General features: G+C 70.5%; 59 protein-coding genes and 3 tRNA genes (1 of these 62 running past the window's edge). 25 read left to right on the top strand and 37 right to left on the bottom strand.

Annotated elements, in window-relative coordinates:
- Window positions 1–166 precede the first annotated feature (166 nt).
- The 12 genes from hemL to BIV04_RS15400 all read right to left on the bottom strand — a co-directional run bounded on the left by hemL (window position 167) and on the right by BIV04_RS15400 (window position 11031).
- The gene (gene hemL / locus BIV04_RS15345; protein ID WP_055975643.1) at window positions 167–1510 is read right to left on the bottom strand and encodes a glutamate-1-semialdehyde 2,1-aminomutase; all 1344 of its coding nucleotides are present in this window, start codon (window positions 1508–1510) and stop codon (window positions 167–169) included.
- Window positions 1510–2499: a porphobilinogen synthase gene (gene hemB / locus BIV04_RS15350; RefSeq protein ID WP_055975645.1), complete on the bottom strand. Its 990-nt coding sequence runs from the start codon at window positions 2497–2499 to the stop codon at window positions 1510–1512. The genes hemL and hemB overlap by 1 nt, the downstream gene beginning before the upstream one ends.
- Window positions 2499–3290, bottom strand: a complete 792-nt coding sequence (locus BIV04_RS15355) for a uroporphyrinogen-III synthase (protein ID WP_071257391.1) — start codon at window positions 3288–3290, stop codon at window positions 2499–2501. The genes hemB and BIV04_RS15355 overlap by 1 nt, the downstream gene beginning before the upstream one ends.
- The gene (gene hemC / locus BIV04_RS15360) at window positions 3287–4273 is read right to left on the bottom strand and encodes a hydroxymethylbilane synthase (protein ID WP_071257393.1); all 987 of its coding nucleotides are present in this window, start codon (window positions 4271–4273) and stop codon (window positions 3287–3289) included. The genes BIV04_RS15355 and hemC overlap by 4 nt, the downstream gene beginning before the upstream one ends.
- 4 nt (window positions 4274–4277) lie before the next feature.
- Window positions 4278–5501 carry a ferrochelatase gene (locus tag BIV04_RS15365; protein ID WP_143048738.1) on the bottom strand — a complete coding sequence of 408 codons (1224 nt, stop codon included), beginning with the start codon at window positions 5499–5501 and terminating at the stop codon, window positions 4278–4280.
- Complete coding sequence (hemQ, locus tag BIV04_RS16905) at window positions 5498–6271, bottom strand: hydrogen peroxide-dependent heme synthase (RefSeq protein WP_143048739.1); 774 nt, start codon at window positions 6269–6271, stop codon at window positions 5498–5500. Before hemQ ends, BIV04_RS15365 begins: the two co-directional genes overlap by 4 nt.
- 111 nt (window positions 6272–6382) lie before the next feature.
- Window positions 6383–6610, bottom strand: a complete 228-nt coding sequence (locus BIV04_RS15375) for a DUF3618 domain-containing protein (RefSeq protein ID WP_071257396.1) — start codon at window positions 6608–6610, stop codon at window positions 6383–6385.
- A gap of 45 nt (window positions 6611–6655) precedes the next feature.
- Entirely contained in the window at window positions 6656–7105 is a 450-nt protein-coding gene (locus BIV04_RS15380) for a phage holin family protein (RefSeq protein ID WP_071257399.1), read from the bottom strand.
- Window positions 7102–7350 (bottom strand): hypothetical protein, encoded by a 249-nt coding sequence (locus BIV04_RS15385; RefSeq protein ID WP_071257584.1) that lies wholly within the window; start codon window positions 7348–7350, stop codon window positions 7102–7104. Before BIV04_RS15385 ends, BIV04_RS15380 begins: the two co-directional genes overlap by 4 nt.
- A 117-nt stretch (window positions 7351–7467) precedes the next feature.
- Window positions 7468–8832 carry an NAD(P)/FAD-dependent oxidoreductase gene (locus BIV04_RS15390; RefSeq protein WP_255364325.1) on the bottom strand — a complete coding sequence of 455 codons (1365 nt, stop codon included), beginning with the start codon at window positions 8830–8832 and terminating at the stop codon, window positions 7468–7470.
- Window positions 8829–9896 carry a uroporphyrinogen decarboxylase gene (gene hemE, locus BIV04_RS15395; RefSeq protein ID WP_071257401.1) on the bottom strand — a complete coding sequence of 356 codons (1068 nt, stop codon included), beginning with the start codon at window positions 9894–9896 and terminating at the stop codon, window positions 8829–8831. Before hemE ends, BIV04_RS15390 begins: the two co-directional genes overlap by 4 nt.
- A gap of 121 nt (window positions 9897–10017) precedes the next feature.
- A complete protein-coding gene (locus tag BIV04_RS15400; protein WP_071257403.1) occupies window positions 10018–11031 on the bottom strand; it encodes an NADP-dependent oxidoreductase in 1014 nt (337 codons plus the stop codon).
- Between the two features lie 153 nt (window positions 11032–11184).
- On the opposite strand from BIV04_RS15400, the gene BIV04_RS15405 reads away from it, so the two are divergent.
- Together BIV04_RS15405 and BIV04_RS15410 are read left to right on the top strand one after the other, a co-directional pair.
- Window positions 11185–12471: a glutamyl-tRNA reductase gene (locus BIV04_RS15405; RefSeq protein ID WP_071257405.1), complete on the top strand. Its 1287-nt coding sequence runs from the start codon at window positions 11185–11187 to the stop codon at window positions 12469–12471.
- 48 nt (window positions 12472–12519) lie between these two features.
- On the top strand, window positions 12520–12927 hold the full coding sequence (locus tag BIV04_RS15410) for an NUDIX domain-containing protein (protein ID WP_054147455.1): 408 nt from the start codon (window positions 12520–12522) through the stop codon (window positions 12925–12927).
- Window positions 12928–13005: 78 nt separating this feature from the next.
- Here the strand turns inward: BIV04_RS15410 and BIV04_RS15415 are convergent, their stop codons facing one another.
- Both BIV04_RS15415 and BIV04_RS15420 read right to left on the bottom strand, forming a co-directional pair.
- Complete coding sequence (locus tag BIV04_RS15415) at window positions 13006–13923, bottom strand: serine hydrolase (RefSeq protein WP_083396525.1); 918 nt, start codon at window positions 13921–13923, stop codon at window positions 13006–13008.
- On the bottom strand, window positions 13917–15881 hold the full coding sequence (locus BIV04_RS15420; protein ID WP_071257407.1) for a M13 family metallopeptidase: 1965 nt from the start codon (window positions 15879–15881) through the stop codon (window positions 13917–13919). The genes BIV04_RS15415 and BIV04_RS15420 overlap by 7 nt, the downstream gene beginning before the upstream one ends.
- A 118-nt stretch (window positions 15882–15999) precedes the next feature.
- Here BIV04_RS15420 and BIV04_RS15425 point away from each other — a divergent pair, with 118 nt between their 5' ends.
- Window positions 16000–17265, top strand: a complete 1266-nt coding sequence (locus BIV04_RS15425) for a uracil-xanthine permease family protein (protein WP_071257409.1) — start codon at window positions 16000–16002, stop codon at window positions 17263–17265.
- Window positions 17262–18593: an MATE family efflux transporter gene (locus BIV04_RS15430; protein ID WP_071257590.1), complete on the top strand. Its 1332-nt coding sequence runs from the start codon at window positions 17262–17264 to the stop codon at window positions 18591–18593. The genes BIV04_RS15425 and BIV04_RS15430 overlap by 4 nt, the downstream gene beginning before the upstream one ends.
- Before the next feature lie 36 nt (window positions 18594–18629).
- Here the strand turns inward: BIV04_RS15430 and BIV04_RS15435 are convergent, their stop codons facing one another.
- Complete coding sequence (locus tag BIV04_RS15435) at window positions 18630–19709, bottom strand: LacI family DNA-binding transcriptional regulator (protein ID WP_071257410.1); 1080 nt, start codon at window positions 19707–19709, stop codon at window positions 18630–18632.
- Between the two features lie 64 nt (window positions 19710–19773).
- Window positions 19774–20448: a hypothetical protein gene (locus BIV04_RS15440; RefSeq protein WP_071257412.1), complete on the bottom strand. Its 675-nt coding sequence runs from the start codon at window positions 20446–20448 to the stop codon at window positions 19774–19776.
- Between the two features lie 123 nt (window positions 20449–20571).
- On the opposite strand from BIV04_RS15440, the gene nucS reads away from it, so the two are divergent.
- From nucS to BIV04_RS15455, 4 genes are all read left to right on the top strand, one after another.
- Complete coding sequence (nucS, locus tag BIV04_RS15445) at window positions 20572–21267, top strand: endonuclease NucS (protein WP_043595239.1); 696 nt, start codon at window positions 20572–20574, stop codon at window positions 21265–21267.
- A gap of 81 nt (window positions 21268–21348) precedes the next feature.
- Entirely contained in the window at window positions 21349–21525 is a 177-nt protein-coding gene (locus tag BIV04_RS17220; protein WP_177174837.1) for a hypothetical protein, read from the top strand.
- 23 nt (window positions 21526–21548) lie between these two features.
- Window positions 21549–22226 carry an HAD hydrolase-like protein gene (locus BIV04_RS15450; protein WP_071257414.1) on the top strand — a complete coding sequence of 226 codons (678 nt, stop codon included), beginning with the start codon at window positions 21549–21551 and terminating at the stop codon, window positions 22224–22226.
- Window positions 22223–23524, top strand: coding sequence for a CynX/NimT family MFS transporter (locus tag BIV04_RS15455; protein WP_071257416.1), 1302 nt, complete (start codon window positions 22223–22225; stop codon window positions 23522–23524). The genes BIV04_RS15450 and BIV04_RS15455 overlap by 4 nt, the downstream gene beginning before the upstream one ends.
- A 52-nt stretch (window positions 23525–23576) precedes the next feature.
- Here BIV04_RS15455 and BIV04_RS15460 read toward each other — a convergent pair whose 3' ends face one another.
- Window positions 23577–24485, bottom strand: a complete 909-nt coding sequence (locus BIV04_RS15460) for an SDR family oxidoreductase (RefSeq protein WP_071257418.1) — start codon at window positions 24483–24485, stop codon at window positions 23577–23579.
- Window positions 24486–24734: 249 nt separating this feature from the next.
- Between BIV04_RS15460 and BIV04_RS15465 the strand changes: the two genes are divergently transcribed.
- Window positions 24735–25649, top strand: coding sequence for a cation diffusion facilitator family transporter (locus tag BIV04_RS15465; protein WP_071257420.1), 915 nt, complete (start codon window positions 24735–24737; stop codon window positions 25647–25649).
- A 7-nt stretch (window positions 25650–25656) separates the two neighbouring features.
- Here the strand turns inward: BIV04_RS15465 and crcB are convergent, their stop codons facing one another.
- Genes crcB through BIV04_RS15480 form a run of 3 tightly spaced genes read right to left on the bottom strand, consistent with a single transcriptional unit; the run spans window position 25657 to window position 27000 of the window.
- Complete coding sequence (gene crcB / locus BIV04_RS15470) at window positions 25657–26034, bottom strand: fluoride efflux transporter CrcB (RefSeq protein WP_071257423.1); 378 nt, start codon at window positions 26032–26034, stop codon at window positions 25657–25659.
- Window positions 26031–26468 carry a CrcB family protein gene (locus BIV04_RS15475; RefSeq protein WP_071257426.1) on the bottom strand — a complete coding sequence of 146 codons (438 nt, stop codon included), beginning with the start codon at window positions 26466–26468 and terminating at the stop codon, window positions 26031–26033. Before BIV04_RS15475 ends, crcB begins: the two co-directional genes overlap by 4 nt.
- A 13-nt stretch (window positions 26469–26481) precedes the next feature.
- Window positions 26482–27000, bottom strand: coding sequence for a universal stress protein (locus BIV04_RS15480; protein WP_071257591.1), 519 nt, complete (start codon window positions 26998–27000; stop codon window positions 26482–26484).
- Between the two features lie 94 nt (window positions 27001–27094).
- Between BIV04_RS15480 and BIV04_RS15485 the strand changes: the two genes are divergently transcribed.
- Window positions 27095–27778 carry an SOS response-associated peptidase gene (locus tag BIV04_RS15485; RefSeq protein ID WP_071257429.1) on the top strand — a complete coding sequence of 228 codons (684 nt, stop codon included), beginning with the start codon at window positions 27095–27097 and terminating at the stop codon, window positions 27776–27778.
- Between the two features lie 57 nt (window positions 27779–27835).
- Here the strand turns inward: BIV04_RS15485 and BIV04_RS15490 are convergent, their stop codons facing one another.
- Window positions 27836–28168, bottom strand: coding sequence for a hypothetical protein (locus BIV04_RS15490; protein WP_143048740.1), 333 nt, complete (start codon window positions 28166–28168; stop codon window positions 27836–27838).
- Between the two features lie 373 nt (window positions 28169–28541).
- Here BIV04_RS15490 and BIV04_RS15495 point away from each other — a divergent pair, with 373 nt between their 5' ends.
- From BIV04_RS15495 to BIV04_RS15520, 6 genes are all read left to right on the top strand, one after another.
- Window positions 28542–29198 carry a T6SS immunity protein Tdi1 domain-containing protein gene (locus BIV04_RS15495; protein WP_177174838.1) on the top strand — a complete coding sequence of 219 codons (657 nt, stop codon included), beginning with the start codon at window positions 28542–28544 and terminating at the stop codon, window positions 29196–29198.
- Between the two features lie 194 nt (window positions 29199–29392).
- Entirely contained in the window at window positions 29393–29671 is a 279-nt protein-coding gene (locus BIV04_RS15500) for a hypothetical protein (protein WP_143048741.1), read from the top strand.
- Window positions 29668–30150 (top strand): hypothetical protein, encoded by a 483-nt coding sequence (locus tag BIV04_RS15505; RefSeq protein WP_071257440.1) that lies wholly within the window; start codon window positions 29668–29670, stop codon window positions 30148–30150. Before BIV04_RS15500 ends, BIV04_RS15505 begins: the two co-directional genes overlap by 4 nt.
- Complete coding sequence (locus BIV04_RS15510; RefSeq protein ID WP_071257443.1) at window positions 30137–30652, top strand: hypothetical protein; 516 nt, start codon at window positions 30137–30139, stop codon at window positions 30650–30652. The genes BIV04_RS15505 and BIV04_RS15510 overlap by 14 nt, the downstream gene beginning before the upstream one ends.
- 10 nt (window positions 30653–30662) lie before the next feature.
- Window positions 30663–31181 carry a hypothetical protein gene (locus BIV04_RS17225; protein WP_177174839.1) on the top strand — a complete coding sequence of 173 codons (519 nt, stop codon included), beginning with the start codon at window positions 30663–30665 and terminating at the stop codon, window positions 31179–31181.
- The gene (locus BIV04_RS15520; RefSeq protein ID WP_071257449.1) at window positions 31178–31642 is read left to right on the top strand and encodes a hypothetical protein; all 465 of its coding nucleotides are present in this window, start codon (window positions 31178–31180) and stop codon (window positions 31640–31642) included. The genes BIV04_RS17225 and BIV04_RS15520 overlap by 4 nt, the downstream gene beginning before the upstream one ends.
- Window positions 31643–31674: 32 nt before the next feature.
- On the opposite strand, the gene BIV04_RS15525 is transcribed toward BIV04_RS15520, so the two are convergent.
- Window positions 31675–32274 (bottom strand): hypothetical protein, encoded by a 600-nt coding sequence (locus BIV04_RS15525; RefSeq protein WP_071257452.1) that lies wholly within the window; start codon window positions 32272–32274, stop codon window positions 31675–31677.
- Between the two features lie 104 nt (window positions 32275–32378).
- Window positions 32379–32462, bottom strand: a tRNA-Leu gene (locus BIV04_RS15530).
- A 108-nt stretch (window positions 32463–32570) separates the two neighbouring features.
- On the opposite strand from BIV04_RS15530, the gene BIV04_RS15535 reads away from it, so the two are divergent.
- From BIV04_RS15535 to pknB, 7 genes are all read left to right on the top strand, one after another.
- Complete coding sequence (locus BIV04_RS15535) at window positions 32571–33284, top strand: DUF3662 and FHA domain-containing protein (protein WP_054145701.1); 714 nt, start codon at window positions 32571–32573, stop codon at window positions 33282–33284.
- Complete coding sequence (locus BIV04_RS15540) at window positions 33281–33802, top strand: FHA domain-containing protein (protein ID WP_071257455.1); 522 nt, start codon at window positions 33281–33283, stop codon at window positions 33800–33802. The genes BIV04_RS15535 and BIV04_RS15540 overlap by 4 nt, the downstream gene beginning before the upstream one ends.
- A gap of 6 nt (window positions 33803–33808) precedes the next feature.
- A complete protein-coding gene (locus tag BIV04_RS15545) occupies window positions 33809–35056 on the top strand; it encodes a PP2C family serine/threonine-protein phosphatase (protein WP_071257456.1) in 1248 nt (415 codons plus the stop codon).
- A gap of 85 nt (window positions 35057–35141) precedes the next feature.
- On the top strand, window positions 35142–36497 hold the full coding sequence (locus tag BIV04_RS15550) for an FtsW/RodA/SpoVE family cell cycle protein (RefSeq protein ID WP_054145704.1): 1356 nt from the start codon (window positions 35142–35144) through the stop codon (window positions 36495–36497).
- The gene (locus BIV04_RS15555) at window positions 36497–37972 is read left to right on the top strand and encodes a penicillin-binding protein 2 (protein WP_071257459.1); all 1476 of its coding nucleotides are present in this window, start codon (window positions 36497–36499) and stop codon (window positions 37970–37972) included. Before BIV04_RS15550 ends, BIV04_RS15555 begins: the two co-directional genes overlap by 1 nt.
- Window positions 37969–39747 (top strand): serine/threonine-protein kinase, encoded by a 1779-nt coding sequence (locus BIV04_RS15560; RefSeq protein ID WP_071257462.1) that lies wholly within the window; start codon window positions 37969–37971, stop codon window positions 39745–39747. Before BIV04_RS15555 ends, BIV04_RS15560 begins: the two co-directional genes overlap by 4 nt.
- Window positions 39748–39902: 155 nt before the next feature.
- Window positions 39903–41609, top strand: coding sequence for a Stk1 family PASTA domain-containing Ser/Thr kinase (gene pknB / locus BIV04_RS15565; protein WP_143048742.1), 1707 nt, complete (start codon window positions 39903–39905; stop codon window positions 41607–41609).
- Between the two features lie 67 nt (window positions 41610–41676).
- Here the strand turns inward: pknB and BIV04_RS15570 are convergent, their stop codons facing one another.
- From BIV04_RS15570 to BIV04_RS15575, 3 genes are read right to left on the bottom strand one after another with little or no spacing between them, the layout of a single operon-like run.
- On the bottom strand, window positions 41677–42315 hold the full coding sequence (locus BIV04_RS15570; RefSeq protein ID WP_071257465.1) for an aminodeoxychorismate/anthranilate synthase component II: 639 nt from the start codon (window positions 42313–42315) through the stop codon (window positions 41677–41679).
- Window positions 42312–42473 carry a hypothetical protein gene (locus tag BIV04_RS17230; protein WP_043595285.1) on the bottom strand — a complete coding sequence of 54 codons (162 nt, stop codon included), beginning with the start codon at window positions 42471–42473 and terminating at the stop codon, window positions 42312–42314. Before BIV04_RS17230 ends, BIV04_RS15570 begins: the two co-directional genes overlap by 4 nt.
- Before the next feature lie 2 nt (window positions 42474–42475).
- The gene (locus BIV04_RS15575) at window positions 42476–43252 is read right to left on the bottom strand and encodes a class E sortase (RefSeq protein WP_071257467.1); all 777 of its coding nucleotides are present in this window, start codon (window positions 43250–43252) and stop codon (window positions 42476–42478) included.
- A gap of 152 nt (window positions 43253–43404) precedes the next feature.
- Between BIV04_RS15575 and BIV04_RS15580 the strand changes: the two genes are divergently transcribed.
- Window positions 43405–43638 carry a cell division protein CrgA gene (locus BIV04_RS15580; protein ID WP_071257469.1) on the top strand — a complete coding sequence of 78 codons (234 nt, stop codon included), beginning with the start codon at window positions 43405–43407 and terminating at the stop codon, window positions 43636–43638.
- Between the two features lie 161 nt (window positions 43639–43799).
- On the opposite strand, the gene BIV04_RS15585 is transcribed toward BIV04_RS15580, so the two are convergent.
- Together BIV04_RS15585 and BIV04_RS15590 are read right to left on the bottom strand one after the other, a co-directional pair.
- A complete protein-coding gene (locus tag BIV04_RS15585; RefSeq protein ID WP_071257471.1) occupies window positions 43800–44648 on the bottom strand; it encodes a rhomboid family intramembrane serine protease in 849 nt (282 codons plus the stop codon).
- Window positions 44649–45188: a peptidylprolyl isomerase gene (locus tag BIV04_RS15590; RefSeq protein ID WP_054145712.1), complete on the bottom strand. Its 540-nt coding sequence runs from the start codon at window positions 45186–45188 to the stop codon at window positions 44649–44651. It abuts the gene before it with no gap.
- 137 nt (window positions 45189–45325) lie between these two features.
- Between BIV04_RS15590 and BIV04_RS15595 the strand changes: the two genes are divergently transcribed.
- Window positions 45326–45862, top strand: a complete 537-nt coding sequence (locus tag BIV04_RS15595; RefSeq protein WP_071257473.1) for a hypothetical protein — start codon at window positions 45326–45328, stop codon at window positions 45860–45862.
- A 365-nt stretch (window positions 45863–46227) separates the two neighbouring features.
- On the opposite strand, the gene BIV04_RS15600 is transcribed toward BIV04_RS15595, so the two are convergent.
- The 9 genes from BIV04_RS15600 to dnaN all read right to left on the bottom strand — a co-directional run.
- Window positions 46228–46300: transfer RNA gene (locus BIV04_RS15600), tRNA-Ala, on the bottom strand.
- Window positions 46301–46382: 82 nt separating this feature from the next.
- Window positions 46383–46456, bottom strand: a tRNA-Ile gene (locus BIV04_RS15605).
- A gap of 73 nt (window positions 46457–46529) precedes the next feature.
- Window positions 46530–46937: a DUF3566 domain-containing protein gene (locus BIV04_RS15610; RefSeq protein ID WP_043595295.1), complete on the bottom strand. Its 408-nt coding sequence runs from the start codon at window positions 46935–46937 to the stop codon at window positions 46530–46532.
- A complete protein-coding gene (gyrA, locus tag BIV04_RS15615; RefSeq protein WP_083396527.1) occupies window positions 46930–49617 on the bottom strand; it encodes a DNA gyrase subunit A in 2688 nt (895 codons plus the stop codon). The genes BIV04_RS15610 and gyrA overlap by 8 nt, the downstream gene beginning before the upstream one ends.
- Window positions 49618–49694: 77 nt before the next feature.
- The gene (gene gyrB, locus BIV04_RS15620) at window positions 49695–51668 is read right to left on the bottom strand and encodes a DNA topoisomerase (ATP-hydrolyzing) subunit B (RefSeq protein ID WP_071257475.1); all 1974 of its coding nucleotides are present in this window, start codon (window positions 51666–51668) and stop codon (window positions 49695–49697) included.
- A gap of 166 nt (window positions 51669–51834) precedes the next feature.
- The gene (locus BIV04_RS15625; protein WP_083396528.1) at window positions 51835–52389 is read right to left on the bottom strand and encodes a DUF721 domain-containing protein; all 555 of its coding nucleotides are present in this window, start codon (window positions 52387–52389) and stop codon (window positions 51835–51837) included.
- Window positions 52386–53633 (bottom strand): DNA replication/repair protein RecF, encoded by a 1248-nt coding sequence (recF, locus tag BIV04_RS15630; RefSeq protein ID WP_071257477.1) that lies wholly within the window; start codon window positions 53631–53633, stop codon window positions 52386–52388. Before recF ends, BIV04_RS15625 begins: the two co-directional genes overlap by 4 nt.
- A 17-nt stretch (window positions 53634–53650) precedes the next feature.
- On the bottom strand, window positions 53651–54538 hold the full coding sequence (gnd, locus tag BIV04_RS15635) for a phosphogluconate dehydrogenase (NAD(+)-dependent, decarboxylating) (RefSeq protein ID WP_055975773.1): 888 nt from the start codon (window positions 54536–54538) through the stop codon (window positions 53651–53653).
- 60 nt (window positions 54539–54598) lie between these two features.
- A protein-coding gene (gene dnaN / locus BIV04_RS15640; RefSeq protein WP_071257479.1) for a DNA polymerase III subunit beta crosses the window boundary here: on the bottom strand, window positions 54599–55325 show its 3' portion. Its footprint extends 422 nt past the window's final position; only the last 727 of its 1149 coding nucleotides appear in the window; its start codon lies off the right edge, out of view; its stop codon occupies window positions 54599–54601.

The raw sequence follows: 55325 nt of genomic DNA on the forward strand, positions 1-55325 counted from the left end.
ACGATGTAAACAACCCGCCACATCATTTCTTGGCGGGTTGTTTACATCGTGGCGGGGTGCGGCGGAGCAGGCCAAGCCCAGAGTGACGGGCAGGGCGAGCCCGGCACGCAGAGCAGGCCGAGCCCCCGGCGAGCCGGAACGGAGGCGTGGCGCGCGCTCGCGCGGACTAGTGCGGAGCCTGGGCGGCCGCGGCGGCCTTGGCCGCTGCGGGTACGGCGTCGAGGATGCGCGACACCACGTCGTCGTCGTGGGCCGCCGTGACGAACCACGCCTCGAACACCGACGGCGGCAGGTTGACCCCGGCGTCGAGCATGGCGTGGAAGAACGGCGGATAGCGCCAGGTCTGCTGGGCCCGGACGTCGTCGTAGTCGTTCGGGGCCGTCGGCGTGAAGGCGAACGAGAAGAGCGACCCGGCGCGCTGGACACTGTGCTCGACTCCCTCGGCGGACAGGGCGGCCGAGACGCCGGCGGACAGCTGGTCGGCGACGGTGTCGAGCCGGGCGTAGACCTCGGGCGTCGCGAGCCTCAGCGTGGCGATGCCGGCGGCGACGGCCACGGGGTTGCCGCTGAGCGTGCCCGCCTGGTAGACCGGCCCCAGCGGAGCGAGGAAGTCCATCACCTCGGCGCGTCCGCCCAGGGCCGCCAGCGGCATGCCCCCGCCGATGACCTTGCCGAAGGTGATGAGGTCGGGCTCCCACCCGGCGCCGTCGGGCACGACCTGCGACGCCTCGAGGCCCCACCAGCCGGCACGACCGACCCGGAAGCCGGTGAGCACCTCGTCGACGATCAGCAGCGAGCCGTGGCGTCGCGTGATCTCGGACAGGCTGCGGTTGAAGCCGCGCTGCGGCGCGAGCACACCCATGTTCGCGGCGGCCGCCTCGACGATGACGGCCGCGATGCGCGGGCCGTGCTCGTCGAAGGCCGCGCGCACGGCGTCGAGGTCGTTGTAGGGCAGGACGAGCGTCTGGGCCGCGGTCTCGGCCGTGATGCCGGCCGAGCCGGGCATCGACAACGTGGCGACGCCCGAGCCGGCCTCGGCCAGCAGCGAGTCGGAGTGACCGTGGTAGTGCCCGGCGAACTTCACGAGCAGGTCACGACCGGTGTAGCCGCGGGCGAGACGGATGGCCGTCATGGTCGCCTCGGTGCCGGTGGACACCATGCGCAGCTTGCCGATCGGACGCTGGTCGCCGACGGCGACGCGTTCACGGACCAGCTCGGCGAGTTCGGTCTCGGCCGGGGTCGACGCCCCGAACGACAGGCCGCGCGCGGCCGCCTGCTGAACGGCCTCGAGCACCTCGGGGTGCGTGTGCCCGAGGATCGCGGGGCCCCACGAGGCGACGAGGTCGACGTAGTCGCGCCCCTCGGCGTCGGTGACGTACGCACCCTTGGCACCCACGAGGAACCGTGGCGTCCCTCCGACGGAGCCGTACGCGCGGACGGGCGAGTTGACGCCGCCCGGGATGGACCGCTTGGCCCGGGTGAAGTAGGTGTCGTTGCTCTGCTCGGTCATCAGAACCGCTCTTTCTGGAGGCGCGTGGCCAGTTCGGTGGCCCAGTACGTCAGGATCGCGTCCGCCCCCGCCCGCTTGATCGAGAGGACGCTCTCGTAGGACGCGGCGTCGAGGTCGATCCAGCCGTTCGCGGCGGCCGCGTGGATCATCGCGTACTCACCGCTGATCTGGTACGCCCAGACCGGCACCGTGCTGGTCGCGGCGGTCTCGGCGAGGACGTCGAGGTAGCTCATGGCCGGCTTGACCATGACGACGTCGGCACCCTCGGCGATGTCGAGGTCGACCTCGCGGAGGCCCTCGCGCCCGTTCGCGGCGTCCATCTGGTAGGTACGGCGGTCGCCGACGAGGGTCGACTGAACGGCCTCGCGGAAGGGGCCGTAGAAGGCCGACGCGTACTTGGCGGCGTAGGCGAGCAGCGCAGTGCCACCGAAGCCGGCCTCATCGAGCGCGTCCCGGGCCGAACCGATCTGGCCGTCCATCATGCCGCTCATGCCGATCAACTGCGAGCCGGCTTCGGCCTGGACGACCGCCATCTCGTCGTAGCGGACGAGGGTGGCGTCGTTGTCGACCGAACCGTCGGCGGCGAGCACGCCGCAGTGACCGTGGTCGGTGAACTCGTCGAGGCAGAGGTCGGTCTGGACGACCAGCGCACCCTGGGCGGCGTCGACCGCCACGCGGGTGGCCACGTTGAGGATGCCCTCGGGGTCGGTCGCGCCCGATCCGACGGCGTCCTTCTCGAGGGGCACGCCGAAGAGCATGACTCCGCCGACGCCGGCCTCGGCGGCCTGCTCGATCGCCCGGGGAAGGCTCGACAGGCTGTGGTGGACGACGCCCGGCATGGACGAGATCGGGGACGGCTCGTCGATGCCTTCTCGGACGAACATCGGCAGGACGAGATCGGCGGGGTGCAGACGGGTCTCGGCCGTCAGACGGCGCAGGGCAGGGGTGGCACGCAGGCGGCGGGGCCGCACGCGGGGGAAGTCAGACATCAGTCCTTCTCGGTGGGGGTCGTTCCGGCGGACGGGCCGTCGAGGGCGTGGTCCACCACGGCCTCGACGAGGGCGGCCGCCGATCGGGTCTCGGCGATCAGGTGCACGGGCAGTCCCGCGGCACGGGCGTCGAAGGCGGTGCGCGGGCCGATGCACGCGACGAGGGTCGCCGGCGGCAGGGGCGCCAGCTGGGCGGCGATCTGACGGGCCACGCTGCCCGAGGTCACGAGCAGCACGCCGATCGAGCCGTCGGCGACGCCGTCGCGCACCTCGGTCGAGACGGGCACGCCGACCGTGCGGTACGCCGAGACGAACTCGGCGTCGAACCCGCGGGCCGACAGCCCGGCGACGAGCGTCGGCTCGGCCAGGTCGGACTGCGGCACGAGCACGCGACCGGTGACCTCGTCGGCCGGCCACTCCTTCACGAGCCCGCGGGCCGAGTTGTCGCCCTCGGGGACGAAGTCGACGCGGATGCCCGCCAGGCTCAGAGCGGCCGCGGTGGTCTCGCCGACCGCGGCGACCCGGGTCGACGCCGGGGGCCGGATTCCGTTGCCGACCAGGACGTCGACCGTCGTGGCACTCGTGACGACGAGCCACTCGTAGACGCCGGACTCGAGGCGGGCAAGGGCGGCGGCGAGCAGCTCGGGCGTCTCGGCCGGGGCGAAGTTGATGAGGGGGGCGATGACCGGCGCGGCACCGCGCGACCGGAGGGAGGCCGCGACCCCGTCGCCCCACTTGCCGCCGCGCGGCACCAGGACGCGGACGCCCTTGAGCGGCTTGTCGACGGTCACGAGGCGCTGCCCAGGGGGTCACCGCCGGACGGTCCGCCGCCCAACGGGGCGAACTCGGCCGCGCCGGAGTCGAGCAGTTCGTCGACCACACGGCCGGCGACCTCGTGGACGTCGGCGAGGCGCGCGACGAGCGGGCCGTCGTCGAGGGAGACGGCGTGCGACGAGCTGAGGCGCCGGCTGCCGTCGGGGCTGTACACGGTCGCGCTGAGCAGCAGCAACCCGGCGTCGACGACGGCGCTGGCACCGACGGGTGCCGCGCACCCGGCCTCGAGGCCGGCCAGCACGGCCCGCTCGGCCGTCACCACGAGACGGGTCTCTTCGTCTTCGATGGCGGCCAGACCGCGAGCGAGCGCCTCGTCGGGGTCGCCTTCGCGGACCTCGACGGCCAACGAGCCCTGGCCCGGCGCGCTGGGCCAGAAGCCGAGCCCCAGCAGTTCGGTCGCGGCGTCGAGGCGTCCCAGCCGGCCGAGCCCGGCCGCGCTGAGCAGGACCGCGTCGAGGTCGACGCCGACGCGGCCGAGCCGCGTGTCGACGTTGCCGCGGATGTCGACGACCTCGAGGTCGGGGCGTCGCGAGAGCAGCTGGGCGGCACGGCGCGGCGACCCCGTGCCGACGCGAGCACCCTCGGGCAGTCCCTCGAGGGTCAGCCCGTCACGGGCGCAGAGGGCGTCGCGAGCGTCCGCGCGACCGGGAGTCGCCCCGATGACGAGACCGGGGTGCGTTGCGGTCGGCAGGTCTTTGAGGGAGTGCACGAGCGCGTCGCACTCGTCCGCGAGGAGCGCCTCGCGCAGGGCACTGGCGAACACGCCGGTGCCCCCGAGGGACGCCAGCGACTCACCGGTGCCCTGCGACCGATCACCCTCGGTCTTGATGCGGACGAGTTCGACGTCGTTGCCGGTCGCAGCCGCGATGCGGTCGGCGACGGTGGTCGACTGCGCGACGGCCAGCGCGCTGCCCCGGGTTCCGATGCGGATGGTCGCCACGGGGTCAGGGGACCAGCCCGGACACGGCGGGCTTGAAGCCGAGTCGCACGTTCTCGCAGCAGCCGGGACGACACACGTCGTACCAGGGCCCGAGGTCGGTCACGTGCGGACGGTCTTCTGCCGGTACGCCGTCACGACGCTCGAGCACGAGGTCGACCAGCCCGGTGACGTAGTTCGGGTCGATGCCCGGCGTCGGGGTGCGCGTCGCCCAGAAACCGTTCTTCTCGCTGGTCTCCATCGCCTCGTTGTCGAGGTCCCACATGACCTCCATGTGGTCGCTGACGAACCCGAGCGGCACGATGATCACGGCGCGGGTCGGACCCCCGGCCAGGTCGTCGATGGCGTCGTTGATGTCGGGCTCGAGCCACGGCATCGAGGGAGGGCCGCTGCGCGACTGGTAGACGAGCTGCCAGGGGACGGTCGTGCCGCCACCCTCGGGCAGGTCGAGGTCGAGTGCGGCCTCGGCCGCGGCCATGACGACTTCGGCGACGGCCTTGTGCTGGGCGGCGTAGGCGCCGTCGGCGTCGAAACCGCGCGCCTCGGGGCCGCTCTTCGCCGCGTCGGTCGACGGGATCGAGTGCGTGGCGAACAGCACCTGCACCTCGGTCGAGAGGTCGAGTCCCTCGTTCTCGTCGCGAGCCTTGACGAGCGCGTCGCGCACACCGTCGATGAACGGTTGCACGAACCCGGGGTGGTCGAAGAACTGGCGCACCTTGTCGATCTGCATGGTGGCCTCGAGCCCGGTGGCGTCGAGCGCCATCGCGAAGTCCTCGCGGTACTGGCGGCACGAGCTGTAGGACGAGTAGGCGCTGGTCGCGACCGCGATCAACTTGCGGAACCCGCGCTCGTCGGCCTCACGCACGGCGTCGGCCATGTACGGCTGCCAGTTGCGGTTGCCCCAGATGACCGGCAGGTCGATGCCCCGTCGCTCGAGCTCGGCCTCGAGGGCCGCCTTGAGCTCGCGGTTGTGCTGGTTGATCGGGCTGACGCCGCCGAAGTGGCGGTAGTGGGTCGCGACCTCTTCGAGTCGTTCTTCGGGGATGCCCCGACCCCGGGTGACGTTGCGCAGGAACGGGATGACGTCGTCCTGCCCCTCGGGCCCGCCGAAGCCGGCCAGCAGGATGGCGTCGTAGTCGGTCGGCTCGGAGACGTGCTCGGGCCCCGAGGCGGCGGCGGGGGTGGCGTTGCGGACGAGACGCCCGTTGGTGATGTGGCTGGTGTCGGTCACGACAAGACCTCGATGATGTCGGTGGTAGGGATGCGGCGGCCCGTGAAGAACGGGATCTCTTCGCGGACGTGGCGTCGGGCCTCGGTGTAGCGCAGGTCGCGCATGAGGTCGACGAGTTGGACGAGCTCGGGCGCCTCGAGGGCGAGGATCCACTCGTAGTCGCCGAGCGAGAAGCTGGCGACCGTGTTGGTCAGCACCGCGCGGTGCTCGGAACCCTGCTTGCCGTGTTCGGCGAGCATCTGACGGCGCTCGGCCTCGGGCAGTAGGTACCACTCGTAGCTGCGCACGAACGGGTACACCGTGAGCCAGGTCTCGGGCGCCTTGCCGCGCATGAAGGCCGGGCTGTGGTTGCGCGAGAACTCGGCCTCGCGGTGCATGCCCATGGCGTTCCATGTGGGCAGCAGGCCGCCGAGCACGTCGGTGCGCAACAGTTGCCGGTAGGCGGACTGGACGGCCTCGGGGACCTCGCCGTGCAGCCAGATCATGATGTCGGCGTCGGCCCGCAGGGCGCTGACGTCGTAGAAGCCGCGCACGGTGACGCCGAGCCCGGCGAGGGCGTCGACGACCGCGTCGAGCTGCGGGACGTCGTCGAGCTCGGGGGCGTAGGGGTTCTGCGGGTCGCGACGCAGCACGGCCCAGAGCGTGTAGCCGAGGCGTTCGACGGGCGGCGGCGTGCTCGCCGCGTCGTCACCGGGCTCGGTCTGGACGGGTGCTGCGGGTGAATCGGACGTCGGCAGTACGGGCGCTGCCGCGTCGGCGCTGGAACTCATGCAGTCATTCTCCCTCTCGGCACACTGGGAGCCCAACCAGGTTGCTCCCGGTCGAGCGAACGGGCCCGGGTGCTCGTCGGGGACGAGACGTCGGGCGAGCCCGGCGACCGTTCAGCGGCGCTTGACGACCGCGACGACCACGCCCGCGACGGCCAGTGCGCCCGCCCCCGCGGCGGCGAGCCACGGGGTCTTGTCGCGGTCGAACGACGCCTTGGCGCGGTGCCCGGCGATGCCCAGCTGCTTGGGCACGTTCAGCTTGTCCTCGAGCTCGTTGAGCGTCGCGGCGAGCTCGGCGCGCGTGCGGTCGATGTGGGCCTGGATGTCGGTGCTGTCGCTCACGGTGCTCCTGTCGGGAACGGGAAGGATGGGGGTCGAGGAGGCGCGTCAGCGCTCGTCGAGGCGGGCGCCGGGGATCGAGCCCACGCCCTTGACGGCCTTGAGGTCGGCCTTCAGGCTCGCGATGGTCTTCTCGGGGACCGCGGGGAGCCCCTTCTTGATCGACTTGTACCCGAGGAACGCCAGCAGGGCGGCGACGAGCAGCAGCACGCCGGCGACGATGAGGGCCGAGGCCCAGCCGGGAAGCCAGATGGCGAGCAGCAGGACGATGCCGGTCAGCAGGACGCCGAGCATGGCGAAGACGAAGATCAGCGCACCGACCAGGAACCCCGCACCGATGCCGAACGCCTTGAGCGTGCCGATGACCTCGTACTTGAGCAGGGCCAGCTCGCCCTTGACGAGGTCGGTGACCAGCGTGGGGACGTCCTGCACCAGGGCGAAGAGCGACCGCGGCCTGGTCTTGTGCCGCACCTTGTCGCTGCGCGTCGAGTCGGTCATTTCTTGCGGCCGCCGCCGAAGAGCTTGGAGATGCCGCGGGTGATGCCCGTGACGACGGCGTCGACGCCGTCGGCCGTCTTGGCGCCGGCGAAGTCCTGGCCCTTGGCGACCTGGCGCTGCACGGCCCGGCTGTTCCAGACCTTGGACGCCCTCTCGGTGATCTGCTCGTACCGGTCGTGGCCGGCGCGGGCGCCGAGCACGAATCCGACAGCGGCTCCGGCGACGAAGATCAGTTTGCCTCGCACGGGGGACTCCATTCGTGGTCGTACGCGCGACGGCATGTGCCGCACACGTCCGTCCAATGTAGCCCGAGGCGGCTGCCCGACGCCCGCGCCGGACCGAAGCCGACCGACCCCGAGGCCTCAGTCGCGGGACGGGGGCGACGAGAGCGCCGCCACCAGGGTGGCGGCCTGACGACGCGAGTGGGCGACGATCGCGGCCAGCCCGCGGCCCGCCACCGCGCCTCCGGCCTGCACGACCTCGACCACGGGCTGGGTGACGGCCGCCGCCTCGGCCCGGCGCGGGGCGTCCCAGGTGGCCCGGCCGAAGCCGACCAGGTGATGCTCGGCGAGGTCGACGCCGAGCAGGGTCGAGGCGTCGGCGAGCGCCGCGTCGCGCACCTCGGTGTCGGGCGTGCCGCGGTCGACGACGGGCGAGTCGAAGCTGAGCCGCAGCACGTGGCGTCCCCCGGCCAGCTCGGCCAGCCAGCTCCACTTGACGGTCGCGTGGGTGAGGGCCTTGGCGCGGAGTCCGGTCGAGCCGGGGGCGACGAGCACGCCCGTGCCCCGGGGCGCCGCGTCGAGCTCGGGCCGGTCGACGACGAGGGTCGCGAGGGTGATCGCCCCGGGCGGCACCGAGGAGGCGCGGGTCGTCAGGGCCACCGCCTCGTGGTCCCCCACGGCCAGCACGACCTGTCTCGCCCGGACGTGCTCACCACCGGCGGTCTCGACGCTCGTCTCGTCGATCGACCGGACGCGGGTGCCGAGCCGGACGTCGACGCCGTCCCGCTCGAGGTCGGCGACGATCGGGTCGACCAGGCGGGCGAGGCCGCCGCGGATGCCCGCCACCGCCGAACCGGCCGGGGCCAGGGCGCGCAGCCCGAGCACAGCGGCGGCGAGGCTGCCCTCGCGCTGCAGGGCCGAGCGCAGTCCGGGGGCGACGCGGTCGACGGCGAGGAGGTCGGGGTGGAGCGAGTGGACGCCCGAGACGATGGGGCTGACGAGCCGGTCGACGACCGCGTCACCCATGCGGGCCCTGACGAGACCCCCCAGGGTGGTTTCTTCGCCCCCGACCTCGGCGGGCAGCTCGGCGTCCCCGAGCGCGCGCATCACCCCGGCCTCGCCGACGACGGCGCGGACGTCGGCGGCGGACGGGTCGCCCGGGATGCCGAGCAACCCCGTGCGCGGGATCGGGAACGACTCGCCGTCGGCTTCGTGCAGCCAGGCGCCACGGGGATCGGGCAGGACGATGTCGTCGCCCAGGCCGAGTTCGGTGGCGAAGCCGGCGACCGTGCCGCCACGGGTGGCGAAGCTCTCGGCTCCGGCGTCGAGCGCGATGCCGGCGACCACGTGGCGCGAGACCTCGCCGCCGAGACGGTCGGACGCCTCGAACAGGACGACGCTCAGCCCGGCGGCGGCCAGGTCGCGGGCGAGCACGATGCCGCCCATGCCGCCGCCCACCACGGCGACGTCGATGACGGCGCCCGGGGTGACGACGGGCGGGGTCACAGCGTGTGGGCGAGCTCGACGATGCGGGTGAGCACGTCGGGGTCGGTGTCGGGGCTGACGCCGTGGCCGAGGTTGAGCACGTGGGCAGGGGCCGCCCGGCCACGCTCGACCACGTCGCGGACGTGCGCCTCGAGCACCGCCCAGGGCGCCTGGAGCACGGCGGGGTCGATGTTGCCCTGCACCGGGGTCGAGCCGCCGAGGCGACGCGAGGCCTCGTCGAGCGGGATGCGCCAGTCGACTCCCACGGCGTCGGTGCCGACGTCGCGCATGGCGGTCAGCACCTCGCCGCTGCCCACGCCGAAGTGGATGCGGGGCACGTCGAGGTCGGCGACGTGCGACAGGGCTCGCGCCGAGTGGCGGGCGACGTGCGCGGTGTAGTCGGCCAGCGACAGCGACCCGACCCACGAGTCGAACAACTGGGCGGCGCTCGCACCCGCGAGCACCTGGGCCCGCAGGAAGGCGCCGGTCACGTCGGCGGCCCAGGTGAGCAGGGCGTCCCAGGTCTCGGGGTCGCTGTGCATGAGGGCGCGGGCACGGATGTGGTCCTTCGACGGCCCGCCCTCGACGAGGTAGGCGGCGAGGGTGAAGGGCGCACCGGCGAACCCGATCAGCGGCGTGCTGCCGAGCTGCGCGACGGTCTGGGCGACGCCCTCGGCGATCGGGGCCAGCGCCTCCGGATCGACGGGCCGCAGGGCCGCGACGTCGGCCGCCGTGCGGATCGGCGTCTCGAGCACCGGCCCGCGACCCGGGACGATGTCGACCGCCACGCCGGCCAGCTTGATCGGCACGACGATGTCGCTGAAGAAGATGCCCGCGTCGACGCCGTGACGGCGGACCGGCTGCAGCGTGATCTCGCTCGCCAGGTCGGGCGTGAGGCAGGCGTCGAGCATCTTGGTGCCGACGCGCAGCTCGCGGTACTCGGGCAGCGAGCGCCCCGCCTGGCGCATGAACCACACCGGCAGCGTCTCGGGCCGGTCGCCACGCAACGCGCGGACCAGCGGCGAACGCGTCGTGAGGCCGGTGGCCAACGGGTGCTGCTCGGGCAGGGCGGAGGTCTGGGTCACGTGGTCGATTGTCCCATCGCCCGCTGGACGTCACGTCGAGGCGACCCGCCGCCGGCCCCGCCCCGGCGAGACCCTCACGGTCGGGTCGCCTCGAACGCGGGAGCGGCCGAGGAGGCGCGGGTCAGGAGACCGCGACGACCATCTTCCCGACGTTGGCACCGCGCATCAGCCCGGTGAAGGCGTCGAACGCGTTGTCGATGCCCTCGACGACGGTCTCGTCGTAGACCACGTCGCCGGCGGAGAGCCAGGGGCCCATCTCGGCCTGGAAGGCGGGTGCGAGGTGGCGGTAGTCGCCGAGGGTGAAGCCCTTCATCGTGAGGCCGCGGGTGACCATGTTCGTCATCCCGGTGATGCCGACCGGGGCACCGGTCGAGTTGTAGTTCGCGATCGAGCCGCAGAGCGCGGCACGGCCGCCGGTGCGGAACGAGGCGAGGGCGGCCGACAGGTGGTCGCCGCCGACGTTGTCGAAGTAGAGGTCGATGCCGTCGGGCGCGGCCTCGGCGAGCAGCTCGGAGACGTCGCCGTCGCGGTAGTTGAAGGCGGCGTCGAAGCCGTACTTCGAGGTCAGCAGCTCGACCTTCTCGGCCGAGCCGGCGCTGCCGACGACCCGCGAGGCGCCCTTGAGGCGAGCGATCTGGCCGACCATGGTCCCGACGGCCCCGGCGGCACCCGAGACGAAGACGACGTCGCCCTCGCGGATGCCGGCGATCTCGGTCAGGCCGACGTACGCCGTGAGGCCGGTGAGGCCGAGCACGCCCAGGTACGCCGACAGCGGCACGCCGTCGACGGGCTGCACGGCGCGGAAGGCGGCCGCGCCTCCCTGGGCCACGTCGCGCCAGCCCTGGTCGTGCAGCACGACGGTGCCGACGGACAGGTCGTCCGAGCGGGACTCGACGACGCGGCCGACGGCACCGCCGGTCATGGTCTCGCCGAGCGCGAAGGGCGGGATGTACGACTTCACGTCGTTCATGCGACCGCGCATGTAGGGGTCGACCGAGAGGAACTCGTTCTGCACGCGCACCTCGCCGTCGGCGAGCTCGGGCAGGGTCACCTCGACCCGGGCGACGTCGTCGGGGGTGGGCTCGCCGTGCGGGCGGGCGACGAGCTGCCACTGGATGCTGGTGGTCGAGGTCATGGTGTTCTCCTTCGTCGATGCGGTACGCGCCGCCGTCCGGAATGCGGACGCCGACACCCGTGTTGCAAGTTGCAACTGCCAGGATGCATTCCCGGCCACTCGACGTCGAGTCAACGCCCAGCCGAAAACGCCGATCAGAGTTAGGATCACTCAGTGCTCATCTGCCTCACGGCGTCCCACCAGAACGCCAGCTTCGACCTCCTCGAGAGGCTGAGCATCGGCGCACCCTCGGCGGCGGGCACCCTGGTCGACGGCAGCGACTTCGTCAGCGGCGCGGTCGTGCTCGCGACCTGCAACCGTTTCGAGGCCTACCTCGACGTCGACGAGCCCCTCACCGCGGGCAGCGCCCTGGCCGTCGAGGCCACGATCGAGACCATGAGCACGGCCAGCGGCGTCGAGCCCGACGACCTGCGCGACAGCGTGCGGGTCATCACCGGCGACGAGGTCGTCGAGCACCTGTTCGCCGTCAGCTCGGGCCTCGAGTCGGTCGTCGTCGGCGAGGACGAGATCTCGGGCCAGGTGCGCCGGTCGCTCGAGCGCGCCCGCCACGACGGCACCACCTCGCGCGACCTCGAACGCCTCTTCCAGAAGGCGTCGCAGACCTCGCGCGGCATCAAGAACCAGACGAACGTCGGAGGCGCGGGTCGTTCACTCGTGCGCCTCGCCCTCGAACTGGCGTCCTCACGAGTGACCGACTGGTCCGAGGCGCGCGTCCTCATCGTGGGCACCGGCCAGTACGCGGCCACCACGGTCGCGGCGCTCCGTGACCGCGGCGCCGACCAGCTCGCCGTCTACTCGGGTTCGGGTCGCGCCGAGTGGTTCGGCCTCAAGCACGCCGCGACGCCCTACGACGACCTCACCACCGCCGTCGCCTGGAGCGACGTGCTGATCACCTGCACCTCGACCACCGAGCCGGTCGTGACGCGCGACGTCGTCCGCCCCGGGGGTCGCCGCCTCGTGATCGACCTCGGCCTGCCCCGCAACGTGGACCCGCTCGTCTCGAGCGTCGAGGGTGTCGAGCTGCTCGACCTCGAGACCATCAGCCTTCACGCCCCACTGCCCCAGCTCAGTGCGGCCGAGGACGCCCGCGCCCTCGTCACGTCGGCGGCCGCCGAGTTCCAGGCCGTCGCCGCCGAGCAGTCGCTCACCCCGTCGGTCGTCGCCCTGCGCAAGCACGTCTTCGGCCTGCTCGACGCCGAGATCGAGCGCGCGCGGTCGCGCGGCGACTCGTCCGAGCGCACCGAGTCGGCCCTGCGACACCTTGCCGGCGTCCTGCTGCACACCCCCTCCGTCCGGGCGCGCGAGCTGGCCCGCGAGGGTCGCGGCGACGAGTTCCGCGACGGTCTCGAGGCGCTGTTCGGCGTGACCGACGCGCGCCGCGCCTCCTCGTCCTCGCCGTTGCGCGCGGTCGACGACGAGCGTCAGGCCTCGGCGGGCTGACCGCCGTCGCGGCGCCGCTCCCCCGCGCTCGTGCCCGAAGATGGCCTGATGGACACCATCGTCGTCAGCGCGCTCGCCCTCGTCCGTGACCGGCGGATGCTGATGGTCACGGCTCGGGGTCGTGACGTCCTCTACCTGCCGGGCGGCAAGCTCGAGGCCGGCGAGACCGCGGCCGAGGCGCTGGTCCGAGAATCACGCGAAGAGGTCGGCGTCGAACTCGACCCGGCGACCGTGGCCGAGCTGTTCACGGTCGTGACGCAGGCACACGGCGAGCCCGAGGGCCGACAGGTCGCCATGACGGTCTTCGCCGCCGAGCTCGCGGCGACGAGCCCCGAGCCGGCCCCTGCCGCCGAGGTCGGCGCAGTTCACTGGGTGACCTCGGCCGACGCCGACCGGTGCCCGCCGGCCGGGGTCGCGACGCTCGAACGCCTGCGAGGGCTCGACCTGGTCGACTGAGCCGCCGCGCGGTTCGGCGGCGCGGCCGCGCGCACGGCGCGCGCGGCCCGACACGACACGACAGGCCACGCCCGCCGCTCAGTGCACGTACTCGAGCGCGTCGGTGCCCACGGCCCGCAGGGCGTCGAGTGCGCGGAGGCGGTGGGCGAGCGTCAGGTCGTCGAACGTGACGATCACGCAGTACGCCACGCTGCGGTGCGGTCCGCGCAGCACTCCGAGCTCGGAGCGCACCCCCGGGTCGCCGCCCGTCGTGTGGACGATCTGGAGGTCGTGGTCGAGACGTCGGTGCCCGAGCGGATCGAGACCGAACGGTGCGGCGACGAGCGACGTGTCGGCACGCAGCGACAGCCAGCCGAGCACCCGGTTCGACACGGCCCGGTCGACGACCTCGCCGCGGGCCAGGGACACCATCAGACCGGCCAGCTCGTGGGCCGAGCCGACGGCGAGCGCGGGCGCGTCGTCGGGGCCACGCGACGACCGCGTCACGTCGAGGAGGGCCGTCTTCGTGAGTCCCAGTGACTCGCTCCGTGCCCGCACCGCGGCCAGGCCGACCCGCCCGATGAGCGCGTCGATCGCCGCCGCGTCGCGGAATGCTCCGACGAGCGTCGCCGCGTCGGTCACCGGGAGGCTCGTCCGGCGGAGGTAGGGCCAGAGACCGCCGGGCCCCTGGTCGCCGGGGTCGCCCGGTCGGTCGAGTTCGTCGAGCGGACGCAGCGTGCCGTCCTCGATGCGAGCCGACACCTCGATCAGCAGCAGGACGGCACCGAGCTGCCCGACCGGCAGAGCCAGGTGCTCGTCGACGCTCAGCAGGTCGGCGCCCGAGTCGAGGTCGCCGACCGAGGCCGAGACCCGACCGCCCGCGAGGGCCAGGTCGCCCAGGGCCGCGAACGACGACGAGAACGACTCGAGCGCGCGACCGCCGCCGTGACGCGGCTCGTGGTCGGCGCCGTCGGCGTTCTCCCGTCGGGCGCGGCGCCCGGGCCCCGGACCTACCAAATCGTGACGCGCTCCTCGGCCGGCAGCCACAGCGCGTCGCTCTCGGTGACGCCGAACGTCTCGTAGAACTCGTCGATGTTGCGCACGATCTGGTTGCAGCGGAACTCGTTCGGCGAGTGCGGGTCGATCGAGATGAGGCGGATCGCCTCTTCGTCGCGCAGCTTGATCTGCCAGGCCTGGGCCCAGCTGAGGAAGAACCGCTCGGCGCCGGTCAGGCCGTCGACCACGGGCGGCTCGTCGCCGTCGAGCGAGATGAGGTAGGCCTTCCAGGCGATCGAGAGCCCGCCGAGGTCGCCGATGTTCTCGCCGATCGTCAGGGCACCGTTGACGTGGTGGTCGGGCACCTGCTTCGGGGCGAGGGCGTCGTACTGCGCGATGAGCGACGAGGTGAGCTTCTCGAAGGCCTCGCGGTCGGCGGGGGTCCACCAGTCGGTCAGCTTGCCGTCGCCGTCGTACTTCGAACCCTGGTCGTCGAAGCCGTGGCCGATCTCGTGGCCGATGACGGCGCCGATGGCCCCGTAGTTGGCGGCGGCGTCGCGGTTCTCGTCGAAGAACGGGAACTGCAGGATCGCCGCGGGGAAGACGATCTCGTTCATGCCCGGGTTGTAGTACGCGTTGATGGTCTGCGGCGTCATGAACCACTCGTCGCGGTCGAGCGGCTTGCCGATCTTGCCCAGCTCGCGGTCGAAGCCGAAGGCCGCGGTGGCGCGCACGTTGCCGACCAGGTCGGCGGGGTCGATCGACAGGGCGGAGTAGTCGCGCCAGGTCGAGGGGAAGCCGATCTTGGGCGTGAACTTCTCGAGTTTCTCGAGGGCCCGGGCGCGGGTCTCGTCGGTCATCCACTCGAGGCCCGTGATGCTCTGACGGTATGCCTCGACGAGGTGGGCGACGAGGACGTCCATCGCCGTCTTGGCCTCGGGTGCGAAGTGCCGCTCGACGTAGATGCGGCCGACGGCCTCGCCGAGGGCACCCTCGACGAGCGAGACGCCGCGCTTCCACCGGGCGCGCTGCACAGGGGTGCCGGTGAGGGTGCGACCGTAGAAGCCGAAGTTCGCCTCGACGAAGGGCGTCGACAGGTAGGCGGCCGTCGAGCGGACGATCTGCCAGCGCAGCCAGTCGCGCCAGGCGTCGACGCGGTCGTCCGTCAGCAACGTGGCCAGCCCGGTCACGAACGACGGCTCGCGCACGACGAGCTCGTCGAAGACGCCGGCCGGCCCGCCGACCGCGTCACGCCAGGCCGTCAGGTCGACCCCTTCGGCGAGCGCGTCGAACTCGGCCCAGGGCAGCAGGTTGTAGGTCTTGTCGCTGTCGCGGGTGGCGACGTTGCTCCAGTGGTGCGAGGCGAGGGCGGTCTCGAGCTCGATCACGCGGTCGGCGCGGGCCGAGGCGTCGTCGAGGCCGGCGAGCCCGAGCATCTGCTCGACGAACGCCCGGTAGGCGGTCCGCACGGACTCGAACTTCTCGTCGCGGTAGTACGACTCGTCGGGCAGGCCGAGGCCGCCCTGTTCGACGAAGACGACGTAGCGCTCGGGGTCGCCCGGGTCGTTGTCGACGAAGAGCTGCACGACGCTCGGCATGCCCTGCTTCTCGAGCGAGCCCAGGAGGCGCGTGAACGAGGTCACGTCGGTCACCTTCTCGACCTCGGCCAGGAGCGGTTCGAGGGGTGCGGCGCCGAGCGCCTCGATGCGCTCCTCGTCGGTGAAGCTGGTGAAGAGGTCGCCGACCTTGCGGGCCTCGGTGCCGGGTTCGGCGGACTGCGACTCGATCACGATCTCGCGGACGGCCTTCTCTGCCTCTTCGGCGAGCAGGTAGAAGGAGCCGTAGCGCGCCTTGTCGTCGGGGATCTCGGTGCGGTCGATCCAGGCACCGTTGACGTGCCGAAAGAGGTCGTCCTGCGGGCGGACCGCCGGGTCGAGTTCGTCGGTCTGGATTCCGCTGCTCGATGCGTCGCTGGTCATGCTCGTCAGCCTAGGTGAGGCCCCCGACGGCGGGCCGGGCCGAGCCCGCTGCGGCCCTGGCTGACGAGGTCGTCTCAGGAAACACGGAGGAAACGGCACCCCCAGTACAGTTCTCGGCATGGCACTCCCCTGGGCACTGCACGGCGACGGCAAGACAGTCGACCCGACCGAGATCGTGGCCCCGGAGGAGCGGCTCAGCTGGCCGCGCACCATCGGCCTCGGCGGCCAACACGTCGTCGCGATGTTCGGCGCGACCTTCCTCGTGCCGATCATCACCGGGTTCCCGCCGAGCACGACGCTGTTCTTCTCGGGCATCGGCACCCTGCTCTTCCTGATCATCACGAAGAACCGGCTGCCCAGCTACCTGGGCTCGTCGTTCGCTTTCCTCGCCCCGATCGCGGCCGCCACCGACGTGGGCGGCATCCCCCTCGCGCTCAGCGGCATCATCGTCGTCGGCGCCCTGCTCGCGGTGATCGGCGTGGTCGTGAACCTCGCGGGCACCCGCTGGATCGACGCCCTGCTGCCCCCGGTGGTCAGCGGCTCGATCGTCGCCCTCATCGGCTTCAACCTGGCCCCGGCCGCCCGTGACAACTTCGCGCTCTCGCCGGGCATCGCCCTGATCACGCTCGCCGCGGTCGTGCTGAGCGCCGTCCTCTTCAAGGGCCTGCTCGGCCGCCTGTCGATCTTCGTCGGCGTCGTCGTCGGCTACGTCGCCGCCGTGATCGCGGGCGCCGTCGACTACAGCGCCGTCGCGGCCGCGCCGTGGGTGGGCCTGCCGACCTTCACCGCTCCGGCCTTCGACCTCGGTCAGCTGCCGATCTACCTCGGCTTCCTGCCCGTCGTGCTCGCCCTGATCGCCGAGAACGTCGGCCACGTCAAGGGCGTCGGCCAGCTCACGAAGCGCAACCTCGACCCGCTGACCGGCCGCGCCCTCTTCGCCGACGGCCTCAGCACCGTCATCGCCGGCCTCGGCGGTGGATCGGCGACCACCACCTACGGCGAGAACATCGGCGTGATGAGTGCCACCCGGGTCTTCTCCACCGCGGCCTACTGGGTCGCCGGCGTCGTCGCGGTCCTGCTCGGCCTCTCGCCGAAGATCGGCGCCGTCATCTTCACCATCCCACCGGGGGTGCTCGGCGGCGTGACGACGGCGCTCTACGGCCTGATCGGCGTCATCGGCATCCGCATCTGGGTCGAGAACAAGGTCGACTTCAGCCGGCCCAAGAACCAGCTGACCGCCGGCGTCGCACTGATCATGGGCATCGCCGACTTCACCCTGGCCCTCGGAGGCGCGAGCTTCGGCGGCATCATCCTCGGCACGGTCGCGGCCATCGTGGTGTTCCACGTGATGAACGGGCTGGGTCGGCTCCGGGGCACCGACTGAGCGTGCGCCTCCGCTCGCCCCTCGACCGCGAGATCCTCCGCCTGGCCGTGCCGGCGCTGGGGGCGCTCGTGGCCGAGCCGCTCTTCCTGCTCACCGACACCGCGCTCGTCGGCCACCTCGGCTCGGTGCCGCTCGCGGGGCTCGGCGTGGCGAGCGTCATCCTGCAGACGGCCCTCGGGCTGCTGATCTTCCTCGCCTACGCGACCACCCCGACGGTCGCACGGCGACTGGGGGCCGGTGACCAGCGGGGCGCGATCCGGGCCGGGGTCGACGGCATGTGGTTCGCGCTGCTCGTCGGCATCGTCGTCGCGGGGGTCGGCGCGATGGTCGCCGAACCGCTCGTGGGCCTCTTCGGCGTGGCCGACGAGGTCGCCGCGGCCGCCACGACGTACCTCTCCGTCTCGCTGCTCGGCCTGCCCGGCATGCTGCTCGTGATCGCCGCGACGGGCCTGCTGCGCGGCCTGCAGGACACCCGGACGCCCCTCGTCGTCGCCACCGTCGGCTTCGCCGCGAACGCCGGCCTCAACGCGCTGTTCCTCTACGGCTTCGGCTGGGGCATCGCCGGCTCCGCTGCCGGCACGGTCGTCGCGCAGTGGGGCATGGCCGCCGTCTACGTGGTGATCGCGGTGCGGGCGGCCCGGGACGTCGGCGCCGACCTCCGCCCGGGGCTCGCCGGGGTCGGTCGCACCGCGCAGGCGGGCGGCTGGCTGCTCGTGCGGAACGCGGGTCTGCGGGCCGCGCTCCTCGCGACCGTCGCGGCCGCCGTCTCCGCCGGGGTGACGGGCCTCGCGACCATCCAGATCGCGCTCACCCTCTTCAGCACGCTGGCCTTCGCCCTCGACGCCCTCGCGATCGCCGGGCAGGCGATGGTCGGTCACGCCCTCGGGCAGGGCGACCGCGAGCGGGTGCGGGCGATCACGCGACGGCTGATGCTCCTCGGCGTGGGCGGCGGCGTGGTGCTGGGCGCCGTGCTGGCCCTGCTCGCGCCGGTCCTCGCGCCCGTCTTCAGCCCCGACCCGGGCGTGCAGGCGCTGCTGCCGTCGGTGGTCGTCGCGATGGCGGTCGGCATCCCGCTCGCGGGCTTCGTCTTCGTGCTCGACGGGGTGCTGCTCGGCGCGGGCGACGCCCGCTACCTCGCGATCGCGTCGGTCGTCAGCGTGCTCGCCTACCTCGCGGTCCTGCTCCCGGTGGAGGCGCGGGCCGGCACCACGACGTCGGGTGCGGTCGCGCTCTGGCTCGCGTTCGGCCTCGGCTACGTCGGCGCCCGGGCGGTCACGCTCGGCCTCCGGGCCCGCACCGACCGGTGGATGGTGGTCGGCGCGCGCTGAGCGTCGCGCCGCCCCGCGCCGGCCCTCGGCGCGGCGTCAGCGCGCGGGCGGACCCGTCGTCGAGCCGGGTCGGAACACGCTCGTGAAGGTCGTGCCCTCGACCGGCTCACCGGCGAGCAGCGCGAGCACCGCGCGACCGGCCGCGCGGCCCTTCTCGACCGCGGGCTGGACGACCGTCGTGAGGTCGGCGGCTCGCGGGTCGTCGAGCCGCACCCCGTCGTAGCCGACGACGCTCAGGTCGCCCGGCACCGAGAGGCCCAGGTCGTCCGCCGCCGCGATGACGCCCGACGCGAGCAGGTCGCTCTGCGCGATGACGGCCGTCGGCCGCTCGGCCTTGGGCACGTCGAGCAGCCGGAGGCCGGCGCGGTGCCCCTCGCTCGTCCAGCTGCCGCGCGTGGCCAGGCCGCCCACGCCGGGGAAGACCTCGCGGGTGCCGCGCAGCCGCTCGAGTGTCGGCCACGAGGTCCCGCGGGCCACCCGCTCGTCGGTCAGCTCGTCGTCCTGCCCACCGGTCGAGCGCCCGGGGCCGAGTTCGAGGGCGACGACGGCGACCCGACGGTGGCCCAGGTCGTGCAGGTGCCGCGCCAGCAGCCGGGACGAGCCGACGTTGTCCTCGGCGATGTCGAGCACGCCCTCGGTCGGCGGGGCCTCGATCGAGACGACGGGGATGCCGCGCCGCCGCATGATCGACACGGACTCGTCGAGGCGGGTGCTGCAGCCGAACAACACGACCGCGTCGACCGGGGCGTCGAGCAGGCGGGAACGCTCGCCCTCGCTCTCGGTGAGCAGCAGCAGCGAGTTGTCGGCCGGCCCCGTCACGTCGGCGATGCCGTCGAGCATCGCCACGTTGATCGGGTCGCGGAAGGCCGTGCTGAGGGTGGACTCGAGGACGGCACCGACGATGCCGGAACGCCCGCGGCGCAACGACCTCGCCCGCGGATCCGGCCCGGCGTAGCCGAGTTCGTCGGCGACGGCGAGCACCCGCGCGCGGGTCTCGTCCGACACGGGGCCGGTGCCGCTGAAGGCCAAGGAGGCGGTGCTCGCGCTGACCCCGGCGGCCCGCGCCACCGACGCGAGGGTCGGCTTGGCGGCGACGTCGCCCTCTGCCCGGCTCATGCTGCCGCAGCCTAGCCGACGGGGCCGGACGGCCTCCGGACGACCGGTGACGACCGGTGCGGTGTCAGTCGACGGGCCGCACGGGCGGTTCGTCGACGCCCAGGGCGGTGACGTAGTCGGACGCGAGGCCAGGCAGCTGTGCCCATTCGCCGTAGTGCGCGGCGGCCTCCATGAGGTCGACGATCGTGGCACGGACGGTCTCGCCCAGGGCGGGACGCATGTCGTGCACCGCGACGGCCCTCGCGCTGCAGAGGATCTCGAGCGGCAGCAGCAGGTCGTCCAGCACGTGCTGACGGGCGGCCGGCGAGAGCACCTGCACGATCGCCCGGGCGAGGTCGAGGAAGTGTGCGACGTCCGCGGGCAGGGCCAGCCCGTGGGCCGTGCAGGCCGGTCGGCGCACGCCGGGCTCGGGGACGTCCTCGAGCGAGGTCGCCTTCGTCGACGCCACGGAGATCATGCGGACGAGGTCGCGCAGCAGCACCTCGTTGAACCGACGGTGCCAGACGACGACGTGGGCCCCGCTGAACGGAGCGCGCACCACGACCTTCATGCGCCTCAGCTCGAAGAGGGCGAGGTGCGCCTCGCCGGAGGTGACCCGGTGCTCCCGAACGATGGTGTCCACGTCGAGGGAGTCGCCCGGTGCGTAGCGCGCCGTGGCCAGGTCGACGAGCAGCAGCTCGGTCGTGTCGTGGGTAGTCGGCCGCAGCGGCCGGGTCGTGACGGGCGTCGGGTTGGGCATCGTTCCTCCTGGAGGCGTCTGGGTGGTCGTCCTGCCGACCATCTGTCATGAATGTATTTCACATATGCATACCTGTCAACAGGGGCGGCCGAGGACCGATCTCGCCGCCCGTAGGATCGTCGGGTGCGTCTCGTCATTGCTCGCTGTTCGGTCGACTACGCCGGTCGACTGTCCGCCCACCTGCCCCTGGCCACGCGCCTCCTGATGGTCAAGAGCGACGGCAGCCTGCTCGTCCACTCCGACGGCGGCAGCTACAAGCCGCTGAACTGGATGAGCCCGCCCTGCACCATCCGCACGGTCGAACCCGACGACGACCAACGCGAGGCCGGCGTCGTCGAGCTGTGGAAGGTCACGCAGGCGAAGACGGCCGACATCCTGGTGGTCTCGATCCACGAAGTCCTGCACGACTCGTCCCACGAGATGGGCGTCGACCCTGGCCTGACCAAGGACGGCGTCGAGGCCGACCTGCAGAAGCTGCTGGCCGAACAGATCGACCTGCTCGGCGAGGGCCACACGCTCGTCCGCCGCGAGTACATGACCGCCATCGGGCCGGTCGACATCCTGGCCCGCGACGCGAAGGGGGCCGCCGTGGCCGTCGAACTCAAGCGTCGGGGCGACATCGACGGTGTCGAACAGCTCACGAGGTACCTCGAACTGATGAACCGCGACCCGCACCTCGCCCCCGTGACCGGGGTGTTCGCGGCACAAGAGATCAAGCCGCAGGCCCGCACACTGGCCCACGACCGAGGCATCCGCACGCTGCTGCTCGACTACGACGCGATGCGCGGCCTGGACGACTCGCACTCCCGCCTCTTCTGACCGAGTCTCCTTGAGACCTTGTGATACTCACATCTCAGGGTTATATTTCTGCGACGACCCCATCGACCGCAGGAGCAACCCGTGACCTCACCGATCTTCGACACCCTCACCGCCGAACGCGAGGCGACGCCTCTCTTCGAGTCCCTCTCCCGAGGCCTCGACGACCCGATGTGGTCGTTCGAGACCGTGACGCCGCCGTCGGCCAGGGGTGCCGTGCCGGCCGTGGCGACCTGGCCTCTCCGGTCGGCCCCGCGCTGACCCCGATCCGTAAGCTGGGGGCGATGACTCTCCCCTACACGGCCGTCCTCTACGACCTCGACGGCACCATCGCCGACTCGGCGCCCGCGATCACCGCCAGCCTCGCCCACACGATCGGCGAACTCGGCCTGCCGGTGCCCTCCGCCGCCGACCTGATGGCCTGGGTCGGCCCACCCCTGCCGCAGAGCTTCGAGGTGCGCCTCGGCCTCGACGGCGAGCGCCTCGTCGACGCCATGCGGCTCTACCGCGCGCACTACCTCGCCCACGGCGCCCTCGAGGGCGAGGTCTTCCCGGGCGTGCCCGACCTCATGGCGGCCGTGCACGCAGCCGGCATCCCCACCTCGACCGCGACCTCGAAGCCCGAGACCCCGGCCACGGCGATCCTGCGGGCGCACGGACTCGACCGCTACCTCGACGTCATCACCGGCGCCTCCGACGACGAGGTGCGCAACACCAAGGCCGACGTCGTCGAAGAGGCCCTCAAGCGCCTGCGGGCGCGCGGCGCCGACCTCTCGCGGCCCGTCCTGCTCGGCGACCGCCGCCACGACGTCGAGGGCGCGGCCGTGCACGGCGTGCCCACGATCCTGGTCGGCTGGGGCTACGGCGAGCCCGACGAGCACGTCGGCGCGGTCGCCGTCGCGGCGGACGTCGACGAGGTGGCCGACCTGCTGGGCGTCTCCCTGCTGCGCGGCGCCGCATGACCCGCGCCGCGGCCGCCGTGCGGTCGCCCGCCGCCTGGCTGCTCACCCTCGCGATCGTGCTGATCGCCCTCAACATGCGTGGGCCGATCGTGGCCCCGGCCCCCGTGCTCGACCAGATGAGCGCCGACCTCGGCCTCACGGCGGTCGTCGCCGGGCTGCTCACCAGCATCCCCGTGCTCTGCTTCGCGGTGGCGAGCCCGTTCGCCTCGGCCCTGATCGGCCGGATCGGCGCCGAGCGCGCCGTCACCCTCGGGCTCGCGGGCGTCCTTCTCGGCACCCTGCTGCGCACGGCAGGCGGCACGGTCTGGCTCTACGCCGGTACGATCGTGATCGGCGTCGCGATCACGATCGGCAACGTCGTGCTGCCCGTCGTCATCCGCCGTGACTTCAGCCCCGAGCGAGCGGGCTTCGTCACCGGCATATACACCTCGGCCCTCAACGTCGGGTCGATGATCACCTCGTTGGCCACGGCCCCGATCGCCTCGGTCGTCGGCTGGCCCCTCGCCCTCGTCACCTGGGGGCTGCTCGCCGTCCTGGCCGCCGTCGTCTGGTCGATCGCCGTGGGCCCCCGCGTGGCGGTGCGGGGCGGCAGCGTGGCCGTGGTGCCGGGGTCGCAGGCCGACGTCGACGACCGACACCGCGCCTCCTCGGCGACCGACGTCTTCACCGGCGGCATCGACGTCGTCGAGCCCGGCGAGGCCGAGGCCGATGCGCGCGAACGCCGACGCAGTGCCACCCCGCTGCTGCGTCGATGGACCACCTGGGGTCTGACGCTGGCCTTCTCGGGCCAGGCGTTCGGCTACTACGGGCTCACGGCCTGGATGCCGACGCTGCTGCGCGACGAGGTCGGGCTGACCCGCGAGGCGGCCGGTGCGAGTTCGTCGGTCTTCCAGATCCTCGCCGTGGTGGGTGCGCTGGGCGTGCCGTTCCTCGCCCTGCGGGTGCGACCCGCGGTCGTCATCGGTCTGATCGCCGTGTTCTGGTCGGCCATGCCGCTGGGCCTGCTCTTCGCCCCCGAGCACTGGCTGCTCTGGTCGATCTTCGGCGGGGCCGCGCAGGGCGGCGGCATCACGATCATCTTCATCGTCATCGTGCGCATGGCGTCGACCGACGTCGAGGCACGGCGACTGTCCGCCCTCGTGCAGGGTGGCGGCTACGCCATCGCCGCGCTCGGGCCACTGGCGATCGGCGGGCTGCACGACGTCAGCGGCAACTGGCAGATCCCGATGATCGGCGTCGCCGCGGCGGTCGTCGTGCTCGGCGTCAGCGGCGTGCTGTCGTCGCGGCGCGTGCCCTGAGCCGACCGGGTGGACGGCCCGGGGGCCTGTCGCGGCGGCCCGTCGGGCCGGGTCAGTCCCGCACGCCTCCGGCGAAGAGCACCTCGAGCGTCAGCGGATCGCGTCCGGTCAGGTCGCGCACGGACGACGTGACCTGCGCCACCTCGCCCGAGGCCATCGACGTGTAGGTGCTGACCCAGGCGTCCGCCTGGAAGGGCTCGGGCTCGAAGACACGACGGGACTCGTAGGCCTCGTCGACCGTCTCGTCCACGAACGTGAACGACCGCCCGCCGAGGGCGGTGAGACGTGCGGCCGCCTCCGTCAGGGTGAACGCCTCCGACCCGGTGAGATCGTAGGTCGCCCCGGCGTGCGACTCGTGGTCGAGCAGCACGACGGCCGCCACCGCCGCGACGTCGGCCCGGGCCACCGCGGCCACGCGCCCGTTGCCGGCCGGGCCCCGGATGACGCCCTGCTCGTCCGCGAACAGCGGGATGAAGTCCAGGTAGAAGTTGTCGCGCAAGAACGTGAAGGCCAGCCCCGACTCGCGGATGTACTGCTCGGTCGCGAAGTGGTCCCGCCCGAGCGTGAACACCGAGTCGGCCGACGCCCCGGCGAACGACGTGTAGACCACGTGCCGCACTCCCGCCTCGACGGCGGCGTCGACGAACGTGCGGTGCTGGTCGACGCGGTCGGGAGCCTCGGCCGCCGACACCATGAACAGGGTCTCGACCCCGCGCAGCGCCTCGACGGAGGCCGCCCGGTCACCGTAGGTCGCGACGGCGACCTCGGCCTCGGCGCCGTCGAGCCGGGGCGCGCGGGCGGCGTCGCGCACGACGAGCCGCAACGGCACGCCCCGCTCCGACAGGTGGAGAGCCACGATGCCCCCGACGGCACCCGTCGCGCCCGTGACGGCGACGAGCGACGAGGAGGCGCGGGCGGGTTCCCCGAGGGAGGCGGACGAGGTCTCGGTCGAGTCGGTCATGCCTCACTGAACCATGCGCGGTGGGGGCGGCTCCCAGGCGGGGCCGACCCGCGCCTCCTCGTCCGCCCGGCGCGCCCCGATCGGCGTTGTTGCGGGGATCGAGACTCGTTATCGACTGCCGGGATCGGTGGCCGTCGCCGACGGGCGCCGGTAGATTCGACGCCGGCCCGATACACCCACGGGCCGACCCGACGGGCCGACCCCACCCCGATCCGCCACCCCCGACCTCCACCCCGACGAGAGGCGCCCATGGGCCACGACCACGGACACGGACACGTCGCCGCCGACGGACGACGGCTGCGCCTCGCGATCGTGATCATCGCCCTGGGCCTCCTCGCCCAGCTGGTGGGCGCCTGGCTCTCGGGCTCGCTCGCGCTGCTCGCCGACTCGGGGCACATGCTCTCCGACCTGGCCGGGCTGGTCGTCGCGCTCGTGGCCACGATCGTCGCCGCCCGCCCCGCGAGCGGCCGACAGACCTACGGCTACCGGCGGGCCGAGGTGTTCGCCGCCTTCGTCAATGGCCTCGTGCTGCTCGCCGTGTCGCTCTCGGTCGCCGTCGCCGCCGTGTCCCGCCTCGTGGCGGTCGGCGAGCACGAGGTGCTCGGCCTGCCGATGCTGGTCGTCGGCCTGGTCGGCGGGGCGACGAACGTCGCGGCCCTGCTCGTCCTGCGGGGCGGGGCGACGCACTCCATCAACATGCGCGGGGCCTACCTCGAGGTGCTCGGCGACCTGCTCGGCTCGGCGGCCGTCGTCGTGGCCGCCGTCGTCGTGCTGACTACGGGCTTCACGCAGGCCGACTCGGTCGGGTCGCTGATCATCGCGGCGATGATCGTGCCGCGGGCCTGGTCGCTGCTGCGCGAGGCGATCCGGGTGCTGTTCGGGTCGGCACCGGGCGACATCGACCTCGAATCGGTCCGCACGCACATCGGCGACACCCCCGGCGTCGTCTCGGCGCACGACGTGCACGCCTGGCAGATCACCAGCGGGGCGACCGTCTTCTCGGCGCACGTCGTCGTCGAACGCGAGGTGTTCTGCGACATGAAAGTCGACGAGACCCTGGACGCCCTCGACCGGTGCCTCGCCGCCCACTTCTCGGTCGAGCACGCGACGTTCCAGCTCGAGCCGGCCGACCACGCGGGGCACGAGCGCGAGACGCACGCCTGACCGGCGGTCAGGCCAGCGAGCCGAGCCACAGGCCGAGGGACGCGACGCCGACGCACGCGACGAGCATGCCCAGGCCGTTCGCGACCGCGGCCCCGCGTCGCCCGGAGGCCAGCAGTCGCACCGTCTCGACGCTGGCGGTGCTGAACGTCGTGTACCCGCCGAGCAAACCGGTGCCCAGGACGGCCTTCCACTCGGGCGCGACGACCGCCTGCAGGGCGAGGCCGGTCAGCAGCCCCAGCGCGAACGAGCCCGACACGTTGATGACGGTCGTGCCCCACGGGTAGGCCGCACCCAGGCGGTCCTTGACCAGGCCGTCGACGACGAAGCGCGCGGCGGCACCGATCCCACCGGCCGCCGCGACGGCGACGACGAGCAGCGGGCTCACGAGGCACGTCCGGCGAGACGTGCGCCGACCCGGATGCCGGCCGCCGCGGCGAGCACCCCGACCACCAGGCTCAGCAGTCCGTAGAGCGCGGCGACGGCGAGGTCGCCTCCGCCCGCGCCGGCGAGCTGCGCGGTCTCGGTCGCGAGCGAGCTGTAGGTCGTGAAACCACCGAGGACGCCCGTCCCCACGAAGAGTCGGGCCCGGCGCCGCCCGCCCTCGTCGGGCCCGGAGCGCACCAGCCGCTCGAGCAGGACGCCGAGCACGAACGCCCCGACCACGTTGATCGCGAAGATCGCCGTGTCGAAGGCACCCCACGACGGCACCACGAGCGTCACACCGACCCGCGCGGCGGTCCCGAGGGCGCCGCCCAGCGCGACGAGGGCGATCAGGGACGGACGGAGGTGCGGGGCACGAGGGCGCGCAGCCCCCGTCACCGGCGGCCTCGCGTCACAGCTCGTCCTCCCACGGCAGCGTCTGGCTGCGGGGGACGGGGGCCAGCGGAACGACGACGACCGGGCGGTGCTGACGGTGGCTGAGGTGCAGGGCGACCGAACCGGCGAAGAACTCGCGGACGCTGCCCCGCAGGCCGGCCTCGCGACTGCCGACGACGATCAGGGGGGCGTCGAGCTGTTCGGCCAGGTGCGACAGGCACTGGGCGGGGTCGCCGGCGACGACCGAGGTGCGCAGCTCGACGCCGCGAGCCGAGGCGATCGGCCGCAGCCGCGCCTCCAGGTCGGCGTCGAAGGAGAGCGTCTCGGTGTAGTCGTCGGGGTCGAGGGGGTACGACAGGACGGTGCCGTCGATGCCCTCGGCGAAGGCGAGCCGGTCGGGCTCGACCGAGACGCACAGCAGGCCGGTGCCGAAGCGCGCCGCCAGGTCGGCCGCGGTCGCCACCACGGACTCGCCCGAGTTCGGCACGACGCCCACGACGACGAAGCCGCGGGCGGGGTTCTGCTCGTCGGACATGGTCACCACCCTCTCACCGCGTCGCCGACCCGTGCGGCGCCACGGCGACAGTGAACCACCGTCACGCCCCTCCGCGGAAGAGCAGACTGTCGGCATGTGCGGTCGCTACGTCGTTGCCCGGGCCACGTCCGATCTGCTGCCGAGCCTGCTCGACGGCCTGGGGCCCCTGCCCGACGACTTCAACGTCGCGCCGACGACGGTCGTGCCGGTCGTCCGCGAGCGACACGGCGAGCGACAGCTGCCCGGTGCCCGCTGGGGCTTCGTGCCGTTGTGGTACCCCGACCTGAAGAAGCGGCCGCAGCCGATCAACGCGCGCATCGAGACCGTGGCGACGAGCGGCATGTTCCGCCGGGCGTTCGCCACCAGCCGGTGCATCGTGCCCGCGCAGGGGTACTACGAGTGGGTCGTGACCGAGACCGGCAAGCAGCCGCACTACGTGCACCAGCCGGACGCCGGCCTCGCCATGGCCGGCCTCGTCACCGCGTGGCCCGACCCCACCAGGGCCGAGGACGATCCCGACCGCTGGGTGCTCTCGACGACGATCATCACGCGGGACGCCCACGTGGCGCCGGGCGAGGTGCACGACCGGATGCCGGCCTGCCTGACGCCCGACTCGTACGACGACTGGCTGGGCGACGGACTCGACGCCGACGAGCTGCTGGCACTGCTCGACCGGGACTCGTTCGAGGTCGCCCACGACCTCGTGCAGCACGAGGTGAGCCGCGACGCGAACAACGTCCGCAACAACGGCCCGCACCTCATCGACCCCCTGCGCTGACACCCCTCGGACGAGGAGGCGCGGCCCGCGTCCCCGCCGGAGGCGCGGCTCGGTGCCTCAGCGTGCGTCGCGGTGACTCGCCAGGCGTTCGCGCAGGTAGGACACCAGCTCGCCCTGGGCCCGTCGGGACTCCCGGGTCAGTCGGTTGAGCGGCACGCGACCGCCCGCCGCCAGGGCGGGGTCGCGGGGGACGACGACCCCGAACACGCTCGCGTCGTCGAGCAGGTCGATGAGGGCGCCGTCGGCGTGGGCGCCGAGGTCGTGCAGGGTCAGCTCGTGGTCGACCCGTGGCGCGTCGTCGCCCCCGGTCAGCCGGGACCCGAGGTCCCCGCCCGAGTGGTCGACCAGCCGGGGCACCGACGACCTGACCGTCGGCGAATACCTCGACAACCGCGCTGCCTACGGGTCGACGTCTCGCCCGCATTCTCCTGCGCAACAGGCGGCGCCTGAGGACGCAGCGTCAGATCGTCTGACCGAGCTCATCTTGGACGGGGTCGACCCGGAACAGGCTCGTCTCGATGTCGGCACGTGGCTCAAGGGCCAGAACGCGCTGCACTCCCCCGTATGATCTCCGGCGGACGGCCCGACGACGTGACAGGACTCGGGCACGCAGGCGTGAACGAGTCGCTGGGCAGTCGATGGCGGACATGGGTGGCGGCGTTGGATGACTACCTCCACTCCGTGGCTGGCTCGATCCCGGAGTCGGAGTGGTACCGCACACGACTCGACGTCCGACTCACCTCGACCACAGGAGGATGACACCATGGCCAAAGAAGCCGTCTTCGTCTCAGGACCGCAGATGCCGCCGTCGAGTCACGAGACGTTCGCCGAACGAGTACCTCCTGAGATGACGGCGCTCTGGCGGGACCACGGCCTGGGTGACACCGCAGACGGTTACTTGCGGATCGTCGACCCGGCCCGATGGCTGGATGTGCTCGCAGAGGTCGCTCCCAGGTTCACGCAAGGCGTTCCGTTGTTCTCTTCGGCGCTCGGTGACCTCTTCGTCTGGCTGGACGGGCGACTGCACCTCCTCGAATTCCGCAAGGGCACGTCTCGCATCCTCACGAAATCGATGGCGACCTTGAAAGTCATCGCCGCGTACGAGTCCTTCCTGAACGACCCCGACTATTTCGACTGGGCTCCGTGGCCGGAGGCTCGAGCTCGTCTCGGCGTTCCCGGCCCGGAGGAATGCTTCGGCTTCACGCCCATCCTCGCCCTGGGGGGACGGCCGACAGCCGATTCTCTCCAGCTCGTAGGCATGAGGGAACATCTCCTCCTCATATCCTCAGTTGCTGGTCCCCTGTCGTGGGTGCGGACGGCCGTCTCGGTGCCTTCTCCACGCGACCCGGCCCCGACAGTGCGTGACGGAACCCCGAGGCTGCAAAAAGCACAGGCTTGGCTGGCCGGCCCCCCGTCATGAGGGACGCACTTCGAATCCTCGGCAAAGCACTACATGCCGTCATCCCGCGCGACCACGATCGAGTGATCGCCCGGATCAGCGTGGTCGGCGGAGTGACAGCCGGCACGATCGAGTTGCATGCTGCCGACGGCAGCTCGACCTCTCTCTCATCCGGTCGTGGCGTCTTCCGGGCGGCCCGCGATCTCCGGAGGGTCATGAACGAACCCGAAGCCGGGACCTGGTTCACGGGCGTGTTCACCGTCACCGCCGGGGGGAAGCTCAGTGCGAGGTACGACTACGACCACGAGCCCGAGCTCGGGTCTTTCGCCGCCGAGGCGTATCGCGCCGACTTCGACGAGTTCCCCCGCACCCCCGAGAACACCCCCGACTGGCTGGCCGCCATCCTCGCCGGTGCCCCGACCCGCCACGACCTCGTCGGCAGGGGTGGCACACATGAGTCGAAGCATGAGTCGGAGGGAGCACCCGAGTCATGACACAGCAAGAGAACCCGCCCGGGCTCGAGCAGGAGCGCTCCGCCCTGAGGGAGGTCGGTCTGGCCCTCCATGGCGAGATCGCCGCAGGCTTCGATCGCATCGAGGCCGAGATCAGCATCGTCGGTGGTGTCTCCTCCGGAAAGAAGCGCCTCTACCGCCCGGACGGAACGTGCGACTCCGTCATGGGCAAGAGGGACTCCACCCTCCGTGCCCGTGAACTCAGAGAGGCCATGTACAGGCCGGGGGCAGGGACATGGTTCACCGCCTGGTTCACGGTCACGGCCGAAGGAAAACTCCGCACGCGATTCGACTACGACCACGAGCCCGAGTTGGGCCACTTCGCCGCCGAGGCCTATCGAACCGACTTCGACGAGTTCCCCCGCACCCCGGAGAACACCCCGGATTGGCTGGCCGCCGTCCTCGCCGGCGCCCCGACCCACCACGACCTCGTTCGCCTCGGACACGATGACCAGCGCTGACGAGAGCCGCTCTGCTTCGGTAGATGACCAGCTGACGACGGGCGTCGAGGCCGAGCGCGCGATCCTGCAAGAGATCGGCGGACAGCTGTACGGGCTGCTCCCGTCCGGCCTCGACCGGATCGTCATGACGACCAGCATGGCTCGGGGCGTGATGGCCGGCGAGACTTCGCTCTTCGCAGCCGACGGCTCCCAGGAGTCGGCTGCTCCCGCGCGACGCACGTTCGAGGCGGCTCGTCGACTGAGGCGCCTGATGTACAAGCCAGGGGCGGGAACATGGTTCACCGCCGTCTTCACCGTCACGACTGCCGGAAAACTCAGCGCACGGTACGACTACGACAACGAACCCGAACTAGGCCACTTCGGCGCCCAGGAACATCGTGCCGACTTCGAGGATTTTCCCCGGACGGCCGAGAACACTCCCGAGTGGCTCGCCGCGATCCTCGCGGGGGCGCCCACCCGACATGACCGCGTCGACCGTGACGACGGTCCCCTCGTCCCGTGATGACGACACGATGACCAGCGCTGACGAGAGCCGCTCCGTTTCTCCCGACGGGCAGCCGACAGGACTCGAAGCCGAACGCGTCCAACTGCGCGCCATCGGTCGTCTGCTGTATCCGACTCTGAACTCGGAACACGATCGTGTCGAGATGCAGGTAAGCGTGGCTGGCGGCGTCCTCGCCGGCCGGACCCGTGTCCATCGACTCGACGGTTCGCTCGAATCGATCATCGGGCCTGTCGATGCGTTCGAGGCGGCCGAAGTCCTCCGCGACGCCATGCACCGTCGAGATGCGGGGACCTGGTTCACCGCGGTGTTCACGGTCACGGCGGCCGGCAAGATGAGTGCGTCGTACGACTACGACCACGAGCCCGCGTTGGGCCACTTCTCCGCGGATGCCTACAGGGCCGACTTCGATGAGTTCCCCCGCACCCCCGAGAACACCCCCGACTGGTTGGCCGCCATCCTCGCCGGCGCCCCGACCCGCCACGACCTGGCCCGCCGAGCCGACGGTGGCGGCGGGGCCAAGCGATGAGCGAACACGACGACGACGGCGGCGGCGGCGGCGTCCCGACCGAGCGTGATGCCCTCCGTCGGGTGGGTCTCGCCGTCCACCGCATGATGCCTCGAGGCTCCGTCCGGGCGGAGTTCGACTTCTCCGAGGTCGGAGGCGTCCGGGTGGCATCCGTGGGTTTCTTCGACGAAGCCGGTCACGAGTCGTCCACTCCCGACACGGACGAGGCGGGCGCCGCCGCCTCCGACCTCCGACGGCTCATGTACCGAGCCGACGTCGGAACGTGGTTCAGCGCCCACTTCCGGGTGACCGCCGCCGGCAAGCTCGGCACCTCGTTCGACTTCGACCACCGCGCTCCTCACACCTGGATCGACGACCAGGCGTACCTCGACGATCTCGAGTCGTACCCACGGCCCGCCGATGCGATCCCTGGCTGGCTCGCCGCCGTCATCGCCTCGCGATCGGCCGGAGGCTTTCCCTGACCGGCCTCACGGGCTGATCGGGCCGAGACGCCTCAGAGCGGCAGCACGGCTTCGAGGGCGAGCGGGTCGCCGTCGACCGCGATGTCGTCGAGCTGCCGGCCGACGAACTCCGCCGCCTCGACCGTGTCCGACTCGATGCGGTGCCCCGTGCCGTCGACGACGAGCGCCCAGGCGACCGGACCCCCGGAGGCGCGGGTCATCTCGAGACGGCAGCGCGTCAGTTCGCGGTCCTGTCCGAATCGCATGTCCGACAGGTCGGCGATGACCATGCACTCGAGGTCGTCGCGGAACCCGTGGAGGGTGGCGTCCCTCGCGATCTCGAGCCGCCCCTCCTCGTCGAGGTCGTCGGCGGACGAGGTGAACCGCGTGCCCTCGACGGTCCGCACGATCCACGAGACGTGGTCGCCGACGGTGACGAAGCTCTGCATGCTGCTGACCCTCGGCCCGATGTCGGCGTGCACGTACACCGGTGGCAGGTCGGTCACGCTGACCACGACGCCGTCGCGGCGACCCACCACGCGGCGGTCGGACTCGACGACGATGCGCTGGTTGCGGGGCACCCACGGGGCCTTCGGGAACTCGTCGAAGAGCACCTCGTCGAACTCGAACACGACCCCGCTCTGCTGGCTCATCGCACCAGCCAAGCACCTACGGGCCGGTGAGCAGGCCCCGAAGCGGGCTCGAAGCGGGCCCGAGAAAGTGAAAAGGCCCACCCGGAGGTGAGCCTTCACGTTCGTGCGCGAGGGGGGACTTGAACCCCCACGCCCTTTCGAGCACTGGCACCTGAAGCCAGCGCGTCTGCCAATTCCGCCACTCGCGCGAACTCGTAGACTTTAGCACGCGTCAGAGGCCCGGAAGAGCAGCGGTGAGTACCTTTCACTCGTTCGGGCTAAGATCGGGCGACCAGAGACCCCGAACCTGGAGACCCATGGGACTGCTCGACAATTTCGAACGCGGGTTGGAGCGTGCCGTCAACGGTGCCTTCGCCAAGACGTTCCGTTCGGGCGTGCAACCACTCGAGATCACGAACGCGCTGCGCCGCGAGCTCGACACCAAGGCTGCCGTGGTCTCGCGCGACCGGATCCTCGTGCCCAACGAGTTGCAGGTCCGCCTGGCTCCGATCGACTACGACAAGATGTCGGCCATCGGTCCGGCCCTGATCGACGAGCTCACCCAGCTGACGCAGCGCCACGCCACCGCCCAGGGGTACCAGTTCGCCGGCCCGCTCGGCATCCGCCTGCGTGAGGACGACTCGCTCAGCGTCGGCATCATGACCGTCGACTCGCGCAACCTGCGCGGCGAGGTGCAGTGGAAGCCGTTCGTCGAGATCGACGGCAAGCGCCGCGAACTCAGCGGAGCCCGCACCATCATCGGCCGCGGCAGCGACGCCGACATCACCGTGCAAGACACGGGGACGTCCCGCCAGCACGTCGAGATCCTGTGGGACGGTTCGCGGGCCCAGGTCCGCGACCTCGGGTCGACGAACGGGTCGAAACTCAACGGCAACCCGCTGACGAAGGCCCCGCTGCAGCCCGATTCGGTGATCCAGATCGGTCGTACGCGTATCGTGTTCCGCGTGCTCCCCCAGTCATCGACGCCCGACCCCTTCGACGGGCCCGACTCGACGGGTGGCCGACGATGACCTCAGCCCTGACCCTCCTGGTGCTCCACTTCGGCTTCCTGGCCGTCCTGTGGCTGTTCGTCTTCGTGATCGTCTTCGCGCTGAGAAGCGACCTGTTCGGGCAGCGGGCGCGCAAGATGCCCGCCGACGCCACACCCGGCAAGGCGAGCTCGACCGCCACCGCGCCTCCTGCGCCCGCTCCGCGCGCCGCGCCCGCCGCGCCGGCGCCGACCCCGCAGGGTGACGGCCGCGCCACGCGCCTCGTCATCACCAAGGGCGCCAAGGCGGGCCTCGAGATGCCGCTCGGCGACGGGCCGCTCACGATCGGGCGTTCGCAAGAGAGCAACCTCGTGATCCGCGACGACTACACCTCGACCCACCACGCGCGCCTCATGCTCTGGAACGGCCGCTGGGTCGTCCAAGACCTCGACTCCACCAACGGCACGTTCCTCGCCGGTGATCGCGTGTCGGTCCCCACCCCCGTGCCCACGGGCGCGACCGTGACGATCGGGCAGACGAGCTTCGAGCTCCGGCGGTAGGCCCTCATGACGACGCACGCCAAGAGTGCCGCTCTGTCCAACGTGGGCAAGATCCGGTCCAACAACCAAGACAGCGGCTACGCCGGCACGCAGCTGTTCGTCGTGGCCGACGGCATGGGCGGGCACGCGGGCGGCGACGTGGCCTCGGCCATCGCGATCCGACGGATCCGCGAGACCGACCGCGTCTACACCTCGCCGGGTGACGCCGAGTTCGCGCTGCAGTCGTCTCTGATCGCGGCGAACCAGCTGCTGGCCGAGACCGTCTTCGAGCACCAGGAGCTCACCGGCATGGGCACCACCGTCAGCGCCATGCTGCGCGTCGGTGACAGCATGGCGATCGCCCACATCGGCGACTCGCGCATCTACCTGTTCCGCGAGGGCGAGCTCAGCCAGATCACCGCCGACCACACCTTCGTGCAGCGCCTGGTCGACAGCGGTCGCATCACGCCCGAAGAGGCGGCGGTCCACCCGCGACGCAGCGTGCTGATGCGCGTGCTCGGCGACGTCGACGCGGCCCCCGAGATCGACACGGCCACCCTCGGCACCCAGCCCGGCGACCGCTGGCTGATCTGCTCGGACGGCCTCAGCAGCTACCTCGCCGAGGAGCGCATCAAGAAGGCGCTCGCCATGGGCCTCGACGCCGAGCAGACCGCCCGGCGCCTGGTGAAAGAGACGCTCGACCACGGCGCCCCCGACAACGTGACCGTCGTCATCGTCGACGTCGACGAATCGGGCGATTCGGCCCTCGACGAGCCCGTCACGGTCGGGTCGGCCGCCGCGCCCCTCAGCTTCGACAGCGACGCCGGCCGCAAGCAGCTGCGCCTGCCGACGATCCTGCTGCACCCGCTGAAGGTCGCCACGACGCCCGAGGACAGCCACTTCGAGCCCGAGAGCGACGAGTACCTCGCCGAGCTCATCGCCGAAGACAAGCGACGCCGTCGCCGTCGCCGCATCACCTGGCTGACCGCCCTCGTCGTGGCGATCGCCGCGCTCGTCGCCGGGCTCGTGCTGACCTACCAGTGGACGCAGGACCACTACTACGTGGGCGAAGAGCGGGGCACGGTCGTCATCTACAAGGGCGTCCAGCAGAGCCTCGGGCCGATCGGCCTCTCGAGCGTCTACGAGACCACCGACGTCCAGGTCGACGACCTGCCGAACTACACGCAGACCACCGTGGAAGACACCATCAACGCCGGCTCCCTCGCGGACGCCCGGGCGATCGTCGAGAGGTTGGCCGATGCCAGCAACCCCTGACGCACCCGGCGGCGACGCGACCGAGGTCATCGGCCGCGTAGGAGGCGCGCGCAAGCCGTCCGCGAAGGCGTCGCGTCCCACGAACATGACGCAGGCGATCACGTTGCGCCTGCGCGAACCCGCGCGTCTGCGCAACCTCGAACTGCTCATGCTGCTGATCGCCTGCGGCGTCGCCGCGGGAGCGATGGTGCTGGTCCAGCTCGGCGCGACAGGCGAGGTCGACCCGACCGTGCTGATCGCCGGCTCGATGGTGCTCGGCCTCGCCCTGATCTTCCACGTCGTCCTGCGCGTCGTCGCCCGTGAGGCCGACCCGTTCGTCATGCCGATCGCCGTCACCCTGAACGGCATCGGCATCGCCATGATCTACCGACTCGACCTGGCCGAGGGCCGCGAGGGCTGGGGTGCCCTGGGCATCAAGCAGATGGTGTGGACCGTCCTCGCCATGGTGATCTCCCTCGCCGTGCTGCTCGTGATCCGCAACTACCGGGTGCTCTCCCGCTACCGCTACATCGCGATGTTCGTGTCGATCGTGCTGCTGCTCCTCCCCCTGCTGCCGGGCATCGGGCGCGAGGGGCTGAACGCCCGCGTGTGGATCGACATCGGCCCGTTCTCGTTCCAGCCGGGTGAGATCGCCAAGATCACGCTGGCGATCTTCTTCGCCGGCTACCTCGTCACCGCCCGCGACAACCTCTCGCTGATGGGGCCGAAGATCCTCGGCATGCGGTTCCCGCGACCGCGCGACCTCGGGCCGATCCTGATCGTCTGGCTCGTCGCCATGGGCGTCCTCATCTTCCAGCGCGACCTCGGCACCTCGCTGCTCTACTTCGGCCTCTTCCTGGTGATGATCTACGTCGGCACCGGCCGCGCGAGCTGGATCATCCTCGGCGTCGGGCTGTTCGTCGGCGGCGCCCTCGTCGCGAGCACCTTCCTGGGCTACGTGCAGGGCCGTTTCGCCGCCTGGCTCAACCCGTTCGCCCAGTCCGAGTACGACGCCGTCGGCGGGTCGTTCCAGCTCGTCCAAGGCCTCTTCGGACTGGCGAACGGCGGGCTGATCGGCACGGGCCTCGGCCAGGGCCGTCCCCAGACGACCCCGCTCGCCGAGAGCGACTACATCTTCGCCTCGCTCGGTGAAGAGCTCGGCCTGACCGGGCTCTTCGCCATCCTGGCGCTCTACCTGCTGCTCGTCTCCCGCGGATTCCGCATCGGGTTCGTGGGCCAGGACGACTTCGGTCGCATGCTCGGGGTCGGCGTCGCCTTCGTCGTGGCCCTGCAGGTCTTCGTGGTCATGGGCGGTGTGACGAGGGTGATCCCGCTCACGGGCCTCACCGCCCCCTTCCTCGCCGCGGGCGGCTCGTCGCTCGTGGCCAACTGGATCATCGTGGCCCTGCTGCTGCGACTGTCCGACTCCGTGCGCAACCAACCGAGGCTGGTGATCGGCTGATGAACAAAGAACTCCGACGCGTGAGCTACGTGGTGCTCGCCATGTTCGTCGCGCTCTTCCTCTCGACGACCTACATCACGGCGTTCCAGGCCGACGCGCTGAACGCCGACGCCCGCAACTCGCGGGCGCTGCTGGCGAGCTACTCGGCCCAGCGCGGCCCCATCCTGGTCGGCGGCCAGGCGATCGCGCAGTCGACCCCCGTCGACGACCAGTACGAGTTCCAGCGCACGTACTCGCAGCCCGACCTCTACGCGCCCGTCACCGGCTACTACACCCTGGGCCAGGGGTCCCGGGGCATCGAGGACGCCATGAACCGGTACCTCACGGGCAACGCCAACTCGCAGTTCTTCGACCAGGTCAACTCGCTGCTCACGGGTCAGGACCCCGAGGGGGCCACGGTCAACCTCACCCTCGACCCCACGGTGCAGCAGGCCGCCTACGACGCCCTCGGCTCGAACTCGGGCTCGGTCGTCGCGATGGATCCCAAGACCGGCAAGATCCTCGCCATGGTCTCGAAGCCCAGCTACGACCCCAACCCGCTCGCCAGCCACGACCGTCAGACCGTCACGGACGCCTACGACTCGCTGATCGCCGATCCCTCGGCCCCGCTGCAGAACCGGGCGATCCAGGGCGACCTCTACGCACCGGGATCGACCTTCAAGCTGATCACGACGGCGGCGGCGCTCGAGAGCGGCGACTACACGCCCGACAGCGCGTTCCCCAACCCGTCGACGCTGACGCTGCCCGGCACCAGCACCAACATCAACAACGCCGAGGGCGGAAGCTGCGGCGGCGGTGAGACGGCCACGATCGCGACGGCCCTCCGCCTGTCGTGCAACATCCCCATGGCTCAGCTCGGCCAGGCCCTCGGGGCGAAGGCGCTGCAAGAGCAGGCCGAGAAGTTCGGCTTCGGCGACGACTCCATCGGCGTCCCCCAGGCCGTCACGCCGAGCCAGTTCCCCATCGAGGACTCCAAGGGTCAGGCCATCAACGACGCCACCCTCATGCTCCAGTCGTTCGGGCAGGGGTCCGACCGCGTGACGCCCCTTCAGATGGCCATGGTCTCGGCCGCCATCGCCAACGGCGGCACCGAGATGAACCCGACGTTGATCGAGAGCGTCCTGAACCCCGACCTGAGCCCGGTCGAGGATTTCTCGCCCTCCGAGTACGGCAAGCCCATCAGCTCCCAGACTGCGGCCACGATGACCGACATGATGGTGCAGGACGTCGCGAACGGTGCGGCGAGCAATGCAAGAATTGACGGTGTCGACGTCGCCGGCAAGACAGGAACGGCCGAGAACGGCCCCGGCGAGCCGTACACCCTCTGGTTCACCGGGTTCGCGCCTGCTGCTGACCCCGAGGTCGCGGTCGCCGTCGTCGTCGAGAACGGCGGCGGACAGGGCCAGTCCGCATTCGGCAACAGTGTCGCGTCACCGATCGCGAAGAAAGTACTAGAGGCGGTGCTGAACAAATGAGACCATCCGGCGGAGTCACCTTCGGTGGGCGTTACCAGCTGTCGACCCGAGTCGCCATCGGCGGCATGGGCGAGGTCTGGGAAGCCACCGACCTCGTCATCGGCCGCACGGTCGCCATCAAGATCCTCAAGGACGAGTACCTGGGCGACCCGGGCTTCCTCGAGCGCTTCCGCGCCGAGGCCCGCCACGCGGCCCTCGTCAACCACGAGGGCATCGCGAACGTCTTCGACTACGGCGAGGAAGAGGGCAGCGCCTACCTGGTGATGGAGCTCGTCCCCGGCGAGGCCATGTCGACGGTCCTCGAGCGCGATCGGGTCCTGCCCACCGACAAGGTCCTCGACATCGTCGCGCAGACCGCGTCGGCCCTGCAGGCCGCCCACGCCGCCGGTCTCGTGCACCGCGACATCAAGCCCGGCAACCTGCTCGTCACTCCCGACGGCCGGGTGAAGATCACCGACTTCGGCATCGCACGCATCGCCGACCAGGTGCCGTTAACGGCCACGGGCCAGGTCATGGGCACGGTGCAGTACCTCTCGCCCGAGCAGGCGAGCGGCCACCCGGCGTCTCCCAGCACCGACATCTACTCGTTGGGCATCGTCGCCTACGAGGCGCTGGCCGGTCGTCGCCCGTTCACGGGCGAGTCCCAGGTCGCCATCGCCATGGCACAGATCAACGAGCAGCCGCCCGACCTCCCGTCGACGGTGTCCGAGCCCGTGCGCCGCCTCGTCCTGTCCTGCATCGCGAAGAAGCCCGGTGAGCGGCCCGCGACGGCCTCTGCCCTCGCCCAGGCGGCTCGTGCCCTTCGCCGCGGCGACGTCGCCGCAGCGACCATCGCCGTGCCGGCCATCGGTGCGGCAGCCGCCACGCCCGCCGATGCGGCGACCAAGGCCTTCAACGCCCAGGACGCCACGACGCAGCTCTTCGATCCGATGGCCACCCGGGCACAGAGCGCCGCAGGTGGTGCGGCCGCGGGCTACGTGGCCGGCTCGGCCGATCCCGACGCCCTCCGCGACGGCGACGACGAGCCCGCCGACGAGAAGAAGCGCAGCCCCTGGTTCTGGCCGTTGATCGTCCTCGCCGTCCTGGCCGTCATCGCCCTCGTCGTCGGCATCGTCTTCGCGATCGGCAACACCGACGACCCGGCTCCCGCGCCGTCGACGACGAGCTCCACGCCCTCACCGACCCGCACGACCCCGACACCGACCCCAACCGCGACGTCGGTGACGGTGTCCTCGGGCGACTACGTGGGGTTGACCGAGGCCGCGGCACGCGCAGCCCTCGAAGAGCTCGGCCTGCAGGTCGACTCGGCGGACGCCGGATCGAGCGCGCCGAGCCCCGACCAGGTCGGCACCGTCGCGAGCATCGACCCCACGGGTGCGCTCGAGAAGGGTTCCTCGGTGACGATCTACATCTACCGCGCGGCCCCGACCCCTGCCCAGCCCTCGACGCCCACGGCGACGCCGGGTCAGATCGCCGCTGGCGAGACCGCCACCATCAACTGGCCCGCCTACACCGGGTGCCCGACCGGCTACTCGCTCACCGGCTACTCGTACACGATCACCGGCGGGACCGACACCTCGGGTCAATCGGCCGGGGGCCTCGGTGCCAATGCGACGTCCCTCACGGTGACGGCCTCGGCCGCCGGCAACCTGACGGTCAGCTACGTGGCCAACTGCGGTCAGATCGCATCCGAGCCGTCGCCGGGTGTGACCATCACGGTGACGGCGCCGCCCACGACCGAAGAACCCGAACCCACCGGCACACCCGCACGATGACGGCATCGTGACCTCGGTCGTCCAGTCGGCCGGGGTCACGAAGCCCTGACAATCATCCCCGCGACCGATACGCGTACCCAGTCCGGGGGAGCCCGCCCCGGTACACTGGCTCCGACCGTGTCGCCAGACAGGGGTGGGTCGTTGGGAGAACAGGCGTGGCTGAAGGTGTGAGAGAGAGCATCCATCTCCTCGCCAACCGGTACCAGATCGGTGACCTGATCGGCCGCGGTGGCATGGCCGACGTCCACGTCGGCACCGATGCCCGGCTCGGTCGCAAGATCGCCGTGAAGCTGATGAAGCCCAGCCTCGCCACCGATCCGGCCTTCCGCTCGAGGTTCCGCCAAGAGGCCCAGGCCGCCGCCCGCATGGCGCACCCGACCATCGTCCGGGTCTTCGACGCCGGTGAAGAGGTCGTCCGCGACAGCCGTGGGCTCGACGTGGTCGTCCCGTTCATCGTCATGGAGTACGTCGAGGGGCGCCTGCTCAAAGACATCGTCGCCGAGGGTCCGCTCGACCCCGACGAGGCCGTCCGGGTCACCGCGGGCGTGCTGACGGCCCTCGAGTACTCGCACCGGGCGGGCGTGGTCCACCGCGACATCAAGCCCGGCAACGTCATGCTGACCAATTCCGGTCAGGTCAAGGTGATGGACTTCGGCATCGCCCGAGCCATCAGCGACTCCGCGGCCACCGTTGCGCAGACCACGGCCATCCTCGGCACCGCCCAGTACTTCAGCCCCGAGCAGGCGCGCGGTGAGACCGTCGACGCCCGCACCGACCTCTACTCGACCGGCGTCATGCTCTTCGAGTTGCTCACGGGCAAGCCGCCCTTCACGGGCGACAGCGCCGTCGCGGTCGCCTACCGTCACGTCAGCGAGCCTCCCGTCCCGCCGAGCACCGTCGAGCGCGGCGTCAGTCCCGCGCTCGACGCCGTCGTCCTGCACGCGCTCACCAAAGACCGCTTCGACCGCTTCCAGAGCGCCGCCGAGTTCCGTGACGACCTCGAGGCCGCCGGTGCCGGTCGCGCGCCGGCCCGACGTCCGCATGCCGTCGACGCCGGCTCCACGCTCTTCGGCGTCAACCCGCACTCGAGCGCCGGCAGCGAGGCCGCGTTGAAAGAGCTGCAGTCCGACGACACGGGACGACCTCAACGAACCCAGACCCGGCCCCCCGTCGCCTGGATCTGGGCGGGCATCGTGCTCGTGGCCGTCGTCATCGTGGCCGTCGTCTTCTGGGTGGTCAACCTCACCCCGCCCACGGTCGACAACGCCCAGTCCTCGCGCATCCCCGACCTCGTCGGGGTCAGCTTCGAGACCGGGTCCGCCCGCCTCGACGACCTGGGGCTGACGGTCGTCCGTGCCGACGCGAGCAGCCCGACGATCGACGCCGGCGACATCGTCTCGACCGATCCCTTGCCCGGAACGTCCGTCCCGAAAGAGTTCGCGGTGACGGTGACCGTCTCGTCCGGGCCGCAACTCGTCGCGATGCCCGCGGTCACCGGGCAGGCCGTCGACGCCGCGTGGCAGGCCATCACCGACGCCGGTCTCGAGCGGGGTCGGCAGAGCACCGATTACTCGCCCACGGTGCCCGAGGGGTCCGTCCTCTCGTCCGATCCGGCAGCGGCCTCGCAGGTCGCCCTCGGCTCGGACGTCGACCTCGTGGTGTCCAACGGCCTCGTGCAGCTCCCCGACGTCACCCGGCAGCCCTCTGAAGAGGCCATCACGACCCTCCAGGACCAGCTGGGTCTGACGGTCACCCCGCAGTCAGACCCCGGGTGCACCGGTGAGACCGTGTCGGGCATGAGCGTTCCGCCCGGCGACGTGGCTCAGGGCTCGGCCATCACCCTGCGCATCTGCACCGGCTGATCCCTCGGAGATCAGAGCTCGTCTCTCCGGGCTCGACCCCACGGGTCCGGTGCCGAGAGCGCGACGGTCAGCCCAGGTCGACGAGAGGGTCGAGCCCCCTGGCCGTCACGGCCGCTTCCGGCAGACCTGCGACCGACAGCCAGTTGCCGATCATCTGGTAACCGCCCTGCGTGAGCACCGACTCGGGGTGGAACTGGACGCCGTACACGGGCGAGGAGCGGTGCCGCAGGCCCATGATGACGCCACCCGTGGTGCGCGAGGTCACCTCGAGCGTCTCGGGCACCGTCTCGTCCACGACGGCGAGCGAGTGGTATCGCGTCGCGGTGAACGGCTGAGGGACCCCGTCGTAGAACGCGCTGTCGTCGTGCTCGACCTTCGACGTCTTGCCGTGCATCAGTTCGTCGGCGTGGGTGACCGTGGCCCCCAGGGCCTCGGCGATCGCCTGGTGCCCCAGGCAGACGCCCAGCAGTGGCTTGTCGGCGGCGAGGGCGGCGTGCACGACGTCGATCGAGACGCCGGCGGCCGCGGGAGTCCCCGGGCCGGGCGACAGCAGCACGGCGTCGTACTCGGCGATGCGGTCGGTGGTGTCGGCCGCCTCGAAGGCGTCGTTGCGCACGACGTCCGTCTCGGCCCCCAACTGCTGGAGGTAACCGTTCAGCGTGTAGACGAAGCTGTCGTAGTTGTCGAGGACCAGGATGCGCGTCATGGTTGCTCCACGGTGACGTCGGGGGTGGGCAGGAGTTCGTTGACGTAGGGGAAGACCCACTCGACGAGGGCGAACAGCACGGCGGCGATCAGGACGAGCACGAGCACGAGCCTCACCCACCAGGGGCCGGGCAGGATGCGCCAGAGGGCGGAGTACACGGTCAGCCTCCGATTCCGGCAGCGGCGAGCTCGGCGGGTGCACCGGCCGACAAGGGCTGCCACGAGTCGAACACACCGTAGGCGACGATGCGTTCCTGGGCGGTGAACATCGGGTTGCAGCTCGTCAGGGTGATCAGGCGGTCACCCGAGGTCGCCGACACGTCGGGGGCGTCGGGTACCTGCTGCAGCACGGATACCTGCGTGGCCTGGACGTACTGTAGGTTGCGGAACGAGTAGGTGAACCAGCCGTCCTGCGTCTGGACGTACATCTTGTCGCCCTCTTGCAGGTCGGCGATCTTGTTGAAGGGCGCCCCGTACGTGGTCCGGTGGGCGGCGATGCCGAAGTTGCCGACCTGACCGGGCATCTGGGTCTCGTCGTAGTGACCGATGCCGATCTTGTTGAGGGTGCGCACGGTGCTCGTGCCCCCGGCGATCGGGACCGCGTAGTCGGCGCCGAACCGCGGGACGTAGAAATTGGCGAACGTCTCGGCCTCTCCGGGCGCCGCACCCACGGGCGGTTCGCCGTACGAGCCGTCGGTCGAGGGCTCGGGGGCCGGCGTCGCCGCCTGGTCGAACTGTTCGCTCAGTCGTGCTGCATCACCCTTGTAGGCGTCGGCGACGACGAGGTCGTTGAACCACTGCTGCCACCCGATGAAGAGCAGCACCAGCACACCGGCGGTGATGAGCAGTTCTCCGAGGACGCTGACGAAGGAGGCGCGTGTTCGAGGCCGACGCGTCGTGCGTCTCGAGATCAGGGCCTCGCCCCCGTGGTCCGTCATGACTCGATTCTAGGCGGGCTTCGGTGCATCCGAGACGGCGGAGACAACCGGTGGACAACGTGTGGAGAGCATGTGGAGAACGTGGTCGTTCCCCCGGACGGGGATGACGGCCTTCTCAGGACCGAAAAGGGCCTCACGGTACACTGTGCGCCATGGCCAAAGACACGAACAGCAGCACGAAGCCCGCCCGCACCGCAGAGGACGCACCGAACCCCGTGTGGTTCAAGCCGGTCATGTTCGGCTTCATGCTCGTCGGTCTCGCCTGGATCGTGGTCTTCTACGTCAGCCAGAGCACCCTGCCGGTGGCGTCGCTCGGCTCGTGGAACATCTTGGTCGGCTTCGGCATCATGTTCATCGGCTTCCTGATGACCACCCGCTGGCGCTAGAACGCACCTTCGAACTTACACGCCTGTAACTATCCCCATTGTGGGAAACCCTGTGGATAACTTTCCTGTGGATAACTCGGGCGGATGAGATCGCGTCGGCCGACGAGAAGAGGCGGCTCCCCGATGGGGAGCCGCCTCTCGTCGTTCGTGGGCCGATCGTCTCAGAACAGTCCGGCGATCTGCGCCGATCTGGCCAGGAGCGCCGCGACCACGATCACGCCGATGGCGATGAGCACGGCGGTCTGGAGGGCGTGCTTCGAGCGGTGACGGGTCTTCGAGAACAGGAACGCGACGGCCCCGCCCACGACGATGCCCCCGAGGTGGGCCTGCCAGGCGATGCCGGGCACGATGAAACCGATCGCGAGGTTGATGCCCACGAGCACCAGGAGCTGGATGCTGCGGCCGCCGAGGCTGCGGGCGATGACGAAGAACGCCGCCATCAGACCGAAGATCGCCCCGGAGGCGCCGACCACGAAACTGCCCGGCGCCAGCAGGGCGACCGCGGCCGACCCGCCGATGCCCGAGAGGAAGTAGAGGGCGGCGAACCGACCTCGTCCCAACTGTCGTTCGAGCTCTGCCCCGAAGATGTACAGCGAGTACATGTTGAAGAGGATGTGCAAGATGCTGCCGTGGACGAACATCGTCGTCACGGCACGCCACGGCTGCACGATCTCGAGCGGTGGGTAGAAGGCCAGGGCCCGCGTGACCACGCCGTTGCCCGTCCCCGTCACGAGCTGCAACAGGAAGACAGCGACGGTCACGGCGATGATGCCGTAGGTCACGACGGGGGCTCCACGCCGGGAGGCGCTACGGACGCGGCCGACCACCTGCGGTTGGAGGCGCGGTGCGTTGCCCCGCGCCTCCTTCACGCACTCCGGGCAGTGCACGCCCACCGCGGCGGGCGTCTGGCACTCGCCGCAGATGGTGCGACCGCACCGCTGGCAGAGGACGAAGCTCTGCCGATCGGGGTGCCGGTAGCAGTAGTTCGACCGATCGTGCGGATCGGTCACCTAGACCTCGTCGATGGTGACGCTCTCGAGCACCACGTCCTCGAGCGGCTTGTCGCGCGCGTCGGTCTTGACGGCTTCGATCGCGTCGACGACCTTCTTGGACTCGTCGTCGGCGACCTCGCCGAAGATGGTGTGCTTGCCCTGCAGCCACGGGGTCGGGACCGTCGTGATGAAGAACTGCGAGCCGTTGGTTCCCTTGCCGCCACGCGTGCCGGCGTTGGCCATCGCGAAGATGTAGGGGGCATTGAAGTTCAGCTCGGGGTGGATCTCGTCGTCGAACTGGTAGCCGGGACCGCCGACGCCCTGGCCGAGCGGGTCGCCGCCCTGGAGCATGAAGTCCTTGATGATGCGGTGGAAGACGACGCCGTCGTAGAGCTTGTCGGTGCTGACCTTGCCGGTGGCCGGGTGGGTCCACTCTTTGGTGCCGGTGGCGAGGCCGACGAAGTTGGCGACGGTCTTCGGGGCGTGGTCGCCGAAGAGGTTCACCTTGATGGTGCCGAGGTTGGTGGTGAGGGTGGCGACAGCGGTGTGCGTTGACATGTCGTCATTCTTCCACAGCCACCTCCGCGCACCAGCGACTCCCCAGGCACCGTTCCGTGACCTGTCAGGAACCTCCGTGCCACACTGGGACGGGCCAGCAACTCTGGCTCCACTGCCTACTCGTTGGAGGAACGTTCATGGCCCTGTCACGCAAGCAGAAGAAAGAACTCAAGAAGTTCAAGAAGCACGCTGCGGCGGTGTGGGGTGAGCAGCGCGGCGTGATCGACCACGCCGGCAAGGTCATCGGCGGCTACCGCGACGACGCCGTCAAGATCGCGAACAAGAAGGTCGTCCCCCAGATCAAGCACGCGGTGGACTCCAACGTCCGTCCCGTGGTCTCGCAAGGCCTCTCGACCGGGTCGCACTACGCGTCGGTCGCACAGGACCGCCTGAAGCACGACGTGTACCCGGCGTTCTCGTCTGCTCTCGGCAACCTCGACCTCGCGAACGACCCGAAGGTCAAGAAGGCCGTGAAGAACGCCAAGAAGCAGGGCAAGAAGGCCGCGGCGAAGTACGTGCCGCGCCAGCAGAAGTCGGGCCCCGGCGTCGGTGGCGTCCTGCTGATCGGCGTGGGTGTCATCGCTCTCGGCGCCCTGGTCTTCGCAGCCGTGCAGACGCTGCGTGCCGACGACGAGCTCTGGGTCGCCGACGACGACGCCGACACCAAGGCCTAGTCCCCCGTACCCCACGAAGGGCCCGCCTCCCCCTGGAGGCGGGCCCTTCGTCGTCCCTGCCCCGACGACTGCAGCAGCCGACGCTGACCCGGCCCCAGCACCAGCACCAGCACCAGCACCAGCACAGACACTGCCTACGGCCCGACGTTGCACGCACGTCGGCGAAGCCGACACGGGCCCGGAGGGCCCCGGCCTGATCCCGCCGTGCATTGCACGCCACGACGGCGAAGCCGACACGGGCCCGGAGGGCCCCCGAACCAGCACGCCGCCCCTGCGCCGCAGGGGCGGCGGCGCAGCAAAGGGCACAGAACGAGAATTGCCCCTGTCCGCGGACGGAGTCAGCGGACAGGGGCAAGGCAATCGAGTGGAGCCTGGGAGAATCGAACTCCCGACATCCTGCTTGCAAAGCAGGCGCTCTACCAACTGAGCTAAGGCCCCGACCCCCCGGTCACCGGGGGAACGAGCACGATCTCACCCTGTGCCCGTCGTGAGACGAGCTCGAGATGAGACCGGTACTGCGTGGGGCTAATAGGACTTGAACCTATGACCTCTTCGTTATCAGCGAAGCGCTCTAACCGCCTGAGCTATAGCCCCCGGACCGTCGTAAAGCCTACAGCACCACGACGGCGAACTCGAATCGGCGGATTCCACCAACGCGAGTGATGGATCAGTTGTTGGTGAAACCGACGAGCAGACCGCCGGTGATGCGCACGCTCAGGTTGTAGAGGACGGCGACGATGGCCCCGAGGACCGTACCGACGACCACGTTGAGGATGGCCACGACGATCGAGAAGAGCATGATCTGACCGACGTTGAAGGTGTCCTGGATCGAGAAGCTCGAGTCGCCGAGGATGTCACGCAGCAAGGCGTCGAGGTCGTCGAAAATGCCCGTCTGGTTGAGGATGGCCCAGATCAGGAAGGTGGCGACGACCGTGATGATGCCGATCGCGACGGAGATCAGGAAGGCCAGCTTCACGACCGACCAGAAGTCGATGTAGACGAGCTTGAGGCGGACCTGCTTGGTGCCGGACGGTCGTTTCGCCTTCTTCTGCAGTCTCTCGGCGACACTACTCATTGTTCGTTTCCTCTCCGGCGGTTCCGGTGGCCTCGTCGTCGGTCGACTCGGCGTCGACCGACGTGGCGTCGGTCGTGGGGATCTCGGTGTCGGCGTCGACGGAGTCGACGGACTCGACAGACACTACGGCCTCGGCCACGGCGTCCGCACTCTCGTCGACCTCGGCCGCGAGATTGCGCTCACTGTTGCGGGCCACCGCGATGATGCGATCGTCGCTCGCGAAGCGGGCGAAGACGACACCCATCGTGTCGCGGCCCTTGGCCGGCACCTCGGAGACGGCCGATCGGACCACCTTGCCTCCGGACAGGACCACGAGCACCTCGTCGTCCTCGCCGACGATCAGGGCGCCGGCGAGGTCGCCCCGCGCCTCCGCGAGCTTGGCGACCTTGATGCCGAGGCCACCACGGTTCTGGACGCGGTACTGGTCGGCGGCCGTGCGCTTGGCGTAGCCGCCCTCGGTGACGACGAAGACGTAACCCTCTTCACGGACGACGGAGGCGCTGAGCAGCGTGTCGTCGTCGCGGAAGGTCATGCCCTTCACGCCCGAGGTCGACCTGCCCATGGGGCGCAGCGACTCGTTGGTGGCCGTGAAGCGCAGCGACATGCCGTGACGGGACACGAGCAGCAGGTCGTCGTGCTCGTCGACCAGCAGGGCCGAGACGAGTTCGTCGTCGTCGCGCAGGTTGATCGCGATGATGCCACCGGTGCGGTTCGTGTCGTACTCGGTGAGCGAAGTCTTCTTGATCAGGCCGTCGCGAGTGGCGAGCACGAGGTAGTCGGCCACCTCGTAGTCGCGGATGTCGAGCACCTGCGAGATCTGTTCGTCGGGCTGCATGGCGAGCAGGTTGGCCACGTGCTGGCCCTTGGCGTCACGGCCGGCCTCTTGCAGTTCGTACGTCTTGGCACGGTAGACCCGGCCCTTGTTCGTCAGGAACAGCAACCAGTGGTGGGTGGTGGTGACGAAGAAGTGGTCCACGACGTCGTCCGCGCGCAGCTGGGCACCACGGACGCCCTTGCCGCCGCGGTGCTGGCTGCGGTAGTTGTCGCTGCGGGTGCGCTTGACGTAGCCACCCCGGGTGATGGTGACGACCATCTCTTCTTCGGGGATCAGGTCTTCGACGCTCATGTCGCCGTCGAAGCCGAACATGATCTCGGTGCGACGGTCGTCGCCGAACTTGTCGGTGATCTCGGCGAGCTCGTCACTGACGATCGTGCGCTGGCGCTCGGGCTTGGCCAGGATGTCCTGGTAGTCGGCGATCTCGCGCTCGAGCTTGTCGGCGTCTTCCTGGATCTTCTGACGCTCGAGGGCGGCCAGGCGACGCAGCTGCAGGTTGAGGATGGCCGAGGCCTGGATCTCGTCGACGTCGAGGAGGTCCATGAGACCCGCGCGCGCCTCCTCGACGGTCGGTGACCGGCGGATGAGCGCGATGACCTCGTCCAGGGCGTCGAGGGCCTTCAGGTAGCCACGCAGGATGTGCGCGTCGGCTTCGGCCTTCTTTAGGCGGAACTGCGTCCGGCGGACGATGACTTCGATCTGGTGGTCGACCCATGCCGAGATGAATCCGTCGAGCGCGAGGGTGCGAGGGATGCCGTCGACGATCGCAAGCATGTTCGCGCCGAAGTTCTCTTGCAGGCTGGTGTGCTTGTAGAGGTTGTTCAGCACGACCTTGGCGACGGCGTCGCGCTTGAGCACGATCACGAGTCGCTGGCCGGTCCGACCCGAGGTCTCGTCGCGGATGTCCGCGATGCCTCCGATGCGACCGTCCTTGACGAGCTCGGCGATCTTGATCGCGAGGTTGTCGGGGTTGACCTGGTACGGCAGCTCGGTGACGACGAGGCAGGTGCGGCCCTGGAGCTCTTCGACGTTGACGACCGCACGCATGGTGATCGAGCCGCGGCCCGTGCGGTAGGCGTCCTGGATGCCGCGGACGCCGAGGATCTGCGCGCCCGTCGGGAAGTCGGGGCCCTTGACACGCTGCATGAGCGCCTCGAGCAGCTCTTCGCGCGACGCGGTGGGGTTCTCGAGGTACCACTGGGCGCCCGACGCGACCTCGCGCAGGTTGTGCGGCGGGATGTTCGTCGCCATGCCGACGGCGATGCCGACCGAGCCGTTGACCAGGAGGTTGGGGAACCGGCTGGGCAGGATGGCGGGCTCGCGGGTGCGACCGTCGTAGTTGTCCTGGAAGTCGACGGTGTCCTCGTCGATGTCGCGGACCATCTCGAGCGCGAGCGGAGCCATCTTCGTCTCGGTGTACCGCGGGGCGGCGGCGCCGTCGTTGCCGGGCGAGCCGAAGTTGCCCTGGCCGAGCGCGAGCGGGTAACGCAGGCTCCACGGCTGGACGAGACGCACCAACGCGTCGTAGATCGCCGTGTCGCCGTGCGGGTGGAACTGGCCCATGACGTCGCCGACGACACGCGAGCACTTGGAGAACGCACGGTCGGGGCGGTAGCCGCCGTCGTACATCGCGTAGATGACGCGGCGGTGCACGGGCTTGAGGCCGTCTCGCACCTCGGGCAGGGCCCGGCCGACGATGACGCTCATCGCGTAGTCGAGGTACGAGCGCTGCATCTCGAGCTGCAGGTCGACCTGCTCGATGCTGTCGCGCTTCGGTGCCTCGGCGAAGGTCTGGGTACCCTCGGCGTCGATGCCCTCGGGGGTGTCTGTCGGCTCGTCGGCCATGATTCTCCGTTTGTCGTGGTCTGCCCCGTGGTGCTCGTCGGGGCGCGGGCGTGCTCCGGGTCAGCCGGAGGCGCGCATCAGATGTCGAGGAAGCGGACGTCTTTCGCGTTCTGCTGGATGAAGTTGCGGCGCGATTCGACGTTCTCGCCCATCAGGGTGTCGAAGATGGTGTCGGCGGCCACGGCGTCCTCGAGGGTCACCTGCAGCAGCGTGCGGGTGTCGGGGTCCATCGTGGTCTCCCACAGCTCTTTGTAATCCATCTCGCCGAGGCCCTTGTAGCGCTGGATCGCGTTCTCTTTCGGGATGCGCTTGCCGGCCGCGCGCCCCGAGACGAGCACCGCGTCACGCTCGGCGTCGCTGTACACGTACTCGTGGGCGGCGTTGCTCCACTTGAGCTTGTAGAGCGGCGGCTGCGCCAGGTAGACGTAACCGAGGTCGATCAGCGGGCGCATGTAGCGGAAGAGCAGGGTGAGCAGCAGCGTCGTGATGTGCTGGCCGTCGACGTCGGCGTCGGCCATCAGGACGATCTTGTGGTACCTCGCCTTGTCGGGGTCGAAGTCTTCTCCGATGTCGGCGCCGAAGGCCTTGATCATGGCCTGCACCTCGTTGTTGCCGAGGGCACGGTCGAGACGGGCCTTCTCGACGTTGAGGATCTTGCCGCGCAGGGGCAGGATCGCCTGGGTCTCGGGGTTGCGCCCCTGCACCGCCGAGCCGCCGGCCGAGTCGCCCTCGACGATGAAGATCTCGCTGCGCGAGGGGTCTTTGCTCTGGCAGTCCTTGAGCTTGCCGGGCATGCCGTTCGACTCGAGCACGCCCTTGCGGCGCGTCTGCTCACGCGCCTTGCGCGCGGCGAGACGGGCCTGCGACGCGAGGATGCCCTTGCGGACGATCTCGGCGGCCTGCTTGGGGTTGCGGTCGAACCAGTCGTTCAGCTGCGAGCCGGCGACCTTCTGCACGAAGGACTTGGCCTCGGTGTTGCCGAGCTTGGTCTTCGTCTGGCCCTCGAACTGCGGCTCGCCGAGCTTGATCGAGATGACGGCGGTCAGGCCTTCACGGACGTCGTCGCCCGACAGGTTGTCGTCTTTCTCCTTGAGGAAGTTCTTCTCGCGCGCGTAACGGTTGATCAGCGTGGTGAGCGCTGCACGGAAGCCCTCTTCGTGGGTGCCGCCCTCGTGCGTGTTGATCGTGTTCGCGTAGGTGTGGACGCTCTCTTGGTACGAGGTGTTCCATTGCATCGCGACCTCGAGCGAGATCTTCTTCTCGGTGTCTTCTTGCTCGAAGGCGATGATGTCGTCGTGGACGGTCTCGACCTTCTTGGTCGTGTTGAGGTACTCGACGTAGTCGACGAGACCCTTCTCGTAGTGGAAGACGTCGTGACGCGGCTCGGCGTCGTCTTCTTGCACGCGCTCGTCGCTGAGCTCGATGCGCAGGCCCTTGTTCAGGAAGGCCATCTGCTGGAACCGCGTGCGCAGCGTCTCGTAGTCGAACTCGACGGTCTCGAAGATCTCGGCGTTGGGCCAGAAGGTGATCGTCGTGCCGGTCGTGTCGTCTTCTTCGCCTTTGGCCAAGGGTGCGACAGGCACGCCGTCGGTGAAGCTCTGGCGGTAGACGTTGCCCTGTCGGCGGACCTCGACGTCGAGCTCGCTGGACAGTGCGTTCACGACCGAGCTGCCGACGCCGTGCAGACCACCCGACACCGCGTAACCGCCGCCGCCGAACTTGCCACCGGCGTGCAGCACGGTCAGGACGACCTCGACGGTCGACCGGCCCTCGACGGGGTGCACGTCGACCGGGATGCCGCGGCCGTTGTCGACGACGCGCACGCCGCCGTCCTCGCGCATGGTGATCTCGATGTGGTCACAGTGGCCCGCGAGGGCTTCGTCTACGGAGTTGTCGACGATCTCGTAGACCAGGTGGTGCAGACCACGCGGGCCGGTCGAGCCGATGTACATGCCGGGACGCTTGCGCACGGCCTCGAGACCCTCGAGGACCTGGATCGCACTGGCGCCGTAGGTGTCGTCGGGCTGGGCGTCGGTGGGATCAGCTGACATGTGCGTAGGGGCTCCTGCCGGACGGGACGAAGGTGTGCCGACCGGTCGCGACCGCTGTCTGAGCGGCCCCCGGACGACCTTCCGAGTCTACCGCAGGCCTGTCCGTCGCGGGGCGAAATCCGCCCTCAGACGGATTTTCCCATCGCACTTGGACGATTCACCCTCGTCAACCATAAGTATCGCGAGGGCCGCGCCCTGGAACCGATCTGGGGCCGCGTTTCCAGGTCGGGGCGTTGGGTGCCAGAAAACGCACCGACTGGATGCCGGCGTCCGGGTACCTCTGCACGATGGTCGTCGTGACCTGTGTGCGCATCAGGCGCAGCTGGGTCGCCCAGGCCGTCGAGTCGCACTGCACGGTCAACGTGCCGTCGTCGATCGAGACCGGATCCGAGTGAGCGGCCAGCTCTGTGCCCACCATGTCGGGCCAGGCGGTCATCAGCTCGGACTGCGCCAACGGGCTGTTCCAGCCGAGTTCGTTGGTGACGGCCGACAGCACGTCGGCGATGCCCCGGGGCTCGCGTCCGGTGCCGAACGGCTGGCTCGGTGAGCCCAGCTTGATCGACTTGCGCTTCCGGGCGTCGCGCGACCGCGAGTTGGGGTCGCCGAACACGCGGCGGAACCGCAGGTAGACCCGTTGGGCCTCGCTGTCGGGCTGCGCCTCGGGTTCAGGAGGCGCGGGTGGCGTGGGCGCCGGAGGCTGCGGTGCGTCGTCGACGCTCACCGCGCCTCCTCGGTGTCGGCCTCGCGGGGCCCGTCGGCGACGGCGACGGGGGCGACGGCGTCGGCTCCCGGGCCGTCGGCGACGGGGGCGTCGTCGACGATCGTCCCCTTGGCGATGCGGACCGTGTGGGCCTTGAGCCGTGAGGGGACGTCACCCTCGACCGCCGCCGTGATCAGCACCTGCTCGTAGCCGGCGACCGCGTCGGCCAGGCGTTCGCGACGGGATCCGTCGAGCTCGGCGAAGACGTCGTCGAGCACGATCACCGGGTCGCCCGTCGGCGAGTCGACCCGCACCACCGCGGCCGAGGCCAGTTTGAGCGCCAGGGCGAACGACCAGGACTCGCCGTGGCTCGCGTATCCACGCGCGGGGAGGCCGTTGAGCGAGAGGAACAGGTCGTCGCGGTGCGGTCCGACGAGCGTCAGGCCGCGCTCGAGCTCGGTCGGTCGGACGCGGGCCAGCGCCTGGCGGAAGACCTCGGGCACCTCGTCGGCGGGGATCGACTCGGTCGGACCCTCGGCTGCGGTCGTCTCGTCGTCGGGCGCCGCGCCGCGGATGCTGAGCACCGTCGACAACCGCGCGGCGTGGTCCGCGCCGGCCACTGCCGCATAGGCACGAGCCACCTCGGGGGCCAGGTCGGCCGCAAGCCGGTCGCGCGCGACCACGAGTTCGCTGCCGAGGGCCACGAGGCGTTCGTCCCAGATGTCGAGCGTGCCGAGCTGACCGGCCTTCACCCCGGAGGCGCGGGCCGACTTCAGGAGCGTGTTGCGTTGCTTGAGCACCCGGTCGTAGTCGGTCTGAACGCCGGCGAACCGGGGCGACCGGGCCACCAGGAGCTCGTCGAGGAAGCGTCGTCGACCGGAGGGCTCGCCCCGGACGAGCGCCAGGTCTTCGGGAGCGAAGAGGACGCTCGTGAAGTAACGCGGCAACTCGCGAGGCTTGATGGCGCCACGGTTGACCTGCGCCCGGTTCGGCGACGACCGGTTGATCTGCACCTCGGCCAGGAGTTCGCGGTCGTCGGCGAGCAACCGGGCCCGGACGACGGCAGAATCGCACCCTTGGCGGATGAGCGCTGAGTCGGACGACACCCTGTGGGATCCGAGACTCGACAGGTAGCCGAGGGATTCGACCAGGTTCGTCTTCCCCTGGCCGTTGCTGCCGACGAAGAGGTTCGGCCCGCGCGCGAGGCTGACTTCGGCAGACGTGTAGTTGCGGAAGTCCGTCAGGCTGAGATGCAGTACTCGCACGCGGGCCGGTGGAGGCGCTAGGCCTTCTTGACGGCGTGGCCGCCGAACTGGTTGCGCAGTGCGGCGACGGCCTTCATGGTCGGCGAACCCTCGCCCTGACGCGAGACGAAGCGCGCGAAGATCGAGGCGCTGATCGTCGGCATGGGGACGGCGTGGTTGATCGCCTCTTCGAGGGTCCAGCGGCCCTCGCCGCTGTCTTCGACGTAGCCCGAGATCTCGGCGAGCTTGGGGTCGGCCTCGAGGGCGAGGACCATGAGCTCGAGCAGCCAGGAGCGAACGACGGTGCCGCGCTGCCAAGCCTTGAAGGTGCCGGTGACGTCCTTGATCAGGTCGCTGCGGGCCTCGAGCAGTTCGTAGCCCTCGCCGTAGGCCTGCATGATCGCGTACTCGATGCCGTTGTGGACCATCTTGGCGTAGTGACCCGCACCGGTGTCACCGGCGTGGACGAAGCCCTCTTCGCGGGGACCTTCGGGACGCAGAGCGTCGAAGATCGGCTGCGCCAGGGCGACGTTCTCGGCGGAACCGCCGACCATGAGGCCGTAGCCGTTGTCCTTGCCCCAGACGCCGCCCGAGACGCCGGCGTCGACGTACTTGATGCCCTTGCCGCCGAGGAGCTTCTCGTTGGCGAAGTCGCTGGTGAACTTCGAGTTGCCACCGTCGATGACCAGGTCGCCCTCGGAGAGCTCCTTCGAGAGCTCTTCGATGACGCCGGCGGTGATGTCGCCCGCGGGCACCATGACCCAGACGATGCGGGGGGCGGGGAGCGTGGTGGCGAGCTCGGCGAGGCTGGCGACGTCGGAGACGGCGGGGTTCGCGTCGTAACCGGTCACCTCGATGCCGTTGTCGCGCAGGCGGGCGCGCATGTTGTTGCCCATTTTGCCGAGACCGACGAGGCCGATGTGCATGAGGATCCTTTGTTCGTGGCGGTGGGGCCCGGAGGCGGCACCGTTGCGTGCAGAGCGCTTTTAGCGCAGGAGGAGGTTGGGCTGCAGCAGGTACTTGTAGCTGTCAGCACCGGCCTGGTCCCTCGAGGACTGACTCGTGATCAGCACGGGACCGGGCTTGTTCGGGTTCTCCGTCTTGGTGAAGGAGATGCGGACGAACTCGGAATGAACCGCTCCGAGACCGTCGAGGAGGAACTGCGGTTTCAACGAGACCACCGTGTCCTCTCCCGTCAACAACGCATCGATCGACTCTGACGCCTGCGCTTGTTCGCTTCCGATGGCCTCGAGGGTGAGGCCGTCGATCGTGAACGTGAACCTGAGTGCCGCCTCGCGCTCGAGCACGAGCGAGACGCGGCGGACCGACTCGACGAGTTCGGCCGTGTTGAGCACGGCGTAGTTCTCGACGGTGTCGGGGAAGAGACGCTTCACCGGGGGGAAGTTCCCCTTGATGAGCAACGAGGTGACGGTCTTGTTGTCCGCCTGGAACGCGATGAGCTCGCGTTCGTCGGATCCGGTGATCGAGACCGAGACGGTGCCGGCGTTGCCGAAGGTCTTGCCGACCTCTTGCAGGGTGCGTGCCGGGACGAGAGCGGTCGTCGTGGTCGTGCTGGCCACGGTGCCGGGATCGAACTCGATGCCACGGACGGCGACTCGATAGCGGTCCGTGGCGACCAGCGACAGAGCGTTCTCGCTGACCTCGAGCTGGACGCCGGTGATGACCGGGGTGACGTCGTCGCGGGACGCGGCG

This window comes from Frigoribacterium sp. MCBA15_019, assembly GCF_001864945.1.
Classification (GTDB): Bacteria; Actinomycetota; Actinomycetes; order Actinomycetales; family Microbacteriaceae; genus Frigoribacterium.

What these genes read in the sequence shown, in the direction of transcription:
- hemL (WP_055975643.1), bottom strand. Translation starts at nt 1,510, where the DNA reads ATGACCGAGCAGAGCAACGACACCTACTTCACCCGGGCCAAGCGGTCC.
- hemB (WP_055975645.1), bottom strand. Translation starts at nt 2,499, where the DNA reads ATGTCTGACTTCCCCCGCGTGCGGCCCCGCCGCCTGCGTGCCACCCCT.
- hemQ (WP_143048739.1), bottom strand. Translation starts at nt 6,271, where the DNA reads ATGAGTTCCAGCGCCGACGCGGCAGCGCCCGTACTGCCGACGTCCGAT.
- BIV04_RS15380 (WP_071257399.1), bottom strand. Translation starts at nt 7,105, where the DNA reads ATGACCGACTCGACGCGCAGCGACAAGGTGCGGCACAAGACCAGGCCG.
- BIV04_RS15400 (WP_071257403.1), bottom strand. Translation starts at nt 11,031, where the DNA reads ATGACCTCGACCACCAGCATCCAGTGGCAGCTCGTCGCCCGCCCGCAC.
- BIV04_RS15410 (WP_054147455.1), top strand. Translation starts at nt 12,520, where the DNA reads ATGGACACCATCGTCGTCAGCGCGCTCGCCCTCGTCCGTGACCGGCGG.
- BIV04_RS15420 (WP_071257407.1), bottom strand. Translation starts at nt 15,881, where the DNA reads ATGACCAGCGACGCATCGAGCAGCGGAATCCAGACCGACGAACTCGAC.
- BIV04_RS15425 (WP_071257409.1), top strand. Translation starts at nt 16,000, where the DNA reads ATGGCACTCCCCTGGGCACTGCACGGCGACGGCAAGACAGTCGACCCG.
- BIV04_RS15435 (WP_071257410.1), bottom strand. Translation starts at nt 19,709, where the DNA reads ATGAGCCGGGCAGAGGGCGACGTCGCCGCCAAGCCGACCCTCGCGTCG.
- BIV04_RS15440 (WP_071257412.1), bottom strand. Translation starts at nt 20,448, where the DNA reads ATGCCCAACCCGACGCCCGTCACGACCCGGCCGCTGCGGCCGACTACC.
- BIV04_RS15450 (WP_071257414.1), top strand. Translation starts at nt 21,549, where the DNA reads ATGACTCTCCCCTACACGGCCGTCCTCTACGACCTCGACGGCACCATC.
- BIV04_RS15455 (WP_071257416.1), top strand. Translation starts at nt 22,223, where the DNA reads ATGACCCGCGCCGCGGCCGCCGTGCGGTCGCCCGCCGCCTGGCTGCTC.
- BIV04_RS15460 (WP_071257418.1), bottom strand. Translation starts at nt 24,485, where the DNA reads ATGACCGACTCGACCGAGACCTCGTCCGCCTCCCTCGGGGAACCCGCC.
- BIV04_RS15465 (WP_071257420.1), top strand. Translation starts at nt 24,735, where the DNA reads ATGGGCCACGACCACGGACACGGACACGTCGCCGCCGACGGACGACGG.
- BIV04_RS15480 (WP_071257591.1), bottom strand. Translation starts at nt 27,000, where the DNA reads ATGTCCGACGAGCAGAACCCCGCCCGCGGCTTCGTCGTCGTGGGCGTC.
- BIV04_RS15485 (WP_071257429.1), top strand. Translation starts at nt 27,095, where the DNA reads ATGTGCGGTCGCTACGTCGTTGCCCGGGCCACGTCCGATCTGCTGCCG.
- BIV04_RS15495 (WP_177174838.1), top strand. Translation starts at nt 28,542, where the DNA reads ATGGCCAAAGAAGCCGTCTTCGTCTCAGGACCGCAGATGCCGCCGTCG.
- BIV04_RS15500 (WP_143048741.1), top strand. Translation starts at nt 29,393, where the DNA reads ATGAACGAACCCGAAGCCGGGACCTGGTTCACGGGCGTGTTCACCGTC.
- BIV04_RS15505 (WP_071257440.1), top strand. Translation starts at nt 29,668, where the DNA reads ATGACACAGCAAGAGAACCCGCCCGGGCTCGAGCAGGAGCGCTCCGCC.
- BIV04_RS15510 (WP_071257443.1), top strand. Translation starts at nt 30,137, where the DNA reads ATGACCAGCGCTGACGAGAGCCGCTCTGCTTCGGTAGATGACCAGCTG.
- BIV04_RS17225 (WP_177174839.1), top strand. Translation starts at nt 30,663, where the DNA reads ATGACCAGCGCTGACGAGAGCCGCTCCGTTTCTCCCGACGGGCAGCCG.
- BIV04_RS15520 (WP_071257449.1), top strand. Translation starts at nt 31,178, where the DNA reads ATGAGCGAACACGACGACGACGGCGGCGGCGGCGGCGTCCCGACCGAG.
- BIV04_RS15525 (WP_071257452.1), bottom strand. Translation starts at nt 32,274, where the DNA reads ATGAGCCAGCAGAGCGGGGTCGTGTTCGAGTTCGACGAGGTGCTCTTC.
- BIV04_RS15535 (WP_054145701.1), top strand. Translation starts at nt 32,571, where the DNA reads ATGGGACTGCTCGACAATTTCGAACGCGGGTTGGAGCGTGCCGTCAAC.
- BIV04_RS15540 (WP_071257455.1), top strand. Translation starts at nt 33,281, where the DNA reads ATGACCTCAGCCCTGACCCTCCTGGTGCTCCACTTCGGCTTCCTGGCC.
- BIV04_RS15545 (WP_071257456.1), top strand. Translation starts at nt 33,809, where the DNA reads ATGACGACGCACGCCAAGAGTGCCGCTCTGTCCAACGTGGGCAAGATC.
- BIV04_RS15550 (WP_054145704.1), top strand. Translation starts at nt 35,142, where the DNA reads ATGACGCAGGCGATCACGTTGCGCCTGCGCGAACCCGCGCGTCTGCGC.
- BIV04_RS15555 (WP_071257459.1), top strand. Translation starts at nt 36,497, where the DNA reads ATGAACAAAGAACTCCGACGCGTGAGCTACGTGGTGCTCGCCATGTTC.
- BIV04_RS15560 (WP_071257462.1), top strand. Translation starts at nt 37,969, where the DNA reads ATGAGACCATCCGGCGGAGTCACCTTCGGTGGGCGTTACCAGCTGTCG.
- BIV04_RS15570 (WP_071257465.1), bottom strand. Translation starts at nt 42,315, where the DNA reads ATGACGCGCATCCTGGTCCTCGACAACTACGACAGCTTCGTCTACACG.
- BIV04_RS15575 (WP_071257467.1), bottom strand. Translation starts at nt 43,252, where the DNA reads ATGACGGACCACGGGGGCGAGGCCCTGATCTCGAGACGCACGACGCGT.
- BIV04_RS15580 (WP_071257469.1), top strand. Translation starts at nt 43,405, where the DNA reads ATGGCCAAAGACACGAACAGCAGCACGAAGCCCGCCCGCACCGCAGAG.
- BIV04_RS15590 (WP_054145712.1), bottom strand. Translation starts at nt 45,188, where the DNA reads ATGTCAACGCACACCGCTGTCGCCACCCTCACCACCAACCTCGGCACC.
- BIV04_RS15595 (WP_071257473.1), top strand. Translation starts at nt 45,326, where the DNA reads ATGGCCCTGTCACGCAAGCAGAAGAAAGAACTCAAGAAGTTCAAGAAG.
- BIV04_RS15610 (WP_043595295.1), bottom strand. Translation starts at nt 46,937, where the DNA reads ATGAGTAGTGTCGCCGAGAGACTGCAGAAGAAGGCGAAACGACCGTCC.
- gyrA (WP_083396527.1), bottom strand. Translation starts at nt 49,617, where the DNA reads ATGGCCGACGAGCCGACAGACACCCCCGAGGGCATCGACGCCGAGGGT.
- gyrB (WP_071257475.1), bottom strand. Translation starts at nt 51,668, where the DNA reads ATGTCAGCTGATCCCACCGACGCCCAGCCCGACGACACCTACGGCGCC.
- gnd (WP_055975773.1), bottom strand. Translation starts at nt 54,538, where the DNA reads ATGCACATCGGCCTCGTCGGTCTCGGCAAAATGGGCAACAACATGCGC.